General features: G+C 32.3%; 35 protein-coding genes. 14 read left to right on the forward strand and 21 right to left on the reverse strand.

Annotated features, from left to right (window positions below; genetic code table 11):
* Window positions 1-305: 305 nt before the first annotated feature.
* From LPB87_RS19455 to LPB87_RS19465, 3 genes are all read right to left on the reverse strand, one after another.
* Complete coding sequence (locus LPB87_RS19455; RefSeq protein WP_230728999.1) at window positions 306-7,211, reverse strand: S8 family serine peptidase; 6,906 nt, start codon at window positions 7,209-7,211, stop codon at window positions 306-308.
* Window positions 7,212-7,504: 293 nt separating this feature from the next.
* Complete coding sequence (locus tag LPB87_RS19460; RefSeq protein WP_230729000.1) at window positions 7,505-14,398, reverse strand: S8 family serine peptidase; 6,894 nt, start codon at window positions 14,396-14,398, stop codon at window positions 7,505-7,507.
* Between the two features lie 232 nt (window positions 14,399-14,630).
* A complete protein-coding gene (locus tag LPB87_RS19465; RefSeq protein ID WP_230729001.1) occupies window positions 14,631-15,314 on the reverse strand; it encodes a DUF4294 domain-containing protein in 684 nt (227 codons plus the stop codon).
* A 536-nt stretch (window positions 15,315-15,850) separates the two neighbouring features.
* Between LPB87_RS19465 and LPB87_RS19470 the strand changes: the two genes are divergently transcribed.
* From LPB87_RS19470 to LPB87_RS19490, 5 genes are all read left to right on the forward strand, one after another.
* Entirely contained in the window at window positions 15,851-17,347 is a 1,497-nt protein-coding gene (locus LPB87_RS19470) for an ankyrin repeat domain-containing protein (RefSeq protein ID WP_230729002.1), read from the forward strand.
* An 80-nt stretch (window positions 17,348-17,427) separates the two neighbouring features.
* Entirely contained in the window at window positions 17,428-17,913 is a 486-nt protein-coding gene (locus LPB87_RS19475) for a DUF2271 domain-containing protein (RefSeq protein ID WP_129539019.1), read from the forward strand.
* 9 nt (window positions 17,914-17,922) lie between these two features.
* The gene (locus LPB87_RS19480; protein ID WP_230729003.1) at window positions 17,923-20,112 is read left to right on the forward strand and encodes a PepSY domain-containing protein; all 2,190 of its coding nucleotides are present in this window, start codon (window positions 17,923-17,925) and stop codon (window positions 20,110-20,112) included.
* 22 nt (window positions 20,113-20,134) lie between these two features.
* Window positions 20,135-21,151, forward strand: a complete 1,017-nt coding sequence (locus LPB87_RS19485; RefSeq protein ID WP_230729004.1) for an FAD:protein FMN transferase — start codon at window positions 20,135-20,137, stop codon at window positions 21,149-21,151.
* Window positions 21,152-21,444: 293 nt separating this feature from the next.
* Entirely contained in the window at window positions 21,445-22,533 is a 1,089-nt protein-coding gene (locus LPB87_RS19490; protein WP_230729005.1) for a M42 family metallopeptidase, read from the forward strand.
* 80 nt (window positions 22,534-22,613) lie between these two features.
* Here LPB87_RS19490 and LPB87_RS19495 read toward each other — a convergent pair whose 3' ends face one another.
* The 3 genes from LPB87_RS19495 to LPB87_RS19505 form a co-directional block, all read right to left on the reverse strand.
* Window positions 22,614-23,000, reverse strand: a complete 387-nt coding sequence (locus LPB87_RS19495) for an ankyrin repeat domain-containing protein (RefSeq protein ID WP_230729006.1) — start codon at window positions 22,998-23,000, stop codon at window positions 22,614-22,616.
* A gap of 350 nt (window positions 23,001-23,350) precedes the next feature.
* On the reverse strand, window positions 23,351-23,722 hold the full coding sequence (locus LPB87_RS19500) for an ankyrin repeat domain-containing protein (RefSeq protein WP_230729007.1): 372 nt from the start codon (window positions 23,720-23,722) through the stop codon (window positions 23,351-23,353).
* A 239-nt stretch (window positions 23,723-23,961) separates the two neighbouring features.
* Window positions 23,962-24,360, reverse strand: a complete 399-nt coding sequence (locus LPB87_RS19505; RefSeq protein ID WP_230729008.1) for an ankyrin repeat domain-containing protein — start codon at window positions 24,358-24,360, stop codon at window positions 23,962-23,964.
* Between the two features lie 512 nt (window positions 24,361-24,872).
* Between LPB87_RS19505 and LPB87_RS19510 the strand changes: the two genes are divergently transcribed.
* Together LPB87_RS19510 and LPB87_RS19515 are read left to right on the forward strand one after the other, a co-directional pair.
* Entirely contained in the window at window positions 24,873-25,334 is a 462-nt protein-coding gene (locus tag LPB87_RS19510; RefSeq protein ID WP_230729009.1) for a DUF1801 domain-containing protein, read from the forward strand.
* Window positions 25,306-25,905, forward strand: a complete 600-nt coding sequence (locus LPB87_RS19515) for an SRPBCC family protein (protein WP_230729010.1) — start codon at window positions 25,306-25,308, stop codon at window positions 25,903-25,905. The genes LPB87_RS19510 and LPB87_RS19515 overlap by 29 nt, the downstream gene beginning before the upstream one ends.
* Before the next feature lie 68 nt (window positions 25,906-25,973).
* Here the strand turns inward: LPB87_RS19515 and LPB87_RS19520 are convergent, their stop codons facing one another.
* The 13 genes from LPB87_RS19520 to LPB87_RS19580 all read right to left on the reverse strand — a co-directional run bounded on the left by LPB87_RS19520 (window position 25,974) and on the right by LPB87_RS19580 (window position 41,401).
* Window positions 25,974-26,924: a phosphoribosylaminoimidazolesuccinocarboxamide synthase gene (locus LPB87_RS19520; protein WP_230729011.1), complete on the reverse strand. Its 951-nt coding sequence runs from the start codon at window positions 26,922-26,924 to the stop codon at window positions 25,974-25,976.
* Window positions 26,925-27,092: 168 nt separating this feature from the next.
* A complete protein-coding gene (locus LPB87_RS19525) occupies window positions 27,093-29,444 on the reverse strand; it encodes a prolyl oligopeptidase family serine peptidase (RefSeq protein ID WP_230729012.1) in 2,352 nt (783 codons plus the stop codon).
* A gap of 202 nt (window positions 29,445-29,646) precedes the next feature.
* A complete protein-coding gene (locus tag LPB87_RS19530; RefSeq protein WP_230729013.1) occupies window positions 29,647-29,817 on the reverse strand; it encodes a hypothetical protein in 171 nt (56 codons plus the stop codon).
* A gap of 3 nt (window positions 29,818-29,820) precedes the next feature.
* On the reverse strand, window positions 29,821-31,206 hold the full coding sequence (locus LPB87_RS19535) for a DUF2235 domain-containing protein (protein WP_230729014.1): 1,386 nt from the start codon (window positions 31,204-31,206) through the stop codon (window positions 29,821-29,823).
* 2 nt (window positions 31,207-31,208) lie between these two features.
* On the reverse strand, window positions 31,209-32,240 hold the full coding sequence (locus tag LPB87_RS19540) for a DUF2931 family protein (RefSeq protein WP_230729015.1): 1,032 nt from the start codon (window positions 32,238-32,240) through the stop codon (window positions 31,209-31,211).
* 160 nt (window positions 32,241-32,400) lie between these two features.
* Window positions 32,401-33,483 (reverse strand): DUF2931 family protein, encoded by a 1,083-nt coding sequence (locus tag LPB87_RS19545; protein ID WP_230729016.1) that lies wholly within the window; start codon window positions 33,481-33,483, stop codon window positions 32,401-32,403.
* Between the two features lie 62 nt (window positions 33,484-33,545).
* Window positions 33,546-34,685, reverse strand: coding sequence for a DUF2931 family protein (locus LPB87_RS19550; protein WP_230729017.1), 1,140 nt, complete (start codon window positions 34,683-34,685; stop codon window positions 33,546-33,548).
* On the reverse strand, window positions 34,678-36,141 hold the full coding sequence (locus tag LPB87_RS19555; RefSeq protein WP_230729018.1) for a DUF2235 domain-containing protein: 1,464 nt from the start codon (window positions 36,139-36,141) through the stop codon (window positions 34,678-34,680). The genes LPB87_RS19550 and LPB87_RS19555 overlap by 8 nt, the downstream gene beginning before the upstream one ends.
* Entirely contained in the window at window positions 36,125-36,298 is a 174-nt protein-coding gene (locus LPB87_RS19560; protein WP_230729019.1) for a hypothetical protein, read from the reverse strand. The genes LPB87_RS19555 and LPB87_RS19560 overlap by 17 nt, the downstream gene beginning before the upstream one ends.
* 2 nt (window positions 36,299-36,300) lie before the next feature.
* Complete coding sequence (locus tag LPB87_RS19565; RefSeq protein ID WP_230729020.1) at window positions 36,301-38,166, reverse strand: phage baseplate assembly protein V; 1,866 nt, start codon at window positions 38,164-38,166, stop codon at window positions 36,301-36,303.
* Between the two features lie 122 nt (window positions 38,167-38,288).
* Complete coding sequence (tssD, locus tag LPB87_RS19570; protein WP_230729021.1) at window positions 38,289-38,684, reverse strand: type VI secretion system tube protein TssD; 396 nt, start codon at window positions 38,682-38,684, stop codon at window positions 38,289-38,291.
* 686 nt (window positions 38,685-39,370) lie between these two features.
* A complete protein-coding gene (locus tag LPB87_RS19575) occupies window positions 39,371-40,204 on the reverse strand; it encodes a Cof-type HAD-IIB family hydrolase (protein ID WP_230729022.1) in 834 nt (277 codons plus the stop codon).
* Window positions 40,205-40,450: 246 nt separating this feature from the next.
* Window positions 40,451-41,401, reverse strand: a complete 951-nt coding sequence (locus tag LPB87_RS19580) for a PhoH family protein (protein ID WP_230729023.1) — start codon at window positions 41,399-41,401, stop codon at window positions 40,451-40,453.
* 402 nt (window positions 41,402-41,803) lie between these two features.
* Between LPB87_RS19580 and LPB87_RS19585 the strand changes: the two genes are divergently transcribed.
* The 6 genes from LPB87_RS19585 to LPB87_RS19610 all read left to right on the forward strand — a co-directional run bounded on the left by LPB87_RS19585 (window position 41,804) and on the right by LPB87_RS19610 (window position 48,720).
* Window positions 41,804-42,631, forward strand: coding sequence for an SAM-dependent chlorinase/fluorinase (locus tag LPB87_RS19585; RefSeq protein ID WP_230729027.1), 828 nt, complete (start codon window positions 41,804-41,806; stop codon window positions 42,629-42,631).
* Window positions 42,632-42,828: 197 nt separating this feature from the next.
* Complete coding sequence (locus tag LPB87_RS19590; protein WP_129539037.1) at window positions 42,829-43,125, forward strand: antibiotic biosynthesis monooxygenase family protein; 297 nt, start codon at window positions 42,829-42,831, stop codon at window positions 43,123-43,125.
* Window positions 43,126-43,224: 99 nt separating this feature from the next.
* Window positions 43,225-43,950 (forward strand): gliding motility-associated ABC transporter permease subunit GldF, encoded by a 726-nt coding sequence (gldF, locus tag LPB87_RS19595; protein ID WP_129539038.1) that lies wholly within the window; start codon window positions 43,225-43,227, stop codon window positions 43,948-43,950.
* Entirely contained in the window at window positions 43,950-45,635 is a 1,686-nt protein-coding gene (gene gldG / locus LPB87_RS19600) for a gliding motility-associated ABC transporter substrate-binding protein GldG (protein ID WP_129539039.1), read from the forward strand. Before gldF ends, gldG begins: the two co-directional genes overlap by 1 nt.
* Window positions 45,636-45,743: 108 nt before the next feature.
* On the forward strand, window positions 45,744-46,862 hold the full coding sequence (dnaN, locus tag LPB87_RS19605; protein ID WP_129539040.1) for a DNA polymerase III subunit beta: 1,119 nt from the start codon (window positions 45,744-45,746) through the stop codon (window positions 46,860-46,862).
* A 433-nt stretch (window positions 46,863-47,295) separates the two neighbouring features.
* Complete coding sequence (locus tag LPB87_RS19610; RefSeq protein WP_230729024.1) at window positions 47,296-48,720, forward strand: hypothetical protein; 1,425 nt, start codon at window positions 47,296-47,298, stop codon at window positions 48,718-48,720.
* A 222-nt stretch (window positions 48,721-48,942) separates the two neighbouring features.
* On the opposite strand, the gene LPB87_RS19615 is transcribed toward LPB87_RS19610, so the two are convergent.
* Both LPB87_RS19615 and LPB87_RS19620 read right to left on the reverse strand, forming a co-directional pair.
* Window positions 48,943-50,715 (reverse strand): DNA mismatch repair protein, encoded by a 1,773-nt coding sequence (locus LPB87_RS19615; protein ID WP_230729025.1) that lies wholly within the window; start codon window positions 50,713-50,715, stop codon window positions 48,943-48,945.
* 234 nt (window positions 50,716-50,949) lie between these two features.
* Window positions 50,950-51,783: a universal stress protein gene (locus LPB87_RS19620; RefSeq protein WP_230729026.1), complete on the reverse strand. Its 834-nt coding sequence runs from the start codon at window positions 51,781-51,783 to the stop codon at window positions 50,950-50,952.
* 503 nt (window positions 51,784-52,286) lie between these two features.
* On the opposite strand from LPB87_RS19620, the gene mnmE reads away from it, so the two are divergent.
* Complete coding sequence (mnmE, locus tag LPB87_RS19625; protein WP_129539043.1) at window positions 52,287-53,687, forward strand: tRNA uridine-5-carboxymethylaminomethyl(34) synthesis GTPase MnmE; 1,401 nt, start codon at window positions 52,287-52,289, stop codon at window positions 53,685-53,687.
* Window positions 53,688-54,691: the final 1,004 nt, after the last annotated feature.

Raw genomic sequence — 54,691 nt, forward strand, 5'->3', positions numbered from 1 at the left:
ATTTTTCTACTTACTAACATCTTCTTCTCCTGTTTCCGCTCGGTTTTACTGGGGTTTCGCATTTTTGTTTCTCGCTGATTTGGCTGATTCAGCAAATTTCGAACACCCTAGCCCTGATAAAAGAGGAAATCCTTAGCCTTTTTCCTTTAAAAAGGGTAAGATTGGAGCGGATAGCAGGAAAGTACTCCCAAAAAAACTTCTCTTAATATATTAATAATAGAATATTACTCCTACCATATAGGACACAAAAAAAGCGGCTACTATATATAGTAGCCGCTTATAGATAACTTAATCTAGCAATGTGTTTATTCTACAATAAGTTTTTGAGTTGATGTCTTACCATCTTGCTCTACATTTATTATATAAACTCCTGTTGGTAGGTTATGAATGTTTAATTCTTTGTTTTCTGTTTGGGCTGTGAAAACAATTTTTCCTCCCATATCAGATATTCTAATATTCTTTGTATTGGTAGACGTAGTTTGTACATATAGCTTTCCGTCTTTTACTGGATTTGGGTAAATAACAAATCCATCGATTTCATTTGTATTTACTCCCAACGTACAAACTGTTCCAGATACGTTTACTATACGAATAGCAATAGATTCATTTTGCAAAGCATCTTTTGCTGTATAAGTCAAAATATATTGACCTGGTGTATTTACATCAACTGTTCCCAATACTAAAACTCCTGCTGTAATATCTGCTTCTAAATTATCTTTGGCAGTATAACCTGCTTCGATATACGGACATCCTTTATCTAAAGAAACCACTGTATTGCCTAAAAGTGTAATTATTGGTTTACTTCTCTCGATTGTCACTGTCCAATTTTCGATTGTACCATTTTGTGCCATTACATTATACACCACAGGTAAAGTATAATTTAATATCGTAGCTCCGCTATTTTGTATGTAAGTCCCTATTCGCAATGTTGCCAAATTGGACACTTGAAAACTCGGAATCAATGCACTTAAATTAGCATTGTTATTAACAAAAACTTTTACCGTTTTTGAAACTGGATCAATTATACTAGTTCCAACTTGATTTGCTACTGAGTATGCTATAAGATTTGCTTCTGTGTTATTTGCATCTAATGTTACTGTGTAATTTGTTTGAAATATCTTATTCTCTGAAATTACTGTAACTAGAAAACTATTTGTATAATCCGACACTACAGCTTTTGAGTTTAATTGTTTTACTCCATCTATATACAGCTCTGCACCTGGCGAAACAGTGAAATCTGCAATTAAATTTGATACATTAATTCCAGAAGAAACCACCTTAGTCGCATTATTACCTACTATATCTGTGTTGATATCTTGAACTAACTCTGGATTTGAAACAGTTTTAAAATTATAAGAGAGCAACTTACTTTCGCTGTTCAAATCAACATCTACTTTTATAGTATAGGTTTCAGAAATACCTGTATTAAAACCTATTCCTTCTACTTTTAGTGTAACAGGGTTTGTATAGTCATTTGGAGTAACACCGTTAACCTGTGTAACGTCATTTATTTTCGCAATACTTCTCATCCCTAAATTGTAATTGATGATTCCATTAGTTACATCTCCTCCATCGTTTAATAATACAGAATATGTTTTAGTAGCTGGATCATAAGATGACGAAAGTTGATTTACAAATTGAATGTTTTGTAATAAAACCGGAACATTCCAAAATTTACCTTCTCCTTGTCCATTTGTATCTGCATTGGTTACTAATGCTGTATTATCATTTAAAGTACTATCGAAAACAAATTCCTTACTTCCTTCTGAAAATGAATAATATGCCAATAGTCCAGCTTCGTTACCAAAATATTTCGTCATCGCATTTGCAACAATTGTAGCCTGATTACGAACTCCTTCCCAGATACGCACTTCATCTATATTCCCGTTTAGACCACGAGCCAAGCCTGCATTATTACCTATGTAAACAGCAGCAGTTGTATTTGAACTAGCTGGACCTGCTGTACCTGTACTTGTAAAAGGAACTGAGACTCCATCTATATAAACTGTATAAACATTAGCTAAACTTACTGAATAGGCAATATGATGCCAAGTGTTTTGTTTAATGGTATATGCTCCTGTATTAATAACATAAGAACCCGTTGGCGTAGTTATAGAAATCACTAAACTATTTTCTTTATAAATAGATAAGCTACTATTGTTATGTATGAAAGCCAAGACAGTCCCTTTATCTAAAAGTCTTCCAAAAACCGATGGTTGCTTTTGATTAACCCAAGTCTCGAATGTATAGTTATTAGTAAGATTCAATGCTGGGGTAATATCTGTTTTTATAAAATCATTTATTCCATCAAAAGTTCCTGTTACGTTTGTTAAAAGGCTTGCAACATGTGAAAGCGTCACCGATTTTGAATCATTTGTAGCATCTGTATCTCCTACTAATTTTGTATACACATCGATTGTATAATCTGCAGGAATTCCTAAATTAGCTTTTGTTGCAAATATAAAATTAGCAGTTCCTCCTGCAGCAATTGTGCCAGTGAAATTTTCAACTACTTCGTTTGCTCCATTAATTTTGTATGCTACTGGGAAGTTTGTAATTGGTGTAGTCGAGTAATTACGAAGTAAAGCCGTAACTGAAACTGGTGCTTTACCTGGTTTAATTGGAGCAACAACTCTTTCAACACTAGCATCTGCTACCGTAAATGGCAATACGTTAACTGTATATTCTTCTACCTCAAAATCTGATCTTGAACTTGTAAGCCCATTAATAGTTGGTCCAAGGTTTACATTATAATATTCGTTAGGCGAACGATACATATGTACAATGCGCATAAGTTTTTCACCCGCAGTTGTACCTACCGGAATAGTTAAACCTCCAACTAAAGTTAAATTGTTTCTGAAATAATGTGTACTTGTTGTTGATGGAATCGCTGGTGATGTTGATGTATTCGTTGTATTTACCCAAAAATTCCCCGCATAAAACTCATCTGTTAAATTACCATCTCCATTTAAATCTATTACCATCATAGTAAATACTCCTACATTAGCAGTTTGATTTTGCGTGATAGGGGTATCTGTTTTTATTATTGTTACTTCTGGCTGATAAGTAAATCCTGCATATACTGGAATTTTTATACTTTTAAAATCTGAATACGCTGTAGTACTTGAAGTATTAATAACATCATTCCATTTTAGTTTAGATATTGCATATCCATCAGTATTGGTATGAATTGGTAAATCATTTTTGTTATATACTGTTTTCTCGATTACATCATTTGCACTATTATCATCTGCAAGATCGACACCACTTTTTATTATATATGTAGCATCAACAGTAGATAAATCTGCTTTGGCATCAAATGTGAAGCTTACAGTTGAATATGGTGCAATAGCTGCAATTGTTTCGATAGTTTTCGCTCCATTATTTACCTGATAAAATACTGGATAATTTGCTAGAGGAGCAGGTCCTAAATTACTAACTCTAATAGTTACATTATGTGCACTAGATTTTTTACCTATAACTTCTGGCGTTACTATAGAAACAATACTCGCATCATTCACAATTGGCTTGACTACACAAGTAATTGCTGCAACCCATCCTGCTTCAGTTACTCCACCATCTGAAGTAAACCTAAAAGTTAACTCTCCTCCTGTAGCTGTAGATATTAATGATGGTGGTAACGTATTTCCTGTAAAAGCCCCTATTAAAGTAGCTGCACTTGTTGCCCCATTATATACATACAAATAATCATAGTCTGCTTCAACATCAAAGGCACTAAAATCTACTTTAACGCTAGCACCTAGTGTAGCTGGCTTAAAAGTTATTGTTTGATTAAGGTTATCTGCATAATCTCCATAACGAGTTCCGCTATCTGTAAAAGTAGCAGCACAGGTTATTAAACCAGCAACTGATCCCATCGCTACATCTGAACCTGTATTATTAACCTTTTTTGTTAATGTATTATTATCTGAGACTAAATCACCTGGATAATTTACATTAGCTACTACTGTATACACACCTGGCACAGAAAAATCTGCTTTTTGAGTAAAATTATAAGTCACCTCGCTTAATGGACTAACTGGACCTGCAATTGTCTCTACAACTGCTACGGCGTTATTAATTTTATACGATACTGGAATATTACTAACAGCTACTGGAGAGTTATTGTAAACTTTTACTTGTACAGTTTCTGTAGTAGTAAATCCTGTGTTTGGTGTAAATGAATTTAATGCCAGATCGGTAGCTGTAGCTTCAAGAATTTCAACATTATCTATATAGATTGCACTATATACATTGCCACTATTTGTTGCTACAAAATCGTTATCACTTACTGTTTCGAAAGCCACACTAAATGTAGTTCCTGCATAAGCTGATAAGTCATAAGTTAATTCTTTATCACTATATGAAGCAGTTTCTCCATATACATCTTGATTTTCGTGGCTTAATACTGGAATTCCATTTACCGTAACTCTAAAAAGATTTTTATCAACTCCAGCCAGAGTCACATTGGCCCATTCTAAAAAAAATTTCAGCCTTAATGCTTTTCCTGCTAAACTAGTTGCATCGATATCGCAAAAAGTAACTTTTTTGATATAATCTGGATTATTAGTAAATGCCACATTAGTCTTTGGGCTTGTTACCCAAGGAGCCGAAGCTGTACCTTCTGATCCTGCCATTTTTACTCCATCTAAAAACTGAGCATTTACATACTCATATTTTACCTCTCCTGTACTTCCTTTAGAAAAAACATAATTTGTTGCTTTTCTATCAGTGAATTCCTCAAGGAATGGTAAACTAGCGGCGTTTAAAATTGGTTGAGAAACTGGCTCTACATTTACCGCACGAACTCGTTCGGAAACAATACCTGTTGCAATATCTACAGTACGAACAGAAAACCAGTTGTCATCACCTACCGCTACACCTACAAATGTATATGTAGGATCAGTAACTGTAGCTACAACATCAAACTTGTACCCGTTCATTTTTAATACCTCATATTTTGCTCCTGCAATAGGATCCCAATCCATTTTATAGGAAGAAACTCCACATGCCGCTGGTGCAATAACTAGATTTTTAGGTTCAGTTATAATATTAAAAATTTCTTTAGAAGCGACTACCTTAGTCCCTGCACTAATTCTTATTTTAGCATTAGCAACTATTCCTGCTGGAACTTTCCAAGCAAAATTTCTCGCTGCAGATGGAATATCTTTAGCTATTATTACATAATTCATCCCTCCATCTATTGAATATTCTAGAGTAAAGGGCTTTGGTTCTCCTTCATAATCCCAACGGATATATTCTGTGGATTCTGTATTGAATTTTTCGCCACCTATTGGATAGGTAAGAATTAATTCTGGAACTACATAATCATATACTACTGAAAACTCCTGAGTAGGAATTAGAGGTATCTTTGTACCAGTAACAATGATTTTATAAGTTCCTGGAGCTGGATTGTCTAAGGTTATTTGTTCGATATTATTCAAATTATCAACCCCTCTTGTTGCATTTGCGTTGGGTGTTGTTGAATTTAATACCCATGGTAAAGTAGTAACTCCATCTTTAACAATTTTAATATCTAAATCATTAACCTGAACTAAACCTGCACCTGGAGTTGCACCAGTATCTGAGTAAGCTAACATTACTTTTAACGTAACTAATCCTGCCGGAACTACAATATCTTTTTCATAAGTTGCTCCATTAGCTACTGATGCTGTGTAGAACATATTTTTATCAATAACCTTAACTGCTCTTAATCCGTTAAGATTACCAAATCCGTATTTATAATCTGGACCTGGATTACCAACATCTTTGGCTGTATTTGCTACCAAAGCTTTCATTAAGGATGCCAATGGTCTTGTACCATAGATATTTTTATATCTCTCATAAAGTAAAGCCACTGTTCCTGTTGTTCCTGGTGTCGCCATTGAGGTTCCACTCATAACCTGATATGAGTTGCTATAATCTAATGAGTACACATCGGTACCAACCGCAGCAATTTGTGGCACTAAACGCCCATCAAGTGTAGGGCCAAAACTACTATAACTACTAATTAAATCATTAGGATTATTAGCAGCAACGTGTAAAGCATTTTTTGAATTTTTTGTAGATGTATTAAATCCTCCTGGATATGCCGTTTGCGCATTTCCGTTAGAATAAATATTTAGAAGATAAGGATATGCTACTGTTACATCATCATCTCCACGATCTCCCGTATTATATCTAAACGTATTAAACCCTGAAGTAAGGTTTATTCCATAAGAATTTGATGTAATCTCTATATCATCTTGCTGAACAGATAATACTCTTTCTTGATAATTATTTAATCCATTAGATTGAGTATTAAAATTCCATCCATACATTTTTACCTCTGGAGCCATTCCTTTTGCTCTTGGGTCTAATAAACCTGCTCCTCCAATAGTTCCCGAAACATGTTCTCCATGAGATGAATTAGACTCGTATTCTTTTGCTATTACTCTTCCTGTATGATCTTTGTGTGGCTCAAGATTCCCATCCCAAACTCCTACTTTTACCCCTTTTCCTGTTAATCCATATCCTAGACCTGCTATAGCAGATCCTAAAACATTTGCTTTGTGCGAAGTCAAACCTGGAAGATTGTCACTCTCTACAGGTGGAGGAACTAATTCAATATTTTGAACCCAATTAAATTTGGCTATTTCTTCTAATTTTTCTTTAGAAACTTCTAAATAAATTTGATTAAAAAAAGGATCCTTTTTGATGTTTTTTACAAATGAATTGGCTAAATCTTGCGAAATCAATTCACTATCGGCTCCTTTAAAATAACTAACCACTACTTTTACATTATTCCCCTGTAAAGCATAATCCGGAATAATTTGATCTACAATCATTTGATCTAATTTATATTTTGGATCAATTGTAATTATGGTTCTTATATTATCAGACACATTCCCTTTACTATAAAAATCAGATTCGATTAAAGCATAGTAAGCATTATTTGACAAATAACTAAGTAATGTTACTCCTTGTCTTTTTAACTTTTGCTGCTCATCCTCAGATGGGATCTTTTTAAATTGTAACAAAGTATACTCCGTTTGAGGGCTTTGCTTTTTACTGGTACTATTTTTTCTTTCTTTAATCTGCTGTTTAAAATTAGCAGTCGTCACTATTTTATTCCCATTTATAGAAATAAAATAATCATTTTCAGGAATACTCTGTGCAGCCACTGAAATAATTAAAAACATCGCAATAAGACTAAGTATTTTTTTATTCATTTTACAAAAATATTTGATTAATAATAAGTTAAAAAAAAGCCACTAAAGAGTAAACCTACAAATAAATTCATAAAAAAACAACGATAACAAAATTAGTTTGTTAAATAAATACATAAAAGCCACCAAACACAAGAGAAAAATAACAAAAAAAAATATTTTCATTTTTAACAAAATCAAAAAAAAGTAAAATATTTAAAAAGCAATCTTGGATTAGAAAAAGTGATTTAATAAAAAAAGTGGCTACTATAATTATAGTAGCCACTTTTTTTATTAAATCACATTATGCAATCTATTTATTCAACAATAAGTTTTTGAGTTGATACCTTACCATCCTGCTCTACATTCATAATATAAACTCCTGATGGTAGTCTATGAATATTTAATTCTCTATTTTCTGTTTCAATTGTAAAAACAATTTTTCCTGCCATATCAGATATCACAATATTCTTTATACCGGTAAAGGCTGTCTGTACATATACCTTTCCTTCTTTTACTGGATTTGGATAAATTACAAATCCATCGATTTCATTCTTATCTACTTCCAGAGCACAAACTGATGTTGATACATTTATTATACGAGTCACTAAAGACTCATTTTGCAATAGATCTTTTATCTTATAAGTTAAGATATATTGACCTGCCGTATTTATATCAACTGTTCCTGAGACCGTGACTCCCTCACTGATATCCGTATCCAAATTATCTTTAGCAGTATAACCTGCTTCAATATACGGACATCCTTTGTTTAAATATACAACTGTATTTCCCTTAAGTATGATTGTCGGTCTGACTCTCTCAATTGTTACTATCCAATTTTCGATTGTACCATTTTGTGCCATTACATTATATACCACAGGTAAAGTATAATTTAATTCCGTGACTCCACTATCTTGTTTAATAGTACCAATACGCAATGATGCAAAATCGGATATTTGAAAACTTGGAATTAAAGCACTTAAATTGGCGTTGTTATTAACAAAAACTTGTATCGTTTTTAAATCTGAATTTATTATACTTGCTCCTATTTGGTTTGCTACCGAATAAGATATAACATTGGTTTCAGAATTCTTTGCATCTAAAGTTATTGTATAATTTGTTTGAGAAAACTTATCTTCTGAAACTACAGTTACTAAAAAACTATCTGTATAATCAAATAAAGTCGTTTTTGAGTTTAATTGTTTCACCCCATCTATATATAGTTCCGCTCCTGATGAAACAGTAAAATCTGCAATTAAATTAGATAGATTAACCCCATAAGGAAGAGTTTTAGTAACATTATTACCAACTATTTCTGTATTAATCTCTTCAGTTAACTCAGGATTAGAAGCTGTTTTAAAATCATAAGATAGTAACTTACTTTCCGTTTTTAAATTACTTATAATTTTTAATGTATAGACTTCATTAATTCCAGCATTAAAACCTACACCTTCTACAGTAAAGATCACTGGATTTGTATAGTCATTTTTTGTTTTGCCACTTATTTGTGTTATCCCATTTATTTTTGCAATACTTTGCATCTCCAATGAAAATTTAGCAACAGCAGTAGCTACATCAGTTCCTTTCTTTAATAAAATTGTATATGTTTTGGTAGTTGCATCATATGATGATGATAGTTGATTTATAAAATCTAGTTTTTGCAATAAAACTGGTACGTTCCAAAATTTCCCCTCTCCTATGCCATTTGTATCAGCATTTTTCACAACAGCTGTATTATCATATATTGAGGAGTCATGAACAAACTCTTTATCTCCTTCAGAAAAGGAGTAATAGGCATCCAAACCTAGTTCATTTCCAACATAGTTTCTCATTGCATTGCCTTTTATTACTGCTAGAGTACGAACTCCTGACCAAATACGAACTTCGTCTATATTCCCATTTAAGCCACGTGCTAAACCTGCATTGTTTCCTATATAAGCAGATGATGTTGCATTTGAACTTGCCTCTCCTGCTATGCCTGTGCTTGTAAAAGGAACCGAAACTCCATCTATATAAATTTTATAAATATTGGTTTTACTTACCCTATAAGCAATATGATGCCAAGTATTTTGCTTAATTGAATTTTGCCCCGTATTTATAACATAAGAACCTTTGGCAGTAGTTATAGAAAGTACTAAACTATTTTCTTTATAAATGCTAAGACTAGATGTGTTATGTATAAAAAACAGCACTGTACCTTTATCTAATATTCTACCTAAAATACTTGGTTCCTTCTGATTAACCCATGCTTCGAATGTATAATTATTAGTAAGATTTAAAGCTGGATTAGCATCAATAACTACAAAATCGTCTAATCCATCAAAAGTTCCTGTAACGTTTGTAGCATAATTTGGAACATGTGCTATTGTTACTGATTTAGAATCATTTGTAGCATCTGTATCACCTTTCAATTTAGTATAAACATCGATTGTGTAATCTGCTGGAAGACTCAAATCTGCTTTTGTAGTAAATGTGAAATTAGCAGTCGCTTTAGATGCAATAGGGTCTACTACAGTTTCAACTACTTCGTTGATTCCATTAATTTTATAGGCAATTGGGAAGTTCGTAATTGGAGTATTCGAATAATTACGTATCACTACTTCCACTGAAACTGGTTTCTTACCTGACTTAAGTGGCGTTACAATTCTCTCTACACTTGCATCTGCTACAGTAAATGGCAATACATCAATTGTATATTCTTCTATTTCAAAATCTTCATTAGAAGTTGTTACTCCATCAATAGTTGGTCCAAGATTAACATTAAAATACTCATATGGCGAACGATACATATGTATAATACGCATTAGTTTCTCACCAGCTTTTGTACCTGACGGAATAGTTAAACCTCCTACTAATGAGGATTTATTTCTAAAATAATGCACTGTTGGTGTTGACTTAATCGCAGGTGATGTCGAAGCAGGTAATGTATTTACCCAAAAATTACCTGCATAAAATTCATCTGTTAAGTTACCATCACCATTTAGGTCAATAACAATCATTGTAAAAACACCTGCATTTGCTGTTTGGTCTCTAGTAATTGGTACTCCTGTTCTACTAATTGTAACCTCAGGCTGATAAGTAAAGCCAGCATATACAGGGATTTTTATACTCTTAAAATCTGAATATGCTGTAGTTCCTGAAGTATTTACAATGTCATTCCATTTCAATTTAGATATTGCATATCCATCTGTATTAATGTGAACTGGTAGTTCATTTTTATTATATACAGTTTTTTCGATTACATCATTAGCACTATTATCATCTGCTATATCAACACCACTTTTAATTTTATATTCAGCATTAACAGTAGATAAATCTGCTTTGGCATTAAACGTAAAACTAACTGTTGAATATCCTGGAATAGCAGGAATTGTTTCAGTAACTTTTGTTCCATTATTTACCTGATAAAATACTGGATGGTCTGTTAATGCTTCAGACCCTAAATTATTAACTCTAATTGTTATGTTGTGTGTACTTGATTTTTTACCAAGAATTTCTGGAGTTATTACAGAAACTATACCTGCGTCATTTACAAGTGGTTTTGTAACACAACTAATAGCTGCGATCCAACCCCTTCTATTTACATAATCAGTAGAAACAAATTTAAAGGTTAATTCTCCTCCACTTGCCGTTGAAGTCAAAGATTCTGGTAAGTCAGCTCCTGTAAATGCACCTAACAATGGAGCTGTTATAGATGAACCATTATAAACATATAAAAAATCATAACCCATCTCGAGATCAAAATCAGTAAAATTTACATTTATACTATTCTTAGTAATTTCTGGCTTAAAAGTTATTATTTGCGTAACTCCTATTGGATAATTATTAAAACGTGTACCTGCATCTGTAAATACTGCCGAACAAGTTGTCATACTAGCGACAGATCCCATCAAAACATCTGTACCAGTATTATAAAATGTATTTGTAACTGTGTTATTTTTTATTACTTCATCCCCTATATAATTCACATTAGCAACAACAGTATATTGCCCTGGAGCAGAGAAATCAGCTGCTTTTGTAAAATCATAAGCTATTTCTGCTAATGAGCTAATAGGCCCTGGAATTGTTTCAATTATTTCTTCTTCATCATTTATTTTATAAGAAACTGGAATATTACTTATAGCAACTGGAGAATGATTGAAGATTTTTATTTTTACAACTTCTGTTGCTGTTAAGCTAGTCTTTGGAATAAATGAAGTTAATTCTAAATCAGTTGACGTAGCTTCGTAAATAGCAATATTATCTACAAAAACTAAATTGTAAACATTCTTTTTATTCACTACAATAAAGTTATTATCTATAACTGTTTCGAATACTATGCTAAATGTAGTTCCTGCATAAGCTGATAAATCATAGGTTAATTCAGTATTACCTGATAATTGTGTCCCTCCATAATCCGTTTTATTTTCATGGCTATTTACAAGATTTCCATTTATCAGGACTCTAAAAAAACTTTTATTGACTGGTCCAACACTATTCCATAATAAATTAAACTTCATTCGGATATTTTTTCCAGCAAGGCTTGTTGCATCTATATCACAAAATGCTATCTTTTTTATATAATCTGGATTATTTGCAAATGCATCTATTGCTGTACTTTCTACCCAAGAAGAGGTAGATGTTGTATTTGAGCCTTCCATCTTTACACCATCTAATAGTTCTGCATTGATATATTCATATTTAATACCTCCAGCAACTCCCTTAGACATAACATAATTGGTTGCTTTTCTATTATTGAAATTCTCCAGAAACGGCAATTTTAAAGCATTTAATACTGGTTGAAACACTGGCTCTACATTTACGGCACGAACTCGTTCAGAAACTATTCCTGTAATGCCATCTACTGTACGAACAGAAAACCAATTATCCTCACTTACAGCAAGATTATCAAATATATAAGTCGGTTCTGTAACAGTTGCTACAACATCAAATTTATAACCGTTCATTTTTAAAACTTCATATTTTGCTCCTTCAATAGGATCCCAATCCATTTTATAAGATGAAGTGCCACATACTGAGGGTGCAATAACTAAATTTTTAGGTTCTGTAATAATAGTAAATACTTCTTTGGAAACATCTACTTTTGTACCTGCGCTTATTCTTATTTTAGCATTTGCAACTATCCCAGTTGGTATTTTCCATTCAAAATTTCTTGCTACTGATGGAACATCTTTTGCGAGTATTAGATAATTAATTCCTCCATCTAGAGAATACTCAATGGTAAACGTTTTAGTATCTCCTTCATAATCCCATCGAATATATTCAGTCGTATCTGGATTAAATTTTTCTCCACCTATCGGATAGGTAAGAACTAATCCTGGAGTCACAAAATCATACACCACTGAAAACTCCTGATTGTTAAAAGGAACTGTTGTACCTGTAACTATAATTTTATAGATTCCCTCAGTAGGATTGTCTACTGTTATCTGCTCAATATTGTTCATTCTATCAATTCCACGAGTGGCATTTGCTTCTGGTGTTGTTGGATTTAATACCCAAGGCAGAATCGTTGTTCCATCCTTTACTATTTTAATATCCAAATCATTTACCTGAATTGATCCTGCTCCTGGTGTCCCTGGAAGATCAGAATAGGCAAGCATTACTTTAAGTGAAACCAATCCTTTTGGAACTATAATTTTTTCTTCATAGCTTTCTCCATTAGCAACAGAAGCGGTATAAAACATTTTTTTATCTAATACTTTTACTGCTCTTAGTCCATTTATGTTTCCAAAACCATATTTATAATCAGGACCTGGATTCCCAACATCTTTTGCGGTATTAGCAACTAAAGCTTTCATTAATGAAGCTAATGGTTTCTCTCCATAAATACCTTTATATCTTTCGTATAACAAAGCAACTATACCAGTTACTCCTGGTGTTGCCATTGAAGTTCCACTCATGAACTGATAGGAATTACTATAATCTAATGAATACACATTGCTCCCAACTGCTGCAATTTGTGGTACCAAGCGTCCATCAACTGTTGGTCCAAAACTACTATAACCACTAATCTGATCATTTGGATTATTTGCTGCAACATGCAATGAATTCTTCGAATTTTTTGTAGAAGTATTAAATCCTCCCGGATATATAGTTTGAGCATTTCCATTAGAATATATGTTTAAAAGATAAGGGTTCATTGCGGTAACAAAATCATCACCATAATCTGATCCATTATATCTATAGGTACTAAAGCCAGAAGTAAGACTTGTTCCATAAGAATTTGATGTAATTTCAATTCCATCTTCTGCAATTGATTTTAATCTTTCGCTTGCAACCGATAAACCATTTGATTGGGTATTAAAATTCCATCCATACATTTGTACTTCTGGAGCCATCCCTTTTGCTCTAGGATCTAATAAACCAGCCCCACCAATAGTTCCTGCTACATGACTGCCATGAGATGAATTGTATTCATACTCCTTATTAATTACTCTCCCTGTATAATCTTTATGGTTCTCTAAATTTCCATCCCAAACACCAACTTTCACTCCCTTTCCTGTTAATCCATATTCTAAACCTGAAATAGTAGATCCCAAAACATTTGCTTTATGCGAAGTTACTCCTGGTTTATTATCACTTTCAACAGGAGCTGCAATTAATTCAATATTTTGTACCCAATATTTTTTTGCGATATCTTCTAGTTTATCTTTAGAAACCTGCAGATAAATTTGATTAAATGGTTCTTCAATTTTTATGTTTTTCACAAACAAACCTGATAAATCATTTGAGATAACTTTTGAATCTACTCCTTTGAAATAACTTACTACTACCTTAACTCCATTTTCCTCTAAAGCATAATCTGGAATAGTATTATTGGCAAGCATTAGATCTAATTTATATTTTGGATCAATCGCAATTATGCTTCTTATATTATCAGACACATTTCTTTTACTATAAAAATCAGATTCAATTGTAGCATAATAAGCATTATTTGATAAATAGCTAAGCAAAGTGACTCCTTGTTTTTTCAATTTTTGTTGCTCATCTATTGAAGGTATTCTTATAAATTGCAACAAAATATATTCCTTATCAAGTCTTTGTCGTTTACTTGTATTCTTTTTTAATTCTATAAACTGCTGTTTAAAATTTTCAGTAGTCGAAATTTTATTTCCATTTATAGTAATAGAAAAATCAGTTTCTGAAATGTTTTGTGACCATCCCAAAATAGCTAAAAACATCATAATTAGGTTAAGTAATTTTTTCTTCATTTTGAAAACTATTTGATTAACACTTATTTCTAAAAAACAAAATAAAGATTAAACTTACAAAATAATTCTACAAAAACCTATATTATAAGATTTATTATATTAAATTATGAGAATTAAAAGATTTAAGTTATTTAAAAAGGATTTTATTTTACTAATCAAAATAACGCTATAAAAAAAGACCTATCAAAACATATTTGATAGGTCTTCTCATAATTTTTAATAAAAAATAAAGCTATTTTATGGCCTTCATTTCTTTTGCTTTTTCTTGCCAGCGCTCACTAAGATCATTATAATCAACTGGATGAGCTGGTGCTTGATATTGTAATCTTCCTGATTCAAAAGCACGAATTAAGATTATTTCAATTAAATAGTCCTCATTAACTTCATAAGGAGCATATTCAGTCTTTAAACTAATATCAAAAACATTAGCTGTAGTGTTAGCCCAAAAGGCTTTCCATCCACTTTTTAACGTTTTTACTAACTCAAATGTAGTCGTTCCTGTTTGACGGTGAATGAGCTTCACTAATATTTGCCCCTGCTTACGAGATAACTTCTTTAATTTCCCTTCAAATTCATTATTAAGATAATCTTCAACAATTTTAAAATATTTCTTTTTTTCTCTATTTGAAGATAAACGAGCCATACCTTTATTAAGAGCAACTAATCTATCCGAAGCCAATCTAGCAAATGGATATGTTTTATAAACTCTATTCTGTAAAATTAAAAATTGTTTTTGAGCCTCAGGATCAAGCTTTTCTTTTGAAATAATAATTTCTGGTAATTGAATTGTATCATTTAATATAGAATCCTTTTCGGTTAAAACGTATCCCATTTGTTGGGGATTATTTTTATCGATTTGAGCATGACCAACAAAACACACTAGAAAAAAGCAAAATAAATAGGTTCTAAACTTCATTGAGTTATTAATTTGAATGTAAAATTATACATTTATATACAATTGTAATACCAAATTTATATTTTAGAAAAAAAATATCATATAAAACTAATATACAACAACTTAACAGTTTAAAAAATAATATTAGCCTCCAAATATGAATCAAAAAAAGCTAGTTTATATCTGAAAACAACTAGCTTACAATAATTAGAAAATAACCTCTACTTCTTTTTATCCCTACTTTGACATAAAAAATTCATTTACCAATTATATAGAAATAATTTCAATAAAAAGATCAGAATGTAACTTATAGTCTTTGATTGACATCAATAATAGATAAAACCATAACTAAAAAGAGACAATAAAATGTATAAAGCATATTTAACATAATATAAATCTAAAGTTCCAATTATTTTTATTTTTTGAGAAATTAAACTTGATTTAAAGATATTAATATTTACATTTGCTCTATTCTTATTTATTCTAAATAGATAAGTTATTTCTATCTAATAAAAAACAAATCTTGTCAAAAATCAATAAACAATAAATACATAAATATGAAGAAGAATCTTTTTATTTCTATAGCATTAGCTGCTACTTTATTTGTTAGTGCACAGCAAAAAAACATCTTACTAGAACAATCATTTTGGAAAACGTCACCAGATGTAAGTGCTGTTAAAGCCGAAATAGAAAAAGGAAGCAACCCGTCTCAGCCCAATCAAAATGCTTTTGATCCAGTTGTTTTAGCTATTAACAATGATGCTCCAATAGCTACTATAAAATTCCTTTTAGAACAGCCTGGAAATCCAGTAAATAAAATGACTCATGACAGTCGTATTTATTTACATTGGGCGGCAAACAAAGGAAATATCGAACTTGTAGAATATCTTATTGCAAAAGGTTCTGATATTAATCTTGAAGATAGTAAAGGTGCAACACCAGTTGTTTTCGCTGCTAGCAACGGACAATCTAATACAGCTTTATACGACACTTTTTTCAAAGCAGGTATTGATCCAAAGAAAAAATATAGAGATGGAGCTAATTTATTATTAATGGCAATTCCTAATGATAAAGATTTAGTATTATCAACTTATTTTGCGACTAAAGGAATGTCATTAAAAGACGTTGATAACGAAGGAAACACTGCTTTTAATTACGCAGCTAGATCTGGAAATGTTGCTCTTTTAAAGAAACTTTTAGAAAAAGGAGTTAAGTTTAATGATAATGCACTTCTTATTGCAGCACAAGGAGCTCGTAGAGAAGCAACTTCTCTTGAAGCTTATAAATATTTAGTTGAAGAAGTTAAGATAAAACCAACTGCTGTAACAAAGTCTGGAGAAAATGTTCTTCACTTTTTAGTAGCTAAACCTAACCAAACTGAAATCGTTACATATTTCTTGGCAAAAGGCGTAGATGCAAACAAAACCGATAAAGACGGAAATACACCATTAATGATTGCTGCTTCGGCAAAAGATACTGCTGTTTTAGAAAAATTACTTCCGGTAGTAAAAAATTTAAATGCACAAAATAATAAAGGGGAATCTGCTTTAACATTTGCAGTAAAATCAGGAACTCCCGAAGCTATTGAAATTCTTTTAGCAAAAGGAGCTGACGTTGCAGTTAAAGATAAAGACGGAAATAATTTAGGCTTTTATTTAGTACAATCATACCGTCCGCAAAATAGTCGTGAAGCTGCTTCAGCAAAAGATCCTTTCGATGCTAAAATAAAATTACTTCAAGATAAAGGATTGAACCTAGCAACTCCACAAGTGGATGGAAGTACCTTGTATCACATTGCAATGGTTAAAAATGATTTAACATTATTAAAGAAATTAGCTTCTTTAAATATTGACGTAAATGCAAAAAACAAAGATGGCTTAACAGCACTTCATAAAGCTGCAATGGTCTCTAAAGACGATTCTATATTGAAATATTTATTGTCTATTGGTGCAAAAAAAGATATTCAAACTGAATTTGATGAAAGTGCATATGCTTTAGCAAAAGAAAATGAAACTTTGACGAAAAATAACGTCTCTTTAGAATTTTTAAAATAATAACTTCTTTTTGCGATTCTTTAAAATAACAATAAAGGATCGCATTATTAGGAATTGAATAATACAAACACAATTACATCATGAAATCAATATTTAAAATAGCTCTAACTGGAGCCCTTATCTGCCTAATATCTTTTCAAGCTTCTGCACAAGCTTCAAAATACAAATGCATGCTTCAAATGTCAAACTATATGGGAGAAGGAGCCTATATTGTTGTTTCTCTTATCAATGCTAAAGGAGAATATGAAAAAACACTTTATGTAATGGGTGATGATAAAAAATGGTACAACACTCTAAAAGAATGGAATAAATTTCATTCTAAAAAACCATCTGATAATATTAGTGCAAAAACGGGTGCCTCTGTAACAGGCGGAGACAGAAGCATTACCACGATAGAAATTGAAAATTCTAAAATCAATTCTGGATACAAATTAAGATTTGAAAGTGCTGTTGAGGATCAAAAATATTATGTAAACGACTTAGAAATCCCTCTAACAACAGAAGGATTAGCTACTAAAACAGAAGGTAAGGGATACATCCGTTACGTAAGATTAAATAAAATATAATAGCATATAATGATTCTTTCTTTTTGGCGTTACTCTCACTTGGCTTTGGCTTTGTTTTCTTCTTTGTTTCTATTAATTGCATCTGTTACAGGTATCGTTTTGGCCGTTGATGCTGTACAAGAAAAAACGCTTCCTTATCGAGCAACAAATTTTGACACAATAACTTTAGAACAGACTTTACCTATTTTAAAAAAGGTATATCCTGAAATTACAGAGTTAACTGTAGATCATAATCAGTTTGTAACGTTGCAGGCTATTGATCAAGACGGAAATGACGTTAATGCGCACATTGATCCTTTAACCGCCAAAGAGTTAGGAAAACCTTTAAAAAAGACTGAATTCATTCAATGGGTTACTGCTTTTCATCGTTCTTTATTTTTAAAAGAAACAGGCCGTCTTTTTGTTGGAATTATCTCATTTTTACTTTTTTTAATTTCAATTTCGGGTTTTGTTCTTGTTGTTAAAAGACAGTTGGGAGTTCGTAAATTCTTTTCAAAAGTAACTAAAGATTATTTTTCTCAATATTATCATATCATATTAGGAAGATGGAGTTTAATTCCGATTTTAATTATTGCACTCACTGGAACTTATTTAACATTGGAAAGGTTTAACTTTTTCATGGACAAAGAGAATAATCAGTTCGAAAAATCAATAACAGTTGCGGAACAAAAAAATGATGCTCCATCAATATTCAAACAAACTCTTTTATCTGATGTTAAAAAAATAGAATTCCCTTTCTCTGATGATCCAGAAGAATATTATATCATTCAATTAAATGATCGAGAAATCGAAGTTAATCAGGTAACTGGCGCTGTAGTAACAGAGAAACTTTCTCCGATGAGATCGCAATTGGCTCTTTTAAGCCTTAATCTACATACTGGGAAAACCAATGCAGTTTGGGCAATAATTCTAGCAGTTGCTTGTCTAAACATTTTGTTTTTTATTTATTCGGGGTTTGCAATGACCTTAAAAAGAAGAGCAAACCGAATCAAAAATAAATGCAAAGCTGAGGAAAGCAAATTTATCTTATTGGCTGGTTCAGAAAACGGAAGTTCATTGCGATTTGCTAGTGCGATTCAAAAACAATTGATTGCAAACGGTGAAAAAGTTTTCATGACCGAATTGAATAATTTTAAAACTTTTCCGAAAGCAGAACATATCATCATTTTCACATCAACACACGGATTAGGAGACGCTCCTTCTAATGGAGATAAATTTACATCCATTCTAAAAAAACACAATCAAGAACATAAAGTTCAATTTTCTGTTGTCGGGTTTGGTTCAAAAATCTATCCAAACTATTGCGGTTTTGCATTTGAAATTGATTCTTTACTAGAAAAACAAAATTGGGCTAATCGTTTATTAGAAGTACAAACTGTAAATGATAAATCTGCAGAAGAATTTGTAAACTGGGTTAGATTATGGAGTACTAAAACTGGAATTCCATTATCTCCAACGCCTTCCTTATATAATGAAGTTCCAAAAGGCTTACAGAAATTAATAGTATTAGACAAAACTCCTGTTTCTGATTCTGAACATACTTTTATACTTACTTTACAGACAGGAAGCAGAACCAAATTTGTTTCTGGTGATTTATTAGCCGTTTATCCTGCAAATGATAATAGAGAACGCCTCTATTCTATCGGAAACCATTCTGGCAATGTGCAATTAGTTGTAAAACTGCATTCACATGGATTGGGTTCTACTTATTTAAATAATCTTGAACCTGGCGATAGCATCAAAGCGAGAATTCTTAAGAATCAAGCTTTTCACTTTCCTAAAAAATCTCCAAAAGTGGCTTTTATTTCAAATGGAACTGGTATTGCTCCTTTCCTTGGAATGATTGAACAAAACAAGATAAAAACTGAAACTCATTTATATTGTGGCTTCAGAATGGAAACAGAAACAGTTTCTGGATATAAAAAGTTTGCTGCGACTATGATTGAAAAGCAACAACTTCATAGTTTTCATTTAGCATTATCACGTCAAGCAGAACACATTTATGTAATGGATCTTATAAATCGTGATGCTGCCTTTTTTGTTGAATTATTATTACAAGGTGGTACTATAATGATTTGCGGTTCGTTGGCAATGCAAAAAGATGTAGAAATGGCTCTTGATGCATTATGCCTTTCTAAGCAATCCAAAAGTATACTAGATTTTAAAAATAATGGACAGTTATTAACGGATTGTTATTAACCGTACTTAAAAGACACTATACATGTCAGTTAATAAAAATTTCATACAGCAACTTTTGTTACTTTTTGTACTAACTAGTAGCTTTTATAGCAATGCGCAAGTTTTACGAAAAAGAACTACGCTCCTTATGGGAAGTCGTTTTGACATCACAATTGTTGCAAAAGATTCTCTTACTGCTGAGCAAAATATTGATGCATCTATTGCTGAAATTACACGAATTGAAAATTTAATTTCAGATTGGAAATCAGATTCTCAAGTTTCTGAAGTAAGTCAAAATTCAGGAATTCGACCTGTAAAAGTAGATCGTGAAGTTTTTGAGTTGACGCAAAGAGCAATCCGTTTATCAGAAATAACAAATGGTGGATTTGATATCAGTTTTGCTGCCATGGAGAGAATCTGGAAATTTGACGGATCAATGACTGAAATGCCAACGGAGGAAAACATTAAAAAATCGGTAGAAAAAGTGGGGTATAAAAATATCATTTTAGACTCCGTAAATTCTACTATATTCCTAAAATTAAAAGGAATGAAATTAGGATTTGGTGCACTTGGAGAAGGTTATGCCGCTGACAAGTGTCGCGATATGATGCTGGCAAAAGGTATCAAAGCTGGAATCATAAATGGATCAGGAGATATGAGTACTTGGGGAAGTCAACCAAATGGAACCCCATGGAAAATAGGAATTACCAATCCGTTTAATCCTGAAAAACTCTTAGCTACTGTACCTTTAGAACAAGAAGCTGTAACAACTTCTGGAAGCTATGAAAAATTTGTTGTTTTTGATGGTAAACGCTATTCTCACATCATAAACCCTGCAACTGGATATCCTGCAACTGGCTTATGCAGTGTAACAATTTTTGGACCTAATGCTGAAATGGCAAATGGTTTAAGTACTTCTATAATGGTACTCGGAAAAAAAGAAGGTTTGCTCTTACTTAAAAAATTCCCTGAATACAGTTCTCTAATGATTACTGATAAAGGAAAAGTTATAAAGTCTGAAAATTTCCGTCTCAAAAAATTTAAAGCTAAATTTCACTAAAATAAATCACAGTGCGCTTCTTATAATTCTAATCTTGACTGCTACTCGTTGAGCAAATTTGCTTATTCCTTAAACTTAACAAAAACTGAATTCTCCTTGTTTGTCTTTCGTGAAAATTAAGTTTACTTTTGTTACTATATATTTTATATTCTAGGTACTGTAATTACAAGAGAAATAACTCTTTCTTACCTAAATACTGACTAAAAAACAGATTACTCACTCACGTAATGTTTTAAATACGTCAGTAAAGTATATGAAATACAAATTTATAAATTAGCAAAAAAAATATTTTTATGAGTACAAAATCAATCTTAAATGATGCTTCAATTACTTTTTTAGAAAGCTATCTTAATAATGCTTCACCTACTGGTTACGAAAGTGACGGTCAAAAAATCTGGATGGATTATTTAAAACCATATGTTGATACTTTTATTACCGATACATACGGAACTGCTGTAGGAGTTATCAACCCAGATGCTCCATATAAAGTAGTTATTGAAGGGCATGCTGATGAAATTTCTTGGTATGTGAACTATATTACAGATGATGGATTAATATATGTAATAAGAAATGGTGGATCTGATCACCAGATTGCACCATCAAAAAGAGTAAATATTCATACTAAAAACGGAATCGTTAAAGGTGTTTTTGGATGGCCAGCGATTCACACAAGATTACGCGACAAGGAAGAAACCCCAAAAATCAGCAATATTTTTATTGATTTAGGTTGTGAAACCAAAGAACAAGTTGAAAAAATGGGAGTTCATGTAGGTTGTGTTATCACTTATCCTGATGAATTCATGATTTTGAACGAAAACAAATTTGTTTGCCGTGCTATCGATAATCGAATGGGAGGTTTTATGATTGCTGAAGTAGCTCGTTTGCTACATGAAAATAAAGTAAAACTGCCATTTGGATTGTATATCACAAACTCGGTTCAAGAAGAAGTAGGTTTACGTGGTGCCGAAATGATTACCAAAACCATCAAGCCTAATGTAGCTATTGTTACAGATGTTTGTCACGATTCGACAACTCCAATGATAGAAAAGAAAATTGAAGGAGACACAAAAATAGGTTTAGGACCTGTTATTACTTATGCTCCTGCTGTACAAAATAATTTGCGTGAGCTAATAATTGATGCTGCCGAAGCTAATAAAATTCCGTTTCAGCGTTTAGCATCTTCTCGTGTTACTGGTACAGATACCGATGCATTTGCATACAGTAATGGTGGTGTTGCTTCAGCATTAATTTCGCTTCCGTTAAGATACATGCATACTACTGTAGAAATGGTTCACCGTGATGATGTTGAGAATGTAATTAAATTGATCTACGAATCATTGTTGAAAATTGAAAATGAAGAGACTTTTTCATATTTCAAATAAAATTAAAACTAATTTTAACTAAAATCCCCGCAAATCATAATTTGATTTGCGGGGATTTTTACTAACTATAATAGGCTTATTTAAGCTTTTTTCAAAAGTGCAACCGCATCAGTTGCATTAGACAATTCTGCATATTTTAATGCAGTAAAACCTTTTTCATTTTTTATTGTACTATCAGCCCCATTCGATAGCAAAAGTTTTATAATCTCAGCTTTATTATATCTCGCTGCAGTCATTAATGGAGTCAATTCGTCAGAAGTATTATTGACATCTACTCCATATTCAATAAACTTCTTAACTGTTTCAATATCTCCTTTTCTTATAGCTGCATTCAAAGGAGCTGAATCAAAGACTACTGAAACTAAAGTTTTGTCATTAACAAATAAATTTTTAGCTGGATTTGAAGCTAAAGAAACATTAACAAAAGCTACTAAAGCTATTCCTAAATAAACGATTGAATTTTTCATGGTGATTGTTTTTTGATTGATGATTGATGATTTAGAATCTTTATTAATTCTTATACAAATATATATTTAAAATTGGTATTATGTATTGCAAGGTACTTTGTTTTAACTAATAATTAACATTAGCTTAAAATTAGACCCTTAATTTTAAATAATTGTTTTGAAAAAAGAACAACTATACTATATAGACGCATTAATAAATAAAATGTTACACTATTTCTAAAACAAATAAAACATTATATATCAAACACTTAAATACTTAGTAAATTAAAAAAATTTGAACTTTTATAAATTGAAAAAACCTCAAATCTAAGGGCAAGATTTGAGGTGTTTAATTAAGAAAATAGTATTGATTAATATTTTTCTAAAATTGCTACAGCATCTACAGCTTTTGAAACTTCTGCAAATTTTAAGGCATTATATCCATTATCGGCAGTAATATGAGGATTAGCACCTTTAGAAAGTAAGAGATGAATGATTTCGACTTTGTTATAACGGGCGGCGGTCATTAATGGAGTCAAACCTCCTGAAAACTTATTTATTCTTGCACCGTTTTCTAAAAGTTTTTTAACGGTTTCTATATCCCCTTTACAAATGGCAGTATTTAAAGGATTAACATCAACACTGATATGCATGTCAGAACTAAATGGTTTATGATCTGAAGCTAGTGCAACATTTGTAAAAGTAACTAAAGCTACTCCTAAATAGATAATTGATTTTTTCATGATGATTGATTAGATTGATGATTAGATTGATAATTTATTATAAATATTGCCTCATACAAAAGAGATATCCATAATGATAAGTCACGTAAACAAATTAAATGTTACATAATTATATAATTCATCTTTTTTTACTCATTATCAAATAGAGTAAAAGTATATTTTAAATCATTTACGATACTTGTAAACAAAAAAACCTCAAAATAAAGATTTGAGGTCTTTTGATAAACTTGAAAGAATAATTATTTTTTTAGAATAGTTTTTAAAAAAGCAATAGCTTCTTTTGCTTTTGATACTTCTGCATACTTCAATGCTGTGTACCCTTTCTCATTTTCAGTCTCAAGTTCAGCTCCTTTTGACACAAGAAATTTTATAATTTCGACTTTATTATAACGAGCTGCGGCCATCAACGGAGACATTCCGTCTAGTACTTTATTGACACTCGCACCATATTCTATAAATTTCTTTACTGTTTCTATATCTCCTTTGCTAATTGCGACATTAAGAGGGCTTCGATCATATCCCTGTACGATACATTTTTCAGTATTTAATAAATTAAAACTTGTACTCCTACTTGAAGCTTGGACAACGGGAGTTAAAGCCATAAAAACGACTCCTAAAAAAACGATTGATTTTTTCATGGTGATTGATTTGATTGATTTTTTGATTGATGATTTAAGAATTCTTTCAAATTCTTTGACAGCTACATAAATTAAAATAACATTATACTACATAAAGTAGTCTACTTTACTTATAAATTTAAAATACGTTGCTAATTATAAGTCTCACAAAAAAGCTAAATGTTACAGAACTATATCGCAATTTTTGCTTTTCTTATTTTAATCTTTGCTCCAAATTACTACGCTGTATTTGCAAAAGCGATTAAAGCAATTCCTAAATAAACGATTGACTTTTTCATAATGATTATTTTTTGATTGATCTCTTGATAATTTTAATTGGAATAGCACTTCTTGAAAAATTAAATTTAAATTTTAATTAATCCAAAATAGTCTACCTCATAATACTAAGACGTACAAAAAAAATAAAAGGTTGCATTATTTGTAATAAAAAATTAAAAAACAGCACTTTAATTTTATAACCAATTAAAATTCACAACACTAAATTTTATTTAACTTTACAATAAAAACTTAAGATGCAATCGTCTGCCAAAACAATCGAAGAATATTTATCATCACTTCCTGAAGAAAGAAAGCTCCCTTTTCTTAAACTTCGTGAAACAATACTTAATAATATTCCCAAAGGATTTACAGAAGAAGTAAGCTATGGAATGTTGGGTTATCTTGTACCTCATTCTATTTATCCTGAAGGCTATCATTGTAATCCTAAACTCCCTTTGCCATTTATAAATATAGCATCTCAAAAAAACTTTATAGCGTTGTACCATATGGGAATTTATGCAAAACCAGATTTATTAGATTGGTTTGTTACTGAATACCCCAAACACACCAAACAAAAACTAGATATGGGAAAGAGTTGTATTCGTTTTAAAAAAATGGATGAAATTCCTTTTGACCTAATAGCAGAACTTGTACAAAAAATCTCTGTTGCCGAATGGATAAGTTGTTATGAGACACAATTCAAAAAATCAAAATAATTATAAACCACTTAACTATAAAACTATGAATGTTATTAAAAAAATTATTCTCGGGCTTTTAAGTATTGTAATGTTAGGATTAATAGTAGCTCTTTTTTTACCAAATGAATTTCATGTAGAGAGGGAAGTCACTATCAATAAACCAAAAGACAGTGTATTTAATTATATTAAGTATCTAAAAAACCAAAACAATTTTAGCGTATGGGCCAGATTAGACCCTGCAATGAAAAAAACGTTTTCGGGTACAGACGGAACAGTTGGCGCAGTATTTGGCTGGAATAGCAACGATAAAAACGTAGGTAAAGGCGAACAGGAAATAAAAAAAATTATACCTGGCGAGCGATTGGAATATGAATTACGTTTTGAAGCTCCTATGGAATCTACTGATAGGGCCTATATGACAACTGAAGAGGTTACTCCTGCTCAAACAAAAGTAAAATGGGGGTTTGATGGTCGATCTCCCTATCCTATGAATTTAATGCTTGCGTTTATGAATATAGATCAAATACTGGGTGAACAACTCGAAACTGGTCTTCAAAATTTAAAAGTTATTCAAGAAGGTCCACAATAATCTAAAAAAAGTAACCCCACAATCTAAATTGTGGGGTTACTTTTTTTAAATCTATTTTGAGTAAAATATTATTTACTCAAATAAGCGATTACATTCTTTTCGATACGTTGATCGATATTATCAATATCAGCTTTAACGAATTTTTCTCCTAGAATATTTTCATATAGTTCGATATAACGTTCCGATACAGATTCAATATAAGCATCGTTCATATCTGGAATTTGCTGTCCTTCTTGTCCTTGAAATCCATTTTCGATTAACCAACGACGTACAAATTCTTTTGATAATTGTTTTTGCTCTTCACCTTTGTCTTGTCTCTCCTGATATCCTTCTGCATAAAAATAACGAGAAGAATCTGGTGTGTGAATTTCATCAATTAAAACAATTACTCCTTCTTTAGTTTTACCAAACTCATATTTAGTATCTACCAAAATTAAACCGCGACTTGCAGCAATTTCGGTTCCTCTTTGAAATAATGCTCTAGTATATTTTTCTAAAATCAAATAGTCCTCTTCTGACACAATTCCTCTTGAAAGGATGGCTTCACGCGAAATATCTGCATCATGCTCACCATTATCAGCCTTTGTAGTTGGAGTAATGATAGGTGTTGGAAATTTATCGTTTTCCTTTAATCCTTCTGGCATAACCACACCACAAATTTCTCTTTTTCCAGCCGCATATTCACGCGCTGCATGACCAGAAACATAACCTCTGATTACCATTTCTACTTTGAATGGATCACATAAATGACCTACTGCAACATTTGGATCTGGTGTTGCGATTAACCAATTCGGAACAATATCTTTAGTAAGCTCCATGAATTTAGTTGCAATCTGATTTAAGATTTGTCCTTTATACGGAATCCCTTTTGGTAAAACTACATCAAAAGCCGAAAGTCTATCAGTAGCAACCATAACCAAAAGTTCATCGTTGATATTATAAACCTCTCTAACTTTTCCGCGATAAACCGATTTCTGATTAGGAAAATTAAAATTAGTAGTTGTAATTGTATTGCTCATTATTATTTGTTGTGTTGTGTTGTTTCTTGTTTTACGAATGCAAATTTAAAACTAAATAAAATAAAAAAAGAATCTATTCAGATTCTTTTTTTAGGGGTACTCTTTTATAGTTACAGTCACACTTTGAGTCTCAGCCTGAAAACTGCGACTGTAAACTGTAACTAATAATTACTTTTTTAATAGTGTCTCATTAAATAAATGCAGGATTCTATCATATTCATCAATCCAAGAATACGTTTCTTTAAATCCATGTGCTTCTACCGGGAATGATGAAAGGCTCCAATTCTTTTTACCTAGTTCTATAAAGCGTTGAGACATGCGTACAACATCCTTATATTCTACATTATCATCGACCATACCATGAAGCATCAATAAGTTTCCTTTTAAATTATCTGCAAAATAAATCGGAGAGCTTTTTTTGTATGCATCTGGATCAGTTTCAGGAAAATTAAGAATATTACCGGTATAACCATGATTGTAATGTGCCCAATCCGTAACAGAACGCAATGCAGCTCCAGAAGCAAATTCTCCCGGAGTAGTAAGCATTCCCATCAAAGTGATAAAACCACCATAAGAACCACCATATATCCCTACTCTATTAGCATCAATTCCGTAATTATCTACTAGATATTTCTTTCCGTCTATTTGATCCGATAAATCTTTTCCACCCATAAAACGGTATATTCCAGTTCTTACATCACGTCCGTAACCATCACTTCCTCTATAATCAATATCCAAAACAGTATAACCTAAATCGGTCAACATATTATGAAACATATATTCTCTATGGTAATTACTCCAATAATTGTGTGCATTTTGTAGATATCCTGCTCCATGAACAAATAATATAGCAGCCTTGTTTGTTTTTTCTGCCTTTGGAGTATATAATCTCGCATAAACGGTAGTTCCATCTTGCGCCTTATATGTAATTACCTCTGGTTCTCTCCATTGGTATTTTTTAAATTCCTCTGTAGTCGAAGACGTTATTTGTTGTAATGCAGGATTCTTTTTATTTTCTCCTATGAATAATTCCCATGGCTTATTTTTATAAGAATAACGTACCAATAGCGTTTTCTCATCTGGAGATAAACTTACCTCATGCGCACCGTCTTTTGTTAAAATAGGTTCTAAAATACCATTGGCTACAGCCAATTTATAGAAATTTCTATTTCCCGGATGCGTTGTATTTGTAGTTAAATAAAATGTCTTTTTATCTTTTGATAAAGTCACATCTCTTACTTCCCAATTACCACTAGTAAGTTGTATTTTCTTTTTAGTCTTTAAATTATAGGTGTACAAATGTGAATATCCTGTAACTTCCGATTGAAAGTAAATCGTTTCGTTATCCGAGAGAAATCCTAAAGTTCCTGAATCAAAATCATAAGACGGAATTCCAGGTCCGCCAATCCAAGCTTCGTCATGCTGATGTTCTATTTCCTGAAAAGTACCTTTGTCTAAATCAAGACTAATTAACCATCTGTCTTTATTATCCTGACTTCTTATTTCGGCTATAGCCAATGAACCACTTGCATTATAAACCGGAGCTTGAACCGTTATTAGTTTATCTGACTTCTCTTTATTTTTAAGCTTTTCATACGAATCATAATATTTTGGTACATCCTGAATATGGCTTAAGCTAGAAAAATTCACAAAATAAACGGAATCTTTAGCAACTGAATATATTCCGAATTTGGTCTTTACAAAATTATCTATAGAAACCTTTTCTTTCGTCTCAGGAGATTGGTTATACCCATCGGCAGTGATAAAAACTTCCATTGTTTCTTTCTTAACATCTAATTTTTCGATTAAACTAAATGTTGCAAAATTTCCGTTTGGATTTACTTTAAGACTTGCAAAATCATCTTTTTTACCATAGTAATATTCTTTAGGGAAATCAGATTTAATGCTATTCTTTTTAGCTGTATTCCATTCTTTTTTAGCTTCCTTATCTCTAATAAATTGGAATAATTCTTTCTGCTGCGTTTTCAAAAAAGAATCTTTATTTGATTCTTTCTCCTTTTTATCTCCACTATTGAAATTTGAGATCTGTACTATCGTCCCTTCTTTGGCATTGTACTTAAATAAATTATCATTTTGCTGAAAAAATAAAATTCCAACTTCAGAGCCCAGTTCTAAATTAGAAATCGGATTCGATTGCTGGAATATTTTTTTTGAAACCTTATTATTTATAGAATAAGAATATAATCCTCCTTTATCTATATAATAAACAATATCGGATGTTAGGTTTCTTTTAAAATCCAATTGCGAAAAAGCCGCTTCTTTTGGTTGGGCAAGTACTGGTTTTGTCATCCCTTTTTCCCAGAAATAAGTACTTAAACCTAGCTCATTATTAGGGTTCCAATCGAAGTAAACCTTTTTTCCGTCTAAACTCCAATGTTGATTTGTAGGCTGAACACCAACAAATGAATCCCCTTTCATGATTTCATCCAACTTCAGGTTCTGACTTTTGCCTGATATTGAAAAAATCAACAAAGCAGCTGCAAAGATATTTTTAGTCATTTTTATGTTATTTGATTAACACAAAAATACACTTTGATTGCAATTAAAAAAATCTTTCTTTGGCAGGGAAATTAACGTACCAATTTTGAAATCTACTTTAAATTAATAATCTATAGTGTTGGTAGGGAAATCTACCAATAAGATATAACGGTATAATACAATCTTAAATTTCGATAATCTATAATCTATACGTTAAAATTTACTACTTTTTGCTAAGGGCGATTATTTTTTTATTCGAAATTAAAGTCAGATTTTCTTCTGTAGCTTCGATATTAAATTGATTTGATATTTTTGTTAATGTACCGCCTACGATTAAAGTATATTCATTTTTAACCGTTACTTTTCTGTTTTTACAAATTTTGTAGATTGCCATAATTTAAATTTTGTTACGTATCCTATCTTTTGCTGCTTCCATACCCAGAGAACCATTGTCAGCAGACCAGTGCAAATATTCATTACGGAGTTTTCGTAAATCTTTTTGCTCTTGTAACTCTTGCTGGTAAGCTACAAATTGTTTATCACCAGCTTTTATCCCTTTATACTTTTCATGAATTGCTCCAAACCACTTAAATGTGTAGGGCTCACCATCATATAAAACATACTCTCGCAAACGCTTTTTTACCCGCATAAGTAAGGCATCGTTAGCAATGCTATATTTATCAATTTCTATTTTTTCTATCTTAAATGGAACTTTTTGTGTTGCTATAGCTGATTCTGCCATAAAATGAAGCGGGATGTAACTGTAGTTTTTGCTTAATTCTCGTGTACCTTTAAGTTCGTGCTTTGGTCCAAAAAAAGAAACCTCTAATTGGTTCTTTAAATACCAAGACTCTGCTATCAGTTTCTCTGAAAGCTCTTTTAATTCGTCCTTAAAATTTTTCTCAATAACCCCTACTAGCTCAACGCCATCATTGTAACTTCCGCCAACATCAGAATGCACACCCGGAAATTCTCTTTCTTTTCCTACTCTTGTTTTGGTAAGCGAAAAATTGGCTCTATGCTCATCAGCGGCGGTAAAGTGCATGATTGTTTTTGCCCGAGATAAATTGTTTAATTCTATTTCGGTTGCATCATTATCAAAGTCTGGATTGATACTTATTCCTGGCGAGTAAGAAGATACTGTGTCAAAAAGACCTAAAAAACGAATTCTTACCACATCTACCGTGATATTATTTTTGGCTAAATAATACCCCAAATAACCTCTGCTATTTTTAAATTTAACAGCCGATCGATCTGCTTTCTTCTCAATTTCATCCAAAAAAACTCGGGCTGCTGCTGCTCCTCGGCTGAAACCAAAAACATCTAACTTAAGTATTTTTATTTTGGTAATGCCATTTGTTTTTAAATTCACAGCTAGATTTTTGCATCCTTCCTGTACTTTTCCAAATATACCTGTACCACTAGTAATAAATCCTGTTCCAAAACCAGCTCCTAACAATGAGTCTCCTTTTTCAGACTCAGTACCAATACCATCAACATATACAGCTAATTTTGTAGGATAAGCATCATGAAGCCGTGCAACATTAGACCAGGCATTATAATAACTACTACTGGTTTTGCCTTGTCCATTTTTTCGATATGCTTCTGCAGAAATGGTTTCTTCAGGGGTTAATTTTTCGCCCCTAGCCCTTTTATCATAATATTCTTTGGCATTAGTGTTGTTTTTATTGTTATTGGTACCATCAAAAAAAATACCGATGGTTAGTTCCGTAACTTCATCTTCTTTTTTAGGTGGCGTATAATGTCCAAATATAACGCTCATAACTATTCGTATTTACCTGTTCGTGTTGCCTTTTCTTTTATCTCATATCGTTTTCCATCTTGTTCTAAATATAAATCAGTAACTCGCTCTGATTTTATCTCAACATTAGGATCAATTTTTATAATCATTTCTATAGTCTTATTTTTATCCAGATCTTCTTTAAACAATTTTCTGATTTGATTTTTATCAAAATCTACTGGAATTTCATTTTCTCCCCCTTCAAGATATTTAGCCCAATATTCTTTATCGTTTGTAAAAGCTATTCTAGAAACAAACTCTTGTTCTTGTTTACCATTGCCTATTGACCAGAAAATTTGAAAAGAGAAAGGAATTGCCCTGTTTTTTTGGTCTATGGGCAAATCATAAGGGTCTTCCATTTCTCCATTACACATTTTAATATACATTGAAGTTATTTTACTGCCTTCGGGTAAAATCACTTTTGGTTTCCAGTTGTATTTTTCACGATAGTCCTCATAAACCTCTGGTGGTGGGTAGCCATATTGCTCAAGTTGTTCTCGAATATCTTTAGATATAGTACCGTCGTATGTTAAAGCCCTTTTAGCATAATCCTCTTTAAACATATACTTCTCGTCTTTGCTAATAAGTTTTGAGTCTATAATGGTTTCATGAGCCTGAAATCGAGCTACTTCAACTTGGTGACCTGCTCCCATAACCCAAACTACCACCATTCCTTTTGGGGCAAGGCCTATTTTTATGATACTGTAGTTATCTCTTTCTGACTCAGATCCTGGTCTAGAATGAAAACCCTCGTCAAAGAGTTTTTTTATTTTTTCTGTAGGGAGTTTCCACTCACCAGTATAAAATTTATTATCGACATACGACAACCATGTCATATCGAGATTCTCGGGTAAAGCAGCCTTTATGTTGTTATCGCCTACTCCGCCACCCCAACCAGTGTTACTAAATCCTCCCATTTGGCTAAAAAAATAACCTCCAACTGCTCCTGTGTACACTTCTACAGGATATTCTCTTGGTGCAGAAATACTTGCTGACCACTCATACTTTTTTTTCATACATGAATTTATTGTGATTGCTAAAAGCAATAAAAGCATTGTTTTTTTTATCATTATCGGTCTGTGTTTTATTTGACATCAGAAAAAATGCCGATGGTTAGTTCCGTAACTTTGTCTTTTTTTTTAGGTGGAGTATAATTTCCAAATATAACGCTCATAACTATTCGTATTTACCCGAATCTTGACAGATTTGGTTTAAATTATATGTTTTCTCAAATTGCTCTACATAAAAATTAGTTACCCATTTATCATCATCTCCTTTTGTTGGATCAATTTTTATAACCATTTCTGTAGCCTTATTTTTATCCAGATCTTCTTTAAACAATTTTCTAATTTGATTTTTATCAAAATCTACCGGAATTTCATCCTCTCCACTTTCAAGATACTTTGCCCAATATTCTTTATCGTGCGTAAAAGCTATTCTAGAAACAAACTCTTGTTCTTGTTTGCCACTGCCTACAGACCAGAATATTTCAAAAGAAAAAGGAATTGCTCTATTTTTTAGCTCTATTGGTCTATCATACGGATTTTCAATTTCTCCGTTACACATTTTAATATACATTGAGGTTATTTTACTGCCTTCGGGTAAGATTACTTTTGGTTTCCAGTTGTATTTTTCACGATACTCCTCATAAACCTCTGGTGAAGGGTAACCATATTGCTTAATCTGTTCTCGAACGTCTTTAGATATAGTACCATCGTAAGTCAACATATCTTTCGTATAATCCTTTTCAAACATATACTTCTCGTCTTTACTGATGAGTTTCGGGTTTATAGTCGTTTCATGAGCCTGAAATCGAGCTACTTCAACTTGTCTTCCATTTCCGGCAACCCAAACTACTACCATTCCTTTTGGAGCAAAGCCAATTTTTATATATTTATAAGGTTCTGTTACTCCTTCTTCTCCTCTTTTAGCATAAAAACCCTCATCAAATAGCTGTTGTATTTTTTCTGTAGGGAGTTTCCATTCCCCTGTATAAAATTTATCATCTACATACGACAACCATGTCATATCGAGCTTATCAGGCAAGGGTGCTTTTATAAAATCTACACTACCTCCACCTCCCCAACCAGTGTTGCTAAATCCTCCCATTTGGCTAAAAAAATAACCTCCTGCTGCTCCTGTGTAAACTTCTACAGGATATTCTCTTGGTGAAGAAATACTTGCTGACCACTCATACTTTTTTTCCATACATGAATTTATTGTTATTGCTAAAAGCAATAAAAGCATTGTTTTTTTCATGAGCTGGGTGCTTTTTTCTTGTTTTGCCTAAAATTTCATGGTCGAGTAAATAAACTCCGTAATTAATCCTCAAAAACCCTGACAAATATTTTGGTTAGCGGGATTTCTTTACTTTCTTGTTTTACTATTACCTTACATTCTTTATTAGAACCGTTAACTTTAAATAAGATTTCGATGGGTTTACTTTTATCCAAGCTATTAAACGCTTTAAATATTTCTTCTTCTTGAAAATCTTGTGGGTTTTTATCCTTAATTATTTCAGAATGATATCTATTTAAATAATATATAATGTCTTCACGCAACATAACTCTACCAATATATTTTTGTCTAGATGCATCTTGCCATCTGAGCTCAACAAAATAAGGAATAGCCCTAGACTGAGGAGGATCATTATTTAATAAAGGATTGTTGCTATACACACTTTCTTCTTCCGCATTGATCATTCTAAAATAAATCTCATTTAATTGCTCTCCATTGGTATCTATTAGCCTAAATGCCCAATTATATTTTTCTTTATACGTTTGCCATAATGTATAGGGCAATGCGTTGCTTTTTATTTCTTGTTTTACTTTTTCTGACAACCCCGTACTCATATTATACTTGATTCTTTTTTCGCGAGAGCCGTATTCAGATATGTTCTCCCATTTTACATTTGGCACTTCTTTTGCATAATAGGTCGCTATTAGTTTTTGCTCTCTCATACCTGCCATCCAAACGGTAACTTCTCCTCCTAAAGAAACACCTGCAATGATCTGGTCATACTTCATATATTTTAATTTTCTGCCGGATTGCGAGTCATCAAAGGTTTTACCTTGATTAGATGGGTCTGTACTTTCTTCTTGTAGCATTTTTTCTATTTCTTCGGACGGCAAATCAAAAGTGCTCTCATAAAATTTATCTTCAGTATCTGAATAAAAATGAATTCTCAAATCTTTAGGCACTTCATTAAAACCATCCCCTACTACATCAGCACCTCCTGAACCCCAAGTACCTATTAATTTACCAGTAGGCCCTACAAGTGGTAAAAAGCTATTAAGGGTGTGAAAAGAGCTGGAATAAGCAGTAATAGGATATTCATCATCGCAACTGGCATAAGCATCGTATTTATATTCTTTCATGGTAAAATATTGGCAAGAGGTTAGGTTTATACTCAAAATACTTAGGAGTATAATATTGATTAGTTGTTTTCTAGGATTATCCATCTATTACTGTTCTTATATTATTCGCTCTTGGTTCATGACCCGTTTTGTCTGTGGCCGACCAATGCAGGTTGCTGTTAATGAGTATTTTTTCATTGGCAAAATCAAGATAATTTTGATAAGATATAATCTGTGTGTAATCTTCGGTATCTTTTACAGCCTGTATGTACGCTTCCAGCTTCTTTTTTACATAGTTCAAAATATGCTCTTTATCTCCTGCTTTTTTAGGTATTTCAAATTCTTCTTTTAAGCCGCTTATATTAAATCCTGCCCCTTTTTCTGTGGCAAACCCACACATAAAATGTAAGGAAAGAAAACTGTATCTCTGATCTACATAGCGAGTGCCTTTGTATATAATGTTATGATTGTCTGTAGTCATTATATATTTTAACTGATCTGGTTTATACCAGCCACTCTCTACCAACTCTTTTTTGTATTTTTCTTTAAAATATTCAAATTGTTTACTTGCAGCCCCATATTTTTTTAGTGTAGCTATGCCTTCTTTATCCATTTTTACCAAATGCTTCTGCTCATAATTTCCATTTTCATAAGCCCCTCCTATATCACAGTGACAGCCGGGTAATGTGTATTGAATACCTCTAGTTGTGGCACTATTAATATTGGTAAGGTTAAAGTTTTTGCGCCATTCATGACCAGCTGCTATTTGCACTACATTTTTGACAGCACGATTATTTATTGCCTTCAAATTAATTTCCTTAACATCATCTTTAGCTTTTGTATCGTCGTTAAAATTGACTCCATAGGACGAAACAGTGTCATATAACCCTACGAATCGAATTTCCAAGACATTGATTTCAATTTTCATTTTCTCGAATAACAGACCCAAATGACCTCGTTTGGGCAACTGTTCTTTCTCGACTTGTTTTAAATCCAGATCATAGTATTTGTATTTTTTTTGCTCCGCATTCCACACCTTAGTGGCACTGTACCTCTCTTTGGTGATTTCATTAATAAAAGCTCTTGCCGCTGCTGCGCCACGGCTAAAACCAAAGACATCTAAAACTAAATTTACTTTTGGGTTCTTAACTTTAGATACCTTTTCAAAAACTTTTTCGCAACCCGAACGCACTTTTGCTCTTATGCCTGTTTCGCCTGTTCCTGTAAGATACCCTGCAACAGTATCGGTATCTCCATCCAGAGTACCTATACCTTCAACATATAATGCCTTATCTTTTCCTAATGAGTAATATTCCTGCATTCTGGCTACATTAGAATAATCATTGTCATAACTGCCTTTGTCTATCCCCCAAGGATCATCTTTTACCGCCTCTTTATCATATAAATCTCCTTTTTTCTTTTTTTCTTTTTCTTTCCTAATGTAGGTATTACGCTGGTTGTTTAAGGTACCATCAAATAGTACTGCTAAGGTCAATTCATCTATACCCGGTACCGTTTTATCTGGTGGCGTATAATTGCCAAAACTAATGTTTGTTGCCATCTGCTGTTATCTTTTTATTCGAAATTAAAGTAAGGTTCCCTGTTGTAGCTTCGATATTAAATTGATTTGTGATTTTTGTTAATTTACCACCAACTACTAAATTATAGTTGTTTTTAACCATCACTTTTCTGTTTTTAGAAATTTTGTAGATTGCCATAATTAAAACATTTTAGATTTTTCTGCACTATTAACTTCAACCGTCTTACCGCTTTGCAGGGTTAAATTTTCTTTATTGCTAAAAACAGTAACCTCAGAAGCTACTACATCAGAAATGTCTGACTGACGCATAAAGTCTTTATCAACCATTTCTTTTCTATTGTCTGAACCTTCAGTAATATCACCCATTGCTGTTTGGGTTAAATCATTAGCTGCTGTTTGAGAAATATTTTTTCCTGCATCGCAATCCATATTTTCTCCTGCATCAATTTTTACATTTTTTCCTGCGTTAACAATAAAATCCTCTCCTGCCTGCATTGTAATATTCTTTGGTGCAGTAACATTAATATTGCCATTCCCATCCATAAACCATGTGTTGCCGGAGGGGTCTTTTACCAATATACTGCTGGCACCCTCATCAAAGGTTATGGTACTTCCAGTTCTAGTATAAATACTTTTAATATTATTATCGGCTTGACCGCCAGCACCAATCTTTCCATTAAACAAACTACCAATTACAAATGGTCTGTTGGGATCGTTATAGCGAAAACCAAGCATAACCTGGTCGCCTACTTCGGGAATAAAAACCATTCCTCGGTTGGTGCTAACCTCGCCACTGGTTCCTGCATCGGGTGTCATTACGCGTAACCATGGTGTGCGCTGTTGTTTGGTGGCTTGCCATAGCATCTTTACACGTATTCTGCCTTGTCCTTTTGGATCGTCATTCGCTACTACTTCAGCTTGTTGCATTTGAGCTATAGGAAAAGTAATGTTGGGCTCTGGTAATTTGCGTATTTTGGCAGGTAGGGCTTTAAAAGTGTTTTCGTACTCGCCTATGTCACTGGCTTTATGTGTTATTTCGGTTATGATATAGATCCCTACTTGATTAGTTTCGTAGTTGATTTTATTAATATCTTGTCCGCTGGTAAATGCCGTTAATTTGTCTTTTACCTGCATGGCATCTATACTAATGCTCATGCCTATTCGTAAGCTTCTGTTTCGACTAGTGGCGGTTATAAAATTAGATTCTGCTGCGGCACTTTGCTGACGGTTTTGCAGTATGGTTTGCAAATACATATCGTCACCAGTGGCTATTCTGCCATATTCTAATGAGGATGTAGCATATAGTTTTTGAGAAGCAGTTATAGCATCAGTACCCAACTTTGGAAACCCTTCTATTTGGTCTCTGGTCTTGGCTTGGTACAGTTTGTCAATATCTTCGTTATATGTAAATGCTTCAAATTGATTAGGAATTGCCTGAACAGAAATATTTAGATTATAAAGATCTTTGTTGTAAACGAGTTTCGTAAATTCCATACTGGCATTTGGTTTGCCAAAAAATATTTTTTCTCCATCATAATACAACCATTCGTTGTATTGCTTGGCTAAGCGTTGTATGAATTGAAAATCGGTTTCGAGATATTGGGTTTGATAGCCTAAATTACTGCTGAACTCAGGTTTTATATCGTTTTGCAATTGCTCGCCTGTTGCTGTTTTTATTACTTCCTCAATAATATCTTGTAAGTTGGTATCTTCCCAAGAATTGAGTTTTGCTCCCGATTCAAGAAGTATGGTTTTAGAATAACCCGAAATAATAATTTGGCTTCCCACATGACCTAATTCTTGAGCATATTGAATATTGGTTACTATTCCTAGAAAGTTGTTTTTTCTCTCTAAAGCAATATGTACCGTTTTGCCCAGCCAATTCTGAGCATTTTCCATAGTAAAAGCTCTAGGTTGTTCAATTACTGAGTGAGGTACTTTTATTGTGAATTTATGATGATTGTTGATGCTTTGCACGACTTCGATAGAAGTAAAATGAGAAACTTCTTTTCTGTCAACTCCGAATATAATTTTTTCCTGTATCATGGTCTTTTAGGCTAGTAATAAGATTGAAATAAGTAATCACTATAATCATTAGAAATGATTATAGTGATTTAGAAAGCAAAATAAAAGCAGCACAAGATGCCACCTTTATTAAATAATAAAAATTAAACTCTTGCCCAATTGTTATCTAATGTTGCGTTTCCTAATGTAATTTTCTCTGCTGAGAAAGTAATTTCAGTAGTCATTGGAGTTTCTGCCAAAGCATCTAATTGCTCACTGAAGAATACAATAAAAGCATTTTCAAAAGAAAGTTCTTTCATTACTTGCTCAGAATCAGCTTTAAAATACTTTACTTTTCCATTTACTGGTTTGTGCTGACTGTTTACTGCCTGCTCAATAACAGTAGTGTTGTCTGTAGATTTTACTTTTAAATTTAATCTGCCTCCTTTTATTTCAGATGAAACTGCTCCTTTACCATCAGTATGTCTTATCATATCTACTTTCGAGAATAATACTTGGTACTCGTTTCCCTCAAACTCTAAAATTGCTTTAAATGCCATAATATAAATTGTTAAAATTGTTGAAAATTGTTTTTTAGAATCCTCTCTCTGCTGTCTGACTAGTATAAACAGAAAAAGAGGTGTTCTAAACTGATTTTAGAATACCTCTTTTTGTACTTAAAGTACTTTTTTGATTTACTTCTTATAGGAAGATAATGAGTATTTGTAATCAATTTTATACGAATATATGACTACGAATGAAATAAACAAATTATTTTGTACTATTTTTCATAAAAAAAACTAACAAAACAGTTGCAATATATAGGAATATATTTATTTATAAGTATTGCATCGAATTTTTAAGCTAACTAATATTTCAATCGTTTCCAGATATTCAAAAAGAATATAATCTACCCCAAGAACTTCGAAATATCTTAGAAATAACAACCGATAAAATCATTGGTTTTGTTCAGCTAATCAAATAGCATGAAATAGTAAATCAATTTGGATTGAGGTCAGGTACAATCTCATATTTTTTAACACCAAAGAGTTCGTAAAGAGATAGAATCTTTTTAATCTTAATAATCTGTGGCTAAAAAAAGTGCGCAATTTAAATAACTATCGAGATACGCAGAGGTCGCAAAGCTTTGAAATCCTTTAATCCCGTCAGTTATAAGCACAAAAAAACCGCAAAGAGACTAAATACAGACTTTGCGGTTTAATTAAAGGTTTATTCTCTTTATATTCTAAATTGTAACCGGAACTTTACCTAAGACATTTTCAGATAAATATTTAGCTACACCATCTTCTCTATTTGTTGCAATAACTTCAAGATCTGGCAACTCATTTTTTAAATTTTGTGGAGCATTCCCCATAATTAGTGCTTTTCCTGTAGATGATAACATTTTTAAATCGTTAAAACCATCTCCAAAAGAAATTGCTTCTTCAAAAGTTACATTTTCTATTTCTAAAACTTTAGCAATTGCTACACTTTTATCTACAGATTTATCCATAAACTCAAGGCAGTTTGGTAAACTAAAAGCATGATGTAACTTGTCAGAATTTGTACTTAAGATCACATCTTTTAAAGCAACCAATTTTTCATGGTTATCATGTGTGAAGAATATTTTTATAGCACTGTAGTCTTCCAATTTTGAGTAGTCAACCAACTCAGGATGATAAACTAAATCTGCTTGAAAGGCATTTAGTTTTTCGCTCAATCTGTTAGTAAGCCAAACGTCTTCTTTAAACAAAACGGTGGTAATTTCTGGATCGATATCTGCACTCAAAGCTGATTTTACCACTTCACTTTCTATATCAAAAGCAAAAAGTTCTTTTTTCTCTGGCGAATGAATGCGTGCTCCATTAGAACTTACCAAATAAACTGGAATTTCTAATGTATTAATAATTCCAAACGCATCAAGATGATGACGTCCTGTGGCTACAATTATTAGATAATTTTGATTGTAAAGTTCTTGAAAAACAGATTTTGTATAAGAAGAAATTTTATGTTCTGGATTAAGTAATGTACCATCTAAATCGGTAATTATTACTTTAATTTTTTTAGATTCTGAATTCATATTAAGTATCAAATATTTATGATTTACAAATTTATTGCTTTGAAAACTGGCAAGCAAAGAAATTTGAGAAATCTGAAAGAAATAAGTTAAACTTTACTATTTCTTTAACACAAATTAACGAAGTCGTAAAAAAAACATTCGTTTTACACAACTCTCTAAAAAGATTTGTGTAAAACGAATATCTTTAAATATCAAAACACATTTTACGATTTACATTTGATATTTTACTAAAACCATTTGACTGTTTTAATCGTTGTTTTCTATTTGTTTGTAAGCATCGATTACTTTTTTTACCAATCGGTGGCGCACAATGTCTTTATCATCAAGATAAATAATTCCAATGCCCTCAACATCTTTAAGTACCAATATCGCTTCTTTAAGCCCAGAAATAGTCCTTCTTGGCAAATCGACTTGACCAGGATCACCTGTAATCATGAATTTGGCATTTTTCCCCATACGGGTCAGGAACATTTTCATCTGTGAATGTGTTGTGTTCTGTGCTTCATCCAAAATTACGAAAGCATTATCAAGTGTACGCCCACGCATAAATGCCAATGGCGCAATCTGAATAATTCCTTTTAAGATATAATCTTCGAGTTTTTCATTTGGCAACATATCGCGCAAAGCATCATAAAGAGGCTGCATGTATGGATCTAATTTTTCTTTCATATCGCCTGGTAAAAAACCAAGGTTTTCCCCTGCTTCTACCGCTGGTCGTGTAAGTATGATCCTTTTTACTTCTTTATCTTTAAGTGCTTTTACAGCCATTGCCACACCTGTATACGTTTTTCCGGTTCCCGCTGGACCTACAGCAAATACCATATCATTCTTTTTAATGGTATCAACTAATAACTGCTGATTGGGAGTCATGGCTTTAATGATTTTACCTGCAACTCCATGAACTAATATTTTGTCATGGTCGTATGCTTTTTTTTCATCCTGACCGTCACTCATAATCACACGTTCAATAACATTATCGTCAATATTATTATATCGGGTAAAATGAACCATTAATCTTTGAAATCTTTTTTCGAATTCATCTAAGACTTCTTTTTCGCCGAACGCTTTTAAGGTAGTCCCTCTTGCTACTATTTTAAGCTTTGGGTAGTACTTTTTGATTATTTCAAGATGAGTGTCTTGAGCGCCCCAAAAGTCTTTTGGAGCGATGTCTATGAGCTCGATTATTCTTTCGTTCAAATGAGGTAGTTTTAAATTAAAATTAATTTTTTTTATAAATCAATTGGCTGTCGGGTGTTTCTTTTTAGTTTTTAGTCACGGTATTTTTTAGTCGCAGTATTCAGTTTCAGTGTTCAATTTCAATACTTAGCTTCAGTCGTAGTTTATGATCTCTGTGAAATCTTAATTTATTTTCATAATCTAAAATACTCAATTTTACAAACTGAGTGCTGCAACTAAACATTGAAACTATTCTTATTTTCGCTTTACAAACTAAAAACCAAGACTATCGTAACTTTTAATTATTTAAAAATATATTTTGTCTTTTCTTCTTTCATTTTTGCGTTTACTATTATTAGCTTTGCATATCTCAAATTTAATAAAAATTAGATTTAAATACTATCAATAGTTATAAACAAAATGATGTCAATAATTACCCTTACTACCGATTACGGCTTAAAAGACCACTTTGTAGGCGCGCTGAAAGGGAAAATTTTATCCGAATATTCCGAAGCTACAATTGTAGATATTTCGCATGACATCGATCCATTTAACGCTACTGAAGCAAGTTATATAATTGGCTCATCGTATTTTAGCTTTCCAAAAGGAACGGTACATCTTATTGGTGTCGATATCGAACGCAATAAAGAGAACCAACATATTGCTATGCAATGGAACGATCATTACTTTATTTGTGCCGATAATGGTATATTAAGTATGCTTACGCAAAAGATTGTTCCTCAAAAAATTGTTGCTATTAATATTCACGATCGTTTTCCTGTGGAGTCAACAGATCTAGATATTTTTATACAAGTTGCCTGCCATATTGCCAAAGGCGGTTTACTAAATGTTATTGGTAAAGAAATCCCAGCAATTAAGGAAGTTACGGAGCTGCAGGCTGTCGTTGCCAGCGATGGGAATTCGATTAAAGGATATATAATTTATATTGATCATTTTGGAAACGTTGTAACAAACATTTCTAAGAAGCACTTTTTAAAAATAGCAAGAGGCCGTCCGTATGAGATTGTGATGAAACCAAAAAGCATCAAAACCATTCTGCCTAATTATTCGGCGATAGCCAGTTCAGACAAATACCCCATAAAAACCTATGAAGGTGAGAAACTCGCTATTTTTAATGAAGCGGGGTTTCTGGAAATTGCTATTTTTAGAAGCAATCCTTCAAAAGTAGGTTCTGCAAACAGTCTTTTAGGTTTAAATTATAGAGATGTGATCACTATAAAATTCCATTAATAAATCATATCTAATATTTAAGTATTGTGACTACAAGTAGGATACCTACTTCTTCAAAATGATAAAATTTAAGAAAGCATTATTTTTTTTATAATAAAAAGAACAATCTAATTTGGTATTTTTGCGCGCACATAAGCCATTTCTCAATATAAAATTTACCCTGACAGCTTTCGGGACTAAAATCTAAAATTATAAAAATGTTTGTTCGAATAGTAAAAATGAGTTTCCACGAAGATAAAATCCCTGCTTTCATGGAAAATTTTGATGGTGTGAAAGACAAAATACGAAATGCTCCCGGAAATCGTTTTTTAGAATTGTACCAAGATAAAGACAATAAAAATATATTTTTTACTTATAGCTATTGGGAAACCGAAGCTGACTTGGAAAACTATCGACAATCTGAACTTTTTAATACCGTTTGGACATTTACTAAAACCTTATTCAATGCTAAACCAGAAGCGTGGAGTGTTGATAAACTGGTAAGTCTGAACTAGTTTCAAGTTTAAAATTAGTTTCAAGTTTCAAGTTAACACACAGAACCTGAAACCTGAAACAAAAAAAATAAACCAAATCAACGATTAAACAAAAAATAAATGAAATCAATTGTTTTAAGAGAAATAAAATCTTTTTTCGGGTCTCCCATTGGCTATTTAGTCATTGCCATTTTCCTGATTAGCAATGGCTTATTTCTGTGGGTTTTTCAAGGAGAATACAACATCCTGAATACAGGTTTTGCAGATCTTACTCCGTTTTTTACATTGGCACCATGGATTTTAACTTTTTTAATTCCTGCAGTTACCATGCGTAGTTTCTCTGATGAAAAGAAACAAGGTACAATCGAATTGTTGCTGACAAAACCATTAAGTATTTGGCAAATTGTAAACGGAAAATTTATTGGTTCGTTGCTTTTAATCATAATGGCAATTATTCCAACTTTCATATACATAAAAGTAATTTCAAATTTAGGATTACCTGAAGGCAATATCGACATGGGAAGCACAATTGGTTCTTATTTTGGATTATTATTCCTGATTGCAGCCTATACTGCTATTGGAGTTTTTACTTCTACTTTATCCGAGAATCAAATCGTAGCTTTTATTATAGCAGTCTTTTTATGCTTCCTTTTCTATTTTGGTTTCGAAGGTTTATCTTCTATTGTTCCTAGTTCTATGAGTTTTATTTCGTCATTAGGAATGCAAAATCATTTTAAAAGCATGAGCCGAGGTGTAATTGATACACGCGATGTAATTTATTTTTCAAGTATAACGGTACTTTTTCTTTCGTTTACTGTATATCAACTAAAATCTTTTAAATCGTAATGAAAACCTCTTCTCAAAAAAACATAAAAACGTTACTGATTACAATTGCGATTTTAATTGCGTTGAATATTGCTGGCACTTTTATCTTTCATCGCTTTGATTTAACCAATGACAAACGATATACTTTATCGCCAACTTCATTAAATATCGTAAAACAGGTTCACAATCCGCTGTCTGTAAAAATTTATATGCAAGGTGATTTACCTCCTGAGTTTAAACGTTTACAACAAGAAACGCAACAATTACTAGAAGAGTTTCAAGCCTATAACAAAAACATATATTTTGAATTTGTAAATCCTATGGAGAACGAAGACGAAAGTATGGATATGATTAAAGAATTATATCGAAAAGGGCTTACTCCTATAAATATAACTGTTGATGACAAAGGAAAACAATCGCAAGCTATGGTTTTTCCGTGGGCAATTGCAACATACGACAATAGAGAAGTTAATATTCCTTTATTAAAAAACCAAATGGGTGCTTCGACCACTCAAAAAGTAATTGGCTCCGTGCAGCATTTAGAATATTCGATTGCTGATGCATTAAATAAAATCACGAAAGAAAAACAAAAAAAGGTTGCAATCATAAAAGGAAATGGTGAAATGAAAGAGATTTTCATGGCGAAATTCCTGATGCAAATTCGCGAAAGCTATCATATTGGACCGTTTACCTTAGACTCTGTTGCAAAAAATCCTATTGGTACTTTAGATGCCTTAAAAAAATATGATTTGGCTATTATTGCTAAACCTACCGAAGCTTTTACAGATAGTGAAAAACAAGTTTTGGATCAGTTTATCATTAATGGTGGAAAAACATTGTGGCTTGTCGATCAGGTAAATGCCGAAATGGACAGTTTATACAATCAATCTGGTGCAACGCTGGCTTTTCCAAGAGATTTGAATCTTAATGATATGTTCTTTAAATACGGCTTCAGAATTACTCCTGATTTGGTAAAAGACGAACGTGGAAGCCCAATTAAACTAGCTTCTGGAGAACAAGGAAGCGCTACTCAATACCAACAATTTAATTGGAAATATGCGCCTCAGGTTTATCCGGAAAGCAAACATCCAATTGTAAAAAATTTAGGAGGAATCAAATTTGACTTTGCAAACCCAATCGATACCTTAAAAAATGGCATTAAAAAAACGGTGCTTTTGCAATCATCACCTTATTCTAAAAAAATTGGTACTCCTGCCGAAATCAACCTGAATATTGTTACTGAAGAGACTTCTCCTAATGATTATTTAAACAAAGGAAATATTCCTTTATCAGTTTTACTAGAAGGAGATTTCCATTCGATGTATGAAAATCGTGTTCTCCCTTTTGAACAAAAAACTTTTCAGGCTAAAGGTAAAGCGACCAAAATGATCGTGATTTCTGATGGTGATTTAGTTCGCAATCAATTGGACAAAAATTTAACTCCTGTAGAATTAGGTTACGATCAGCGTTCAGGAAATTTGTATGACAACAAAGATTTCTTAATGAATTGCGTTAATTATTTGCTGGATGACACAGGACTTATTAACATTAGAAGTAAGGATCTGAACTTACCTTTATTGGACAAGGAAAAAGTTTATCAAGAGTACAGCATTACGCAATTCATAACTATCGGACTACCAATTCTAATTTTATTGGTCTTTGGACTTGCATTTACTTTCCTTCGCAAAAGAAAATACAGCAAGTAGATGTTAATAAAAAATTTGGGATACTAGAATTGTTTACGATATATTTGTAAAAATGTATTCTAGTCATTAATCAAGCTAAAATATATACCAAAAAATAAAACAAAAGAGATGAAATTTATAGTATCGAGTTCGTACTTATTAAAGCAATTACAAGTTTTAGGTAGTGTAATCAATAGTAACAATACGTTACCTATTTTAGACAACTTTCTATTTGAATTAGACAATAATGAATTAACAGTTTCTTCATCGGATCTTGAAACGACGATGTCTGCAACTTTAGCGATTGATTCTACAAGCAAAGGAAGTGTTGCAATACCTGCAAAATTATTACTCGAAATCCTTAAAACATTTCCAGAACAACCTTTAACTTTTACAATTGAAGACAATAACACTGTAGAAATTAGTTCTAACTCAGGTAAATATGCCTTAGCATATGCGGCTGGAGAAGAATTCCCAAAATCTGTAAACTTAGAAGATCCTTCAGTTACTCTTGTACCTTCGGATGTTTTGGCAACTGCTATTAGCAAAACGATATTTGCTGCTGGTAACGACGATCTACGTCCTGTTATGTCAGGAGTATTCTTCCAGTTTTCGCCAGAAGGATTAATATTCGTTGCTACAGATGCTCATAAATTAGTAAAATATGCTCGTACAGATGTAAAAGCATCTCAAGTTGCTGATTTTATTATGCCAAAGAAACCTTTGAATATTTTAAAAAGTATCTTAGGAACTTCTGATGCTGAAGTAAAAATTGAATACAACGACTCTAATGCTACTTTCTCATTCGACAACTACATCTTGATGTGTCGTTTAATTGATGGGAAATATCCAAATTATGAAGCTGTAATTCCAAAAGAGAATCCAAACAAATTAATGATTGACCGTTCTTTATTTTTAAGTTCAGTACGTCGTGTGGCGATTTTCTCTAACAAAACTACACACCAAATTCGTTTGAAAATCGCTGGTGCAGAATTAAATGTTTCTGCCGAGGATATTGATTACTCAAACAAAGCCGAGGAAAGATTGACTTGTGATTACCAAGGTGATGACTTGCAAATTGGGTTTAACTCCCGTTTCCTTACTGAAATGTTGACCAACTTACAATCGGATATGATCATGCTTGAAATGTCTTTACCAAACAGAGCAGGGATCCTGACTCCTGTAGATGGTTTAGAAGATGGGGAAACCGTAACCATGTTGGTGATGCCGGTAATGCTAAACAGTTAACATTTAATTATGTTTTTGTTATATTAGATTTTTGATATTCAAATATAATACTTATTATTGCATAACAATTACGCTATTAACCAACCATTTTTATACTTAAAAAACCGCCGCTTCTTTTGAAACTGCGGTTTTTTTATTTTGTTTAGAGAGCTCTTTCACAAAAAAACATCAATAGGTAATAGTATCTAAAAATCTCCAAAAAAAGTACTTTAAACCATATCGAGCTTCTTGCAAATATTCCCGACTTAGCCAAAAGACAAGTTTGTATACCCCTTCATCTCAGATTAGTACAATAGCCTTTGTTTCTTGAAAACTTACGAAATAGAAGGTATAATTATATTTAGCAAATTCTTTTATTATAAATAATAAATAACACTTGTTAAACATCAGAATAATCTTAATATTGTAAAAAAAATAACCTCTTAAAATCATTATGAAAAAAGAACTAATTACCCTGCTTTTATTAAACTCCGTTTTAGTTATGAATGCTCAATGGAATGGAACAACAACTTCATCAAATGTAGGAATAGGAACAACCGAACCACCAAGTACTAAACTTGAAATTGTTGGATCTTCACAAGCTGTTCACCAAGTTGGTACATTAAAATTAAAGAGCGCAATAGCAAATCAGTTTCTCTATATAGGATATGACGATAATTATTCTGCAGGCTACATTCAAAGTGTAAAACCTGGAACTTCTCAACAAAATATATTATTAGCTCCACAAGGTGGAAATATTGGAATCGGTTTAACTAATCCTGATAGAAAATTAACTGTGGAAGGTTTAATTGGTACAAATAATGGAGGTGTCATGTTTAAAAAAGACAATAAAATTTGGGACATAACCTCAAATAATAATGATCTTTCATTTAATGAAACAGGAACCTCTACGCGTCTATTCCTACAATCTGGAGGAAACATTGGGATCGGAACTAACAATCCAAACTCTAAACTTGAAATAGTAGGTTCTTCATTAGCAGGTCATGACATTGGTACCCTAAAACTAAAAAGCTCGATAGCGAATCAATTCATTTATATGGGGTATGATGATAAATATTCTGCAGGTTACATACAAAGTGTTAAACCAGGAACCTCACAACAAAATATATTACTTGCCCCAAATGGAGGGAATATAGGAATTGGTCTTGTTAATCCAACTCAAACATTAACTGTGGCAGGTCAAATTGGCGTAATTGATGGAGGTCTCATTTTCAAAAGTGATACTAAAGTTTGGGATATTAATCCAAAAAAAGGGGGACTTTCATTTAATGAAACAGGAATAATCTCTCCTCTATTTTTACAATCTGGTGGGAACATCGGAATTGGGACTGATAATCCTAGCACTAAATTGGAAATAGTAGGTTCTTCATTAGCAGGTTATGAAATTGGCACCCTAAAACTAAAAAGCTCGATAGCGAATCAATTCATTTATATGGGGTATGATGATAAATATTCTGCAGGTTACATACAAAGTGTTAAACCAGGAACTTCTCAACAAAATATATTACTTGCCCCAAATGGCGGAAATATAGGAATTGGAACATATACACCAACATACAAACTAGACGTATGTGGTACTATTAGGGCACAAGAAATAAAAGTTGATATGCTAAGTGGATGTGATTTTGTTTTCAAAGATGATTACAAACTAATGAACCTAAATGATTTAGAAAAATTCATAAAAACCAATCAGCACCTCCCTGAAGTAGCTTCTGAAAAGGAAATGATAGAAAATGGAGTAAACATGAAAGAATTTCAAATGAAACTTTTACAAAAAATAGAAGAATTAACACTATACACAATTGAACAAAATAAAAAAATTCAATCATTAGAAAGAATAGTTATGAAATCAAAATAACAAACAAATAACTTGATTTAAGGTTAAAAAACACACAAAACCTACATATACACACAACCTTGTTTTTATTACAAACACAAGGTTGTGTATAAAAAAGTTACCTACTCTACCATATCATTAAAATAGCATGCTATAAATAAATATAGTATTTACTCTAAAATTATAATTTTAATCTTTTTGTCTTACATCTACTAGTCTAAATTCTAAAAGTCTATCGTCTCCCTAAATCACGCCCATTTTTTGCATTAGGAAAGTAGCACTTTTATTTTTACAGATACCTTCACGAAGCGTAAAATCAAAATGTAGTTCGTTATTTTTGATTTCAACCTCAAAACATTGGTTTGTTAAAACATCTGGATAATCGTTTGTTGTCAGGCATACTTCGATATCGTGAGTTGCAATAGCTCCGATGGCTTTTTTTGCAATGATCTTTTTCACTACTTCGATAGTTCCATTGCGTTTGTCATCTGAGTTAGTGCCTCTTAAAATCTCATCTAAGAGCACAAAAGCAGGTTTATCCTCTAACGCATCCATGATTTGTTTTAAACGCTTTATTTCGGCAAAAAAGTAGGATTCACTATCTGACAAAGAATCTGATAGTCGCATAGACACCAAAACTGGCAACGGATGCATTGTAGCCTTATTAGCGCACACCACAGAACCTATTCCTCCTAAAACCATATTAATCCCTAAACTGCGCAAAAAAGTACTTTTTCCCGACATATTTGACCCCGTTAATATCATAAACGATTCTGGGAAAAATTTCACCTCATTTCCTACTCTAGTTTCAGGATTTAGTAATGGGTGACTAAGATTAGAGAAACCAATTTTAAAATCAATATTTAGCTCTGGGAATACAAAATCATCATTATTATATGAAAAGTTAGCTAAGCTGTTCAGCATTTCAAACTCACCTATTACTTCCAGCCATTCTTCTAAAACAGCTGCGTGATTCGTTTTCCAATTTAAAAGATTTTTAAAAACATGAATATTGAACAAGAAAATTCCATTAAATAATAATGCGGTTACAAAATTATTGATTGTATCCATATTTGAAAACAACTCCGATAATTGTTTTAAATGAACACTGGCTTTCGCATTTTTATAAACCAATTTCTTTTGTAGAGCAACTAATTTATCTGACTTAAACGTTTCGTTTTCAATTTCCTTAACCAATAAACCATACTGCTTAATAATTTTATCAATATTTTCAGCCATGGCAATTTCTGTTTGAATTCTTTTAAAAAACATACCAAAAACTGTTGTATTTAAGACAAAAGCAAAAGACAGATAGGATATAAACACCACATTCGATGTTACGAAATACGCAATTACCAATGCTCCAAAAACAGCAGGCAAAACATACATCAATATTGACATTACTTTTGAAAATGGAGCACTCTTGCTGTCCTTCCATTTTAATAATGCCTGATAGGCTTCTTTAGTATCTTGTCCTATTATTGCAAGTGCTAAAAATTCCTGACGCCAATCTAACTTCGATTTCAGTTCAAGTATTGCTTCTTGATTTTGAGCAATTTCTTTATTTGATAAATTATACAACAACTGATTTGCTAATATCTTTTTTCCAACAAAAGTTCCTGTTCTATTAAGACTTTGAAACAATGAATGGTCTCCAAAAATATCTAAATCGTATGCGTAAGGATGATGGAAGTCGATAAACTCCTGTCCATTTTCAAAAGGTAGTTTTTCTCTTTTTAGAAAAGTAATCTCGTTTTTATTTATTTTTAAAAGTGCCTCGGTAAATTTCTTTTGAAAAGACAAAGCAGAATGAATACGCATTAAAACAACAAACCCCAGGAATGACAAGACTGCAACAATAAGATATATTGAAGCATCTGTCTTGATATAATAATACCCTAAAACAAAACACAAAACAATACTCAAAAGTCGTAATAAACTAATGCTATTGTATTTTTTGTTGATTGTATTTAAAGCCTCTAAATAACTATTGCTGTTTTTTTGATATTGTTCCATTGATTTAAAGTAATTATTCCTTTTAGAAATTATATTAAATACAAATATAAGTTTACAGCAACGAAATAACTACTTTAAATACTAGGAATATTACTCACTACTACATTCTCTTCCTCAATTAAAAGTTTGCACTTATTTATTCTCGCAAAGTCACAAAAACGCAAAGAAAACAACTTTAAACTTAATTTTTACTGCTCTGCGCCTTTGCGAGAAAATTTATAATGCCACAGAAAGCTATTGTTCGTGCATAATCAAAACAGGAATTGCAATATCCTTTGTTAGTTTTTTAGTAAAACTAGGACTAAACAAGCTTTCGAAGAAGCTTCGCTTATAAGCAATCATTGCTAGTATATCGATGTCTTTATACAAAACAAAATCTAGAATTGTTTCTTTTACTTCTTCACATGGCAGCACCAAAAACTGAACTGGCTCTTCTTTAAAATCTTTTTCCCATTCTTTAATTGTTGCATCGGTAACATCAGAGTTCTGCGTTTTTACATACAGACATTTAATTTTAGCATTCATTTTTTTGGCTATAGCCAAAACTTTACGAAGCTCTTTTTTATCTTTTTCACGATAGCGCGTTGTGAATCCGATGGTTTTTACTTTATTAAATTTAGATTCTACAGGTACACATAAAATTGGCACTTCAACACCTGATATCACTGCATCGGTATTGGTTCCTAAGAAAAAAGTATTCCAACCTGCTATACCCGAAGTTCCCATTACCACAAAATCTATATTATCTTCTTTAATGGCTTTCTTCATATTGTAAACCAAATCACCATCCATCAAACGATGGTTCATCACAATATTATCGAGCTTACGTTCTGCAGCTATTTGTCGCAGTTTTGGAATTTCATCTTTAAACATTTCGAATTTAGCCAACTCTAATGAATTATATATAATGGCAAAATTCTCTGGAAAAAACTGGCTATCATAAACCGGAATCTCAAATGTGTGTAGTAAAATGAGTTCGCCTTTAACCTGTTTTGCAAATTCTAAAGCATGCACAAATGCATTTGTAGCTACTTCAGAGAAATCGGTGGGGAATAATATTCTTTTCATCGCATTATTTAGATTAAATGTTAGTTTCTCAAATTTAACCATAAAACGATCTCTTCGACATGACAATTATCAGTTATTTAACATTTTACAATTTCTTAAAGTTAGTACTAAATTCTAGTATTCAGTTACAGTCTCAGTTTACAGTGTCATCCTGAGCGGAGCCGAAGGACATTTCAGTAGTCAGTCTCAATGTTCAATTACAATGTTATCTCAATTCTTAGAATTCATCTTTCATCGCTTTTTGAGACTAGCACATTCCGATTACAATCCTGAAGCGCTGAGCAATGTCATTAAGTCAATCTTTTTTTAACCAATCTGGTCTCATTATTTCCTCGCAAAGTCGCAAAGAAAATAAATCTAACTTTCACAGCTTTGTGTCTTTTCGTGAGATATCCAGCATCACTATTTAAAATAAGAACAAGCATCATTATCTATAAAAAAGTATATCCTTTTATACAAATACTGCTTTCGGAACTTCTAGCCTTTTTTTATACCTTTGCACCATGATAAATCAAGATTCTATAGTAGCACTAGCAACACCTTCGGGAGCTGGAGCAATAGCCATAATCCGAATTTCGGGTAGCGATGCCATTACAATTGGTAACGGTGTTTTTCAATCTATTAAAAACAAGGATTTAACTAAGCAGAAAACTCATACGTTACATCTAGGTCATATTGTAGATGATTCTAAAACCCTTGATGAAGTTTTGGTTTCTGTATTTAAAGGTCCAAACTCCTACACTGGCGAAAATACTATCGAAATATCATGCCACGGTTCTACTTATATCCAACAACAAATCATACAATTATTGCTTCGCAAAGGATGTCGAATGGCTGATCCTGGTGAATTTACTCTTCGTGCTTTCTTAAATGGAAAACTAGATTTATCCCAAGCCGAAGCTGTAGCCGATTTAATCTCGTCTGACAATGAAGCTTCTCATCAAATTGCCATGCAGCAAATGCGTGGTGGCTTTAGCAACGAAATTGCTAAACTACGTGAGGAGTTATTAAATTTTGCTTCGCTTATCGAACTTGAATTGGACTTTGCCGAAGAGGATGTCGAATTTGCTGACAGAAGTCAGTTTCATGAATTACTGAATCGCATTGAATTTGTATTGAAACGTTTGATCGACTCTTTTGCTGTTGGAAATGTAATCAAGAACGGTATTCCTGTTGCTATTGTTGGAGAACCTAATGTTGGGAAATCGACTTTATTGAACTCTTTATTAAACGAGGAACGTGCCATTGTTTCGGAGATTGCCGGGACAACTCGTGATACTATCGAAGATGAATTGGTTATTGGTGGAATCGGTTTTAGATTTATAGATACTGCTGGGATTCGCGAAACTGTTGATTATGTAGAAAGCATCGGAATCAAAAAAACCTTCGAAAAAATTGAACAAGCGCAACTCGTTATTTATTTAATGGATAGCTTGAAATTTAAAGCCTCGAGTAACTCGTTTATAGTTGAAATTGAGAAAATAAAAAACAAATATCCTTTAAAACAAATTTTAATTGTTTGTAATAAAATAGACCAACTTACGGAAGAAGAACTTCAAGATATTCGCAAACAACTTGAAACTTTAAACCTTAAACAGCTATTTTTAAGTGCTAAAGAGAATATTGGTGTTGATGAATTAAAAAATCAATTGCTTTCTTTTGTTAATACTGGAGCTTTACGAAATAATGAAACAATCGTAACAAACACACGTCATTACGATTCTTTACTTAAAGCACTAGATGAAATTCAAAAAGTAAAATACGGCCTCGAAACCAATCTTTCTAGCGACCTTATGGCACTCGATATACGTGAAGCTTTATATCAATTTGGACTGATTACTGGTCAGGTTTCTAATGACGAGTTGCTTGGGAATATCTTTGCTAATTTCTGCATCGGGAAGTAGCAAGACAAAATAACGCAAAATAACAACAAACAAACGAGTTAAAATATTAATAATCAATATTTTAACTCGTTTTTATTTTTCCTTTCTTTTAGTTGTTATGTTTTATTTTGCTTAAATTTGTACCCCATTTGTACCTCAAAAAACGAGGTACAAAAAAATATTTTTTTTTGGCCAAATGATGGCACATAGAGACACACATAGTCACAGTGGGACACTTAAAGTCACATTCCTATGAGTTCAAAAATGAAGATTACCCATCCTACTAACGTCAATAAAATGACAGATATTATGAAGCTTAATGTTCTGTCGCATCTGTCAGAAATAAATGTAAGAATTTAAGTAATTTAAAAGTTAGTCTGCCAATTTACAGAATGATTTAAACATAGTTATCTCTGGACTAACCATCTGATTCTTTCTCAGCATATGCACAACTTCAATTCCACTCAAGGTTCGTTTGGCTGAATCAAAACTTTTAAAGCCTAATGCGTTTTGTATGCGTCATTTGATAAAACGATGATCCTGTTTAACAATATTGTTGAGATATTTACACTGTCGAATTTTAATCTTTGAGAACCAACGTTCGTTATATACTTTGATCGCTACAGTATCAGAACTGTTTTTATCAATGTTTATTACTCTTGGTCCGCAGTTGCTACTAATTGCTTTAATTAGAAAAGACTGAGCGCTCATTCTCTGTATTTTTATAGTCAAAAGAAAGATATCCTGCCTGGATTAAAAATTTTAAAACAAGTTTAAATCAATTATATATCTTTTGAAGGTTTAAATGAGATCTCATTTTTTATAACTCCACAGACTTAGGATTAATCTTTCGTTCTCTCGAAGTCTCAGAGGCACAAAGACTCTGTTTAAATACAAAACAATCATAATTTTCACCACAAAGAGCACAAAGAAAAAAAAGGCTCGCAAAGCCATTAAACTTTGCGAACCTTTGCGTAATCATTTGCTCCCGATAGCTATCGGGATTGCGTTTAACTCTTTATGTT

Source organism: Flavobacterium sp. EDS (genome assembly GCF_020991525.1).
In the GTDB taxonomy this organism is placed as follows: domain Bacteria; phylum Bacteroidota; class Bacteroidia; order Flavobacteriales; family Flavobacteriaceae; genus Flavobacterium.

What these genes read in the sequence shown, in the direction of transcription:
- LPB87_RS19455 (WP_230728999.1), bottom strand. Translation starts at nt 7,211, where the DNA reads ATGAATAAAAAAATACTTAGTCTTATTGCGATGTTTTTAATTATTTCA.
- LPB87_RS19460 (WP_230729000.1), bottom strand. Translation starts at nt 14,398, where the DNA reads ATGAAGAAAAAATTACTTAACCTAATTATGATGTTTTTAGCTATTTTG.
- LPB87_RS19465 (WP_230729001.1), bottom strand. Translation starts at nt 15,314, where the DNA reads ATGAAGTTTAGAACCTATTTATTTTGCTTTTTTCTAGTGTGTTTTGTT.
- LPB87_RS19470 (WP_230729002.1), top strand. Translation starts at nt 15,851, where the DNA reads ATGAAGAAGAATCTTTTTATTTCTATAGCATTAGCTGCTACTTTATTT.
- LPB87_RS19475 (WP_129539019.1), top strand. Translation starts at nt 17,428, where the DNA reads ATGAAATCAATATTTAAAATAGCTCTAACTGGAGCCCTTATCTGCCTA.
- LPB87_RS19480 (WP_230729003.1), top strand. Translation starts at nt 17,923, where the DNA reads ATGATTCTTTCTTTTTGGCGTTACTCTCACTTGGCTTTGGCTTTGTTT.
- LPB87_RS19485 (WP_230729004.1), top strand. Translation starts at nt 20,135, where the DNA reads ATGTCAGTTAATAAAAATTTCATACAGCAACTTTTGTTACTTTTTGTA.
- LPB87_RS19490 (WP_230729005.1), top strand. Translation starts at nt 21,445, where the DNA reads ATGAGTACAAAATCAATCTTAAATGATGCTTCAATTACTTTTTTAGAA.
- LPB87_RS19495 (WP_230729006.1), bottom strand. Translation starts at nt 23,000, where the DNA reads ATGAAAAATTCAATCGTTTATTTAGGAATAGCTTTAGTAGCTTTTGTT.
- LPB87_RS19500 (WP_230729007.1), bottom strand. Translation starts at nt 23,722, where the DNA reads ATGAAAAAATCAATTATCTATTTAGGAGTAGCTTTAGTTACTTTTACA.
- LPB87_RS19505 (WP_230729008.1), bottom strand. Translation starts at nt 24,360, where the DNA reads ATGAAAAAATCAATCGTTTTTTTAGGAGTCGTTTTTATGGCTTTAACT.
- LPB87_RS19510 (WP_230729009.1), top strand. Translation starts at nt 24,873, where the DNA reads ATGCAATCGTCTGCCAAAACAATCGAAGAATATTTATCATCACTTCCT.
- LPB87_RS19515 (WP_230729010.1), top strand. Translation starts at nt 25,306, where the DNA reads ATGAGACACAATTCAAAAAATCAAAATAATTATAAACCACTTAACTAT.
- LPB87_RS19520 (WP_230729011.1), bottom strand. Translation starts at nt 26,924, where the DNA reads ATGAGCAATACAATTACAACTACTAATTTTAATTTTCCTAATCAGAAA.
- LPB87_RS19525 (WP_230729012.1), bottom strand. Translation starts at nt 29,444, where the DNA reads ATGACTAAAAATATCTTTGCAGCTGCTTTGTTGATTTTTTCAATATCA.
- LPB87_RS19530 (WP_230729013.1), bottom strand. Translation starts at nt 29,817, where the DNA reads ATGGCAATCTACAAAATTTGTAAAAACAGAAAAGTAACGGTTAAAAAT.
- LPB87_RS19535 (WP_230729014.1), bottom strand. Translation starts at nt 31,206, where the DNA reads ATGAGCGTTATATTTGGACATTATACGCCACCTAAAAAAGAAGATGAA.
- LPB87_RS19540 (WP_230729015.1), bottom strand. Translation starts at nt 32,240, where the DNA reads ATGAAAAAAAAGTATGAGTGGTCAGCAAGTATTTCTGCACCAAGAGAA.
- LPB87_RS19545 (WP_230729016.1), bottom strand. Translation starts at nt 33,483, where the DNA reads ATGAAAAAAACAATGCTTTTATTGCTTTTAGCAATAACAATAAATTCA.
- LPB87_RS19550 (WP_230729017.1), bottom strand. Translation starts at nt 34,685, where the DNA reads ATGGATAATCCTAGAAAACAACTAATCAATATTATACTCCTAAGTATT.
- LPB87_RS19555 (WP_230729018.1), bottom strand. Translation starts at nt 36,141, where the DNA reads ATGGCAACAAACATTAGTTTTGGCAATTATACGCCACCAGATAAAACG.
- LPB87_RS19560 (WP_230729019.1), bottom strand. Translation starts at nt 36,298, where the DNA reads ATGGCAATCTACAAAATTTCTAAAAACAGAAAAGTGATGGTTAAAAAC.
- LPB87_RS19565 (WP_230729020.1), bottom strand. Translation starts at nt 38,166, where the DNA reads ATGATACAGGAAAAAATTATATTCGGAGTTGACAGAAAAGAAGTTTCT.
- tssD (WP_230729021.1), bottom strand. Translation starts at nt 38,684, where the DNA reads ATGGCATTTAAAGCAATTTTAGAGTTTGAGGGAAACGAGTACCAAGTA.
- LPB87_RS19575 (WP_230729022.1), bottom strand. Translation starts at nt 40,204, where the DNA reads ATGAATTCAGAATCTAAAAAAATTAAAGTAATAATTACCGATTTAGAT.
- LPB87_RS19585 (WP_230729027.1), top strand. Translation starts at nt 41,804, where the DNA reads ATGTCAATAATTACCCTTACTACCGATTACGGCTTAAAAGACCACTTT.
- LPB87_RS19590 (WP_129539037.1), top strand. Translation starts at nt 42,829, where the DNA reads ATGTTTGTTCGAATAGTAAAAATGAGTTTCCACGAAGATAAAATCCCT.
- gldF (WP_129539038.1), top strand. Translation starts at nt 43,225, where the DNA reads ATGAAATCAATTGTTTTAAGAGAAATAAAATCTTTTTTCGGGTCTCCC.
- gldG (WP_129539039.1), top strand. Translation starts at nt 43,950, where the DNA reads ATGAAAACCTCTTCTCAAAAAAACATAAAAACGTTACTGATTACAATT.
- dnaN (WP_129539040.1), top strand. Translation starts at nt 45,744, where the DNA reads ATGAAATTTATAGTATCGAGTTCGTACTTATTAAAGCAATTACAAGTT.
- LPB87_RS19610 (WP_230729024.1), top strand. Translation starts at nt 47,296, where the DNA reads ATGAAAAAAGAACTAATTACCCTGCTTTTATTAAACTCCGTTTTAGTT.
- LPB87_RS19615 (WP_230729025.1), bottom strand. Translation starts at nt 50,715, where the DNA reads ATGGAACAATATCAAAAAAACAGCAATAGTTATTTAGAGGCTTTAAAT.
- LPB87_RS19620 (WP_230729026.1), bottom strand. Translation starts at nt 51,783, where the DNA reads ATGAAAAGAATATTATTCCCCACCGATTTCTCTGAAGTAGCTACAAAT.
- mnmE (WP_129539043.1), top strand. Translation starts at nt 52,287, where the DNA reads ATGATAAATCAAGATTCTATAGTAGCACTAGCAACACCTTCGGGAGCT.